This is a genomic window from Bombilactobacillus mellifer (genome assembly GCF_000970795.1).
In the GTDB taxonomy this organism is placed as follows: Bacteria; Bacillota; Bacilli; order Lactobacillales; family Lactobacillaceae; genus Bombilactobacillus; species Bombilactobacillus mellifer.
The window spans coordinates 472,127-527,255 of record NZ_KQ034028.1; the positions used below are offsets into that span (position 1 = coordinate 472,127).

A 55,129-nucleotide genomic window follows, 5' to 3' on the forward strand; every position below is an offset into this window, starting at 1 on the left:
TCGTTGCCACGCTGGCTTTGCTTTTTGGAAGTTTAGCTCAGTTGGGAGAGCGTCTGCCTTACAAGCAGAGGGTCACAGGTTCGAGCCCTGTAACTTCCATTGAGTCGCTAGCTCAGCTGGTAGAGCAACGGCCTTTTAAGCCGTGGGTCGTGGGTTCGATCCCCACGCGACTCATCTTGCGGGTGTGGCGGAATTGGCAGACGCGCTAGATTTAGGTTCTAGTGTCCAATGGACGTATGGGTTCAAGTCCCTTCTCCCGCACTTGTAATATTTTAATAATATAATATTGAAAGCAACCAACGCATTACATGCCGACTTAGCTCAGCTGGCAGAGCATCTGTCTTGTAAACAGAGGGTCGGAGGTTCGAATCCTCTAGTCGGCATTTGCGGAAGTAGTTCAGTGGTAGAACATCACCTTGCCATGGTGGGGGTCGCGGGTTCGAATCCCGTCTTCCGCTTTCATTATTTTGCCGGGGTGGCGGAACTGGCAGACGCACAGGACTTAAAATCCTGCGGTAAGTGATTACCGTACCGGTTCGATTCCGGTCCTCGGCATTATAATGAATATGCACCTATAGCGCAATTGGATAGAGTGTCTGACTACGAATCAGAAGGTTGTAGGTTCGACTCCTACTAGGTGCATTGTTCGGGAAGTAGCTCAGCTTGGTAGAGCACCTGGTTTGGGACCAGGGGGTCGCAGGTTCGAATCCTGTCTTCCCGATTTAGCGAAATGCTAATCTTGGCGGTGTAGCTCAGCTGGCTAGAGCGTCCGGTTCATACCCGGGAGGTCGGGGGTTCGATCCCCTTCGCCGCTACTTATCGGACCTTTAGCTCAGTTGGTTAGAGCAAACGGCTCATAACCGTTCGGTCGTAGGTTCGAGTCCTACAAGGTCCATCGATTTATTTTGTTGGGCATTGTTATTATTATCGCGGGATGGAGCAGTATGGTAGCTCGTCGGGCTCATAACCCGAAGGTCGTAGGTTCAAATCCTTCTCCCGCAATTGGTCCTATGGTGTAGTTGGTTATCACGCCTGCCTGTCACGCAGGAGATCGCCGGTTCAAGTCCGGCTAGGACCGTCTAATGGCTCGGTAGCTCAGTCGGTAGAGCAATGGATTGAAGCTCCATGTGTCGGCAGTTCGATTCTGTCCCGCGCCATTGTGAAAATCCTTTGCGGGTGTAGTTTAGTGGTAAAATCACAGCCTTCCAAGCTGTTGTCGCGAGTTCGATTCTCGTCACCCGCTTATATGGGCCTATAGCTCAGCTGGTTAGAGCGCACGCCTGATAAGCGTGAGGTCGATGGTTCAAGTCCATTTAGGCCCATTGGAGAAGTACTCAAGTGGCTGAAGAGGCGCCCCTGCTAAGGGTGTAGGTCGCGTAAGCGGCGCGAGGGTTCAAATCCCTCCTTCTCCGTTGAAAGACTAGATCTTTCTTAGTTTTGCGGTTAGCTATTCGCGGAGGATTACCCAAGTGGCTTAAGGGAACGGTCTTGAAAACCGTCAGGCGTGTAACAGCGTGCGTGGGTTCAAATCCCACATCCTCCTTTATAATATTATCGCGGGATGGAGCAGTCTGGTAGCTCGTCGGGCTCATAACCCGAAGGTCGTAGGTTCAAATCCTTCTCCCGCAATTGGTCCTATGGTGTAGTTGGTTATCACGCCTGCCTGTCACGCAGGAGATCGCCGGTTCAAGTCCGGCTAGGACCGTCTAATGGCTCGGTAGCTCAGTCGGTAGAGCAATGGATTGAAGCTCCATGTGTCGGCAGTTCGATTCTGTCCCGCGCCATTTATGGAAGGGTAGCGAAGTCTGGCTAAACGCGGCGGACTGTAAATCCGCTCCTTCGGGTTCGGTGGTTCGAATCCACTCCCTTCCATTTCATAATAGGGATATAGTTCAATGGTAGAACAACGGTCTCCAAAACCGTCGATGTGGGTTCAACTCCTACTATCCCTGTTATTATCTTGGCGGTATTGGTGAAGTTGGTTAACACACCGGTTTGTGGCACCGGCATACATGAGTTCGAGTCTCATATACCGCCCTTTTATTAATGGGTTATAGCCAAGTGGTAAGGCAATGGACTTTGACTCCATTATGCGCTGGTTCGAATCCAGCTAACCCAATTATTTCTGGCGGTATAGCCAAGTGGTAAGGCAGAGGTCTGCAAAACCTTTATCACCGGTTCAAATCCGGTTACCGCCTTTTGGTTATTGCCAAAGATATTTTTGCCGGTGTGGCGGAATTGGCAGACGCGCTGGATTCAAAATCCAGTTCCTGTTGAGGGAGTATCGGTTCGACCCCGATCACCGGTATAGTTTAATAAGATAAATATTTAAAGCCTATTCTTTGGATAGGCTTTTTTATTTCTCAGAAACATATAGAAAAAAGACTTTGTTAAAACACTAAAAAAATATATTAAATCAAAAAACGGTATTTGGAGATGGTACTAGTCAAAACATTGATATAATAGAGATCATTGATTTTTTATAACCCAAAGCGGAATTTAACTAACAAACAGCTCTAAAGTACGTTTGATCCCACGTCGCTCACGCTTTGGCATGATCAGTGGATATACTTTAAGGGCGGGATGAATGTGCCGGCTCTGTTAAAAGCACAAAGCACACTTATACCCATAGATAATAAATAAAAAATATGAGTATTGCTGAAATTATAAAGATAAATATTTTTTAATGCTCAATTTTTATGTATTTATCAAAATTCCTTGTTTACACTATCGCTTGAAGTGGGGCGATGATCCATATTTTTGGTAGAAATTAGTTTTTAATTTTTTCTTTGTCATAATCTGATATAATTTTTTAAAAGCTCTTCTGTTTCAAATACTTTAAGACAGCTAACCTTTTGTCACTGCCACAAAGGTTAGCTGCAGTACAAAATTTTTGCAATATAATTGTCCTCTATTAATGAGAAATTGGATATACATAGAGATTTTTAGGCTGAAGTCATTGATAAAATAGTCAGATGGATTGAAGAAATAGAAGTGCGCTGTGTAGACGATAACATTGAGGATTAAAGGTGGTTTAAATGTCAGATAAATTGAGTTATTATAAGTCTTTATTAAACTCAGAATATGATGATGCAGTCCAAAGTTTAATTAAAAAATATGGTACTGTATTAGATGATTATTTTAAAGAAGCATCATATAATAAATTTTTAAGCGGAGAAATTAAATCTCCTACTAAGGGTAAATTTAGTAGAACAAAAGATGGACTATATTGCCACCATATGGATGAAGATAAATTTTTAAATTTAGGCAATAATAAGTTTATTTTAGATAATAGACCTAATTTTCAATATCAAACTAAAGATAGATTGGTATACTGTAATTTAATTGAGCATCTAATTTTGCATGCAATAATTGCTCAAAAAACTAATGGTGAATTTGGGATACCTGGGTTAATTATATTTTTAATCCCAAAAGTTCAAGAATGGTATATTAATGGAATCAAACCAACCAGGCCTTGGGAAGTTAATTGTTACAACGCTGCTTTCATATCCTCCGGTGAAGCTAAAGAACTTTTGAATAGTATCAAATTATATTTTAAAGTGTAAAAGTAGCACATTAATTTTTATAATGGCTGTTAAGACATCACTGACACCTATATATAAATGATCGCTATATATCAATACTTGAACAACATAGTCAATATCGATTACTGATATCGCATAATTATATAAATATTTAAAAGTCTATTCATTGGATGGACTTTTTCTTTTTTAAAAATGTTTTATCCGCCAAGTAATTATTGCATTGCCAGAATCAAATTAAAATAAGTTGTTAGTTTCGAATGGCAGAAAAATAAATATTTCTGCTGTTGGACTCATCCAACTAAATTCAGTCAAGGTTTCTTGATCAGTAACCTCTAATTTGATTCCTGTGTAGGATATAACAAATATTTTTTGTTTTTGTGAAGACTAGTGTTCTGCAGGGAATAATTTTATAATAGATGATAGTAAGAGGGAGGATTGAAAATGGCAGCTGTCAATAACGTTAAGGATTTAATAATTATTTCAGGAATGAGTGGTGCCGGGAAAACAGTTGCTACGCAAGCCTTCGAGGATATGGGGTATTTTTGTATTGATAATATGCCGCCAACCTTATTAGAAAAATTTAGTGAATTAGTACAAAAAGCAGGAACCATTCATAAAATTGCATTAGTTATTGATATTCGTTCCCGCGCTTTTTACGATCAAGTGATGAGCATTTTTTCCGATTTTGAAGATATTGAATCGATGCGAACCCGAATTTTATTTTTAGATGCCACTAACGCGGAATTGGTGGCACGGTATAAAGAAACGCGGCGCACTCATCCTCTAGCAGTAGGAGGCCGATTAATAGAGGGAATTAAGGTCGAACGTGATTTATTACGACCTTTAAAAGAGCATGCCCAAGTAGTTATTGATACGACATCATTGTCGCCACGTCAATTGCGGGAGACTATTTTTTCTAAATTTGAAGAGCAACAAGAATCTATTTTTCGGATTGTAGTTATGTCGTTTGGGTTTAAATATGGCCTACCCATTGATGCTGATGATGTAATGGATGTTCGGTTTTTACCTAATCCTTATTATTTACCAGAATTGCGGCCACAAACGGGTTTGCAAAAATCAGTTGCCGATTATGTTTTTGCTAGTCAAGAGACGCAAAAATTTTACCAACAATATTTAGCCTTAATGCAGTCCATCATTCCCGGTTATGAAAAAGAGGGGAAAACCAGCCTAACCATTGCGATTGGTTGTACAGGTGGACAACACCGGTCAGTAGCTATTGCAGAAAAATTGGGTCAAGATTTACGACAAAGTGGTTATGTAGTAGATATCAGTCATCGGGATATCAAGCGGCATAAGGAGTCAGTTCAACGTTCATGAAAATTAACACTAAAACGATTAGAGTAATCAAAGGCCGACGTCCTAAAATTACAGTCATTGGTGGTGGAACCGGATTACCCGTGATTTTAAAAAGTTTGCGTAATTTAAATGCTGATTTAACAGCGGTAGTTACAGTAGCTGATAATGGCGGTTCTTCAGGAATCATTCGTAATTATATTAATGTAGTGCCTCCGGGAGACATTCGCAATGTTTTAGTATCCTTATCTAATTGGGACAAATTGCCCTTAGAGGTATTCCAGTATCGTTTTGCCAGTGAAGATTCCTTTTTGGCAGGACATGCCATTGGCAATTTGGTTATTGCCGCCCTTTCGGAAATGTATCATGGTAATATTTTTGATGCTGTCCAGGAATTATCACGAATGATGGAAGTGGAAGGCAATGTCTTTCCCGCTTCGAATGAGCCTTTGACCTTAAATGCCGAATTTACTGATGGCACAACTTTAGCGGGCGAACACGAAATCACTTATGCACATAAACAAATTAAACGTGTTTGGGTAACTGATACTAATGATCCACAAGATGAACCCCAGGCAGTGTTCCCTGTCTTGGCCGCAATTATGCAAGCCGATGTTATTGTCTTAGGTCCGGGAAGTTTATTTACCAGCATATTACCGAATTTAATGATTGAAAATTTGGGCGAAGCCATTCGGCAAACGAATGCAGAAGTAGTTTATATATGTAATATTATGACCCAGTTGGGAGAAACGGAAAAATTTACAGATGCCGATCATGTGCGCATTTTAAATGATCATTTAGGTGGTCACTATGTGGATACCGTCTTAATCAACGGGACACCGGTTCCTTTAAATTATTTGGATCACCATAAGTATAATGAATACTTGATGCAAGTAAAAAATGATTTTCAAGGATTACGCGATTTGGGGTGCCGCGTGATTACGGATGACTTTTTGTCTTTACATGATGGAGGTGCCTTTCATGATGGAGATAAAGTGGCACATGAAATAATGAACTTAGCCTTTCAAACTGGTCAACGAAAAAATGAGGAGCGATAGACGAAGATGTCTTATGCTAGTCAAGTTAAAAAAGAATTAACTAATTTAGAAGTCCATCCGGAACATGCCCGGGCTGAATTATCGGCGCTGATTCGAATGAACGGCAGTTTGTCGTTAGCTCAACATCATTTCATTTTAAATATTCAAACTGAAAACCCAGCAATTGCCCGCCGGATTTATTCTTTATTGCATCAACTTTATACGGTGGATTCAGAGTTAGTTGTGCGGCGCAAAATGAAATTGCAAAAAAATAAACAATATATTGTTCGTTTGCGTCAGCATGTGCAGGCAATTTTAGCGGATTTACGCATTGTGCAAAAAGACAGCTTTCAAATTCGAACCGATATTTCAGAGGATATTTGGTCATCACAGCAGCGTGCGCGCTCGTATTTGCGAGGTGCGTTTTTAGCTGGGGGTAGTGTTAATAATCCGGAAACCTCACGCTATCATTTAGAGATTTATACTTTGTATGAAGATCAAAATCAAGGATTAGTTAAATTAATGAATCAATTCCAATTAAATGCCCGGGCTACGCAACGACGAAATGGTTTTATTGTTTATTTAAAAGAGGCGGAAAAAATTTCTGATTTTCTGCAAATTATTGGCGCCACCGCTTCCATGCTTAAATTTGAAGATATTCGGATTGTTCGTGATATGCGCAATTCTGTGAATCGCTTAGTCAATTGCGAAAATGCCAACATTAATAAAACGATTAAAGCGGCAGCCAAACAAGTAGCCAATATTCGATACTATCAGGAAAATTTTGGTTTGGAAAAATTACCGGTTAAATTAAAAGAAATTGCCGAGTTGCGTTTAGCTAATCCGGAAGTATCGTTAACCGAATTAGCCCAGATGGTCCCGGGGGGTCCAATTTCTAAATCGGGAATTAACCATCGCTTACGTAAACTCAATACCCTAATTGAGCAAAAACGCTCAACTTCTGAGGCTTCTGATCATTAAAATTTGCAATAAATAGATGACTTTAAAAAATTTCATCCGTGTAAAGCCATTGAATCATGAGTTTGTCATTAATACTAATTTTACTGGCAGGGGTGGAAGGTTGTTCACAGTCGACTAGATAAATCCAGCCGGCATTTTTTTGTAAGTCGTCTAAATCAGCAATAGCATAAATATAAGGATATCCATTAACATTGCGGATCATAAAGTCAATATTATTTTGGGAAAAATAAGCTTTGGAAATATCGTAAACCGATAAATTGGGTTGCCACGTCAGGTTGCGGGATAAAGTATAGATTTTTTTAATATGTGCGTATTGCTTACGAAATTTAAGCGGTGTCAGACCGGTTTTTTGTTTGAAGAGCTTAGTAAAATAGCTGGATTGCGCAAAACCGGTTTTTTGGGAAATTTGACTAATAGAATCCGTAGTTAAGAGTAAATTTTCTTGTGCACGCGCAATTTTTCGCATATTAATGTAATTAATAAAAGTTGTATGGACACATTTTTTAAAAATTCTACTCAAATAGGAAGGTGAAACATATAGCGCCTGAGCCACATTATTTAGATTTAAGTTTTTATCAATATTCTTATCAATATAATTAATAGTAGATTCGACAATTTTTTCAACGCGACTGGGATTAGATACCGTCAATTGAGGAATTTCCGCCACTGGTTGATTATTTTCAACCAGCGGCTTTTTTTGAAAGGATTGAACCGCTTTCGAAGTGAGGACTTTAAAGAAGATCTGGAGATCATAAATAATCACTGGATCAAGGACCAATAATTGTTCAGTGTTCTGTTGGAAACCATAATGAGTAACATTATCCAAGTAATTTCGAAAGAGCACCAGAAAGTGGTGATTAGTACTTTTGCTGTTTGGTAACAAATAAAAACCCTCTAAATGATAGTTGCGAATGAGCGGGAAGCCGTACAATGTTTTGTTACCTATCAAGCTAGTCAAATGACCCCGGGCCAAATTAGGATCTTGGATAATAGAATCTTTGTCCACCAAATTGAGGCTTTGATTGAGAAAAATTATTCTGCGTTGGCTAATCGCAAAAATATTTTTTAATACTATTTTTACTTGAATTAATAAATTTACTGTTTTATCCGTTTTATCCATTCATTATCTCCTTACATAGAATAAGAATAATATAAAAATGTAAATTATCAATCACTAATTTCTAGGTAATCGGTAGCAAATCCGGAGCTTTCGAAAATATTTAGTATTATTTTGTTATCTTTTTTTTAAAAAGACTATAAAAATTACAGCAAGAAAGTATAAATAAATTGTTATAGAATTAACATGTATGGAAAGTTAAACGCTTTCTTAACTATATCTGAGGAGGATTTACCATGGAACAAGAAGCATTAGGATTAATTGAAACAAAAGGCTTGGTGGCCTCCATTGAAGCTGCCGATGCAATGGTTAAAGCCGCTAATGTGGAATTAATTGGTCAAGAGAAAATTGGACACGGTTTGGTAACAGTAATGGTACGTGGTGATGTGGGAGCTGTGAAAGCTTCTGTAGATGCTGGAGTACAAGCTGCTGAGAATATCGGCGAAGTACTGTCTAATTATGTAATTCCACGTCCACATACTGATGTTGAAAAAATTCTCCCGCATAAAGAATAATAACTATCATTTATTAATCGAAAAGGTTAACAAAGGATAGGCGGTTAGGAGGTAGTGATTAGATTGGATAATTTTTTAAATTCAACCAGTGTAGTGCCAGAATTTGTTGGTGCCAGCAAGGCCGGGGACACAATTGGTATGTGCATTCCTAGTGTAGATCCATTGTTGCTCGATCAACTTCACGTTGAAAAAAAGTATTCCGTAATTGGGCTCTTGAGTGCTCGAACTGGCGCTGGTCCCCAAATTATGGCTATGGATGAAGGGGTCAAGGCAACTAATACTGAGTGTATTGATGTTGAATGGCCGCGTGATACTAAAGGCGGCGGTGGTCATGGCTCTTTAATTATTATTGGAGGTTATGATCCATCGGATGTACGCCAAGCTATTACAGTTGCCTTGGATAATTTACATCGAACCTTGGGTGATGTTTATAACTCCGCTGCAGGTCACTTGGAATTACAATATACGGCTCGTGCTGCAGGCGCGGCGCACCTTGGCTTAGGAGCAGTAGAAGGCAAAGCTTATGGTTTGATTTGTGGCTGTCCTTCTGGCATTGGTGTGGTCATGGCGGATACAGCTTTGAAAACCGCAGGGGTTCATGTCATTTCTTTTGCTTCGCCTAGTCATGGAACCAGTTTTTCAAATGAAGGAACTCTGCATATTTATGGCGATTCAGGTGCCGTTCGTCAGTCAGTCATTGCTGGTCGTGAAGTAGGGCTAAAATTATTGAGCCAATTAGGCGATACGCCAGTTAATGATTTTCCTGCATATATTCACTAATTGCGAAAGGAGGAATTAGTGCATGAAACGTCAAAAACGTTTTGAAGAATTAGAAAAGCGTCCGGTTCATTTAGATGGTTTTGTTAAAGAATGGCCGGATGAAGGTTTCGTAGCAATGATGGGACCGAATGATCCCAAACCAAGTATTAAGATTGAAAATGGTGTGGTCACGGAGTTAGATAGCAAAAAACGGGCCGATTTTGATCTGATTGATTTATACATTGCCAAATATGGCATTAATTTGGATAAAGCTGAAGAAGTTATGGCGATGGACTCCACGAAGATTGCCAATATGTTAGTTGATCCTAATGTAGCTCGCAAGGATTTAATTGAAATTACGACTGCTATGACCCCGGCAAAAGCCGAAGAAGTGATTAGTAAATTGGACTTTGGCGAAATGATCATGGCTACCAAAAAAATGCGACCGCGTCGGACGCCAGCGACTCAGTGTCATGTTACCAACACCTTAGATAATCCCGTGGAAATTGCTGCCGATGCTGCCGATGCTGCTTTGCGGGGATTTCCTGAACAAGAAACGACGACTGCAGTAGCACGTTATGCACCTTTAAATGCGATTTCGATTTTAGTAGGCTCACAAACCGGACGTCCAGGGGTATTAACACAATGTTCCGTGGAAGAAGCTGCCGAATTAAGTCTAGGTATGCGGGGATTTACTAGTTATGCCGAAACCGTTAGCGTGTACGGAACCGATCGGGTCTTTACCGATGGTGATGATACTCCATGGTCCAAGGGCTTCTTAGCTTCTTGTTATGCTTCCCGGGGATTGAAGATGCGGTTTACTTCTGGTTCCGGTTCGGAAGTATTAATGGGTTATACCGAAGGCAAGTCCATGTTATATTTGGAAGCTCGTTGTATTTATATTACAAAAGCTTCCGGTGTACAAGGTTTACAAAACGGTGGTGTTAGTTGTATTGGTATCCCAGGAGCTGTACCTTCAGGCATTCGGTCCGTTCTAGGTGAAAACCTATTATGTATGATGGTTGATTTGGAATGTGCTTCCGGTAATGATCAAACCTTTTCTCACTCCGATATGCGGCGGACCGAACGGATGCTGGGTCAATTCATTGCTGGAACGGATTATATTTCTTCGGGTTATTCTTCAGTACCTAATTATGATAATACTTTTGCTGGTTCTAATGTGGATGCCATGGACTACGATGATTATTATGTCATGGAACGTGATTTATGCATCAATGGTGGAATCCATCCCGCAAAAGAAAGCGATATTATTAAGGCTCGGAATAAAGCAGCTAAAGCATTACAGGCGGTTTTTGATGACTTAGGGTTACCAAAAATTACAGACGAAGAAGTAGAAGCTGCCACCTATGCCAACACACATGATGATATGCCTAAGCGGGACATGGTTACTGATATGAAGGCCGCACAAGATATATTAGCGCATGATACTACAGCGGTGGACATTATTAAAGCTTTGTATAACCATGGTTTCAAAGATGTAGCCCAAGCCATCTTGAACTTACAAAAACAAAAAGTTGCGGGTGACTTTTTACAAACTTCTTCAATTTTTGATAAAGACTGGAATATCATTTCTGCAATTAATGATGCTAATGATTATCAAGGCCCTGGTACCGGCTATCGTTTGGAAAATGATCACGACGAATGGGAGCGCATTAAAAATCTTCCTTTTGCCATAGATCCACAAAACATGGAATATTAATTTGAAAGAGGTGATTTTGTAATGGCTGAAAAAATTGATGAAACATTAATTCGTAAAATTGTTCAAGAAGTCTTAACGGAAACTAATCAAATTGATGTCCCAATTGATTTCAATCAATCCACAGCATCCCCAACTACTCAAGCAACACCCGCAGCCAATGCTGATACTCCGCAAACGGTAGATTGGTTTGAACATGTAGGACCTGCCAAAATGGGTGTTTCTAAAGACGAAGTAGTGATTGCTGTAGCTCCGGCTTTTGCGGAAGTGTTAACAAAAACTATTGTCGGCATTCCTCATAAAGACGTGATTCGACAAATTATCGCGGGCATTGAAGAGGAAGGTCTCAAAGCCCGGGTTATTAAAGTCTATCGGACGTCAGATGTTTCTTTCTGCAGTGCAGCGGGGGATAAATTATCAGGTTCAGGTATTGCCATTGGTTTGCAATCCAAAGGGACAGCGGTGATTCATCAAAAAGATCAAGATCCTTTAACTAATCTGGAATTGTTCCCACAAGCACCGGTCTTGGATTTGGAAACTTATCGGGCAATTGGGAAAAACGCTGCGATGTATGCTGAAGGCAAAGCCCCCGAACCAGTACCAGCAGTGAATGATCAAATGGCTCGGGCTCAATATATTGCTCTAGCAGCCTTACTGCATATTAAAGAAACCCACCAAGTAGTTATTGGTAAACCTGAAGAAGAAATTAAGATAAATTTATAAAAAGGAGGCTTATAGATGAGTGAAGTTGACGATTTAGTAGCTAAAATTATGAAACAAGTTAGCGCTAATACTAATCAAAATGCTAACGCAACTGCAACTACTAGTGCAGCGGAAAAATCTTTAACAGCTGAAGATTATCCGTTGTATTCTAAACATCCAGAGTTAGTGCATTCACCTTCTGGGAAAAAATTGGATGAAATCACTTTGGACAAAGTCTTGAATCAAGAAATTGATTCCAAAGATTTGCGAATCACTGCAGATACGTTGAAATTACAAGGCCAAATTGCTGCTAGCGCTGGTCGACCTGCTATTCAAAAGAATTTACAGCGGGCAGCAGAATTAACTCGAATCCCTGATGAACGGGTATTGCAGATGTATAACTCCTTGCGGCCTTATCGGTCTACTAAACAAGAATTGTTGGATATTTCTGAGGAATTAAAAACTAAATACAATGCACCTGTATGTTCAGATTGGTTCAAAGAAGCTGCTGAATACTATGAAAGCCGGAAAAAGTTAAAAGGCGATAACTAATTAAGTTGAGGAGTTGGCAATATGACCACAGAAAATGTAATCGGTGTGGACATCGGTAATTCTTCAACAGAAGTTGCTTTAGCCAAGATCACGGATACAGGGCAAGTGGAGTTCCTTACTTCAGCTATTGCTGCAACTACGGGCGTGAAAGGGACTAAAAAAAATTTGGCTGGTATTAAAACAGCTATTAATAACGCTTTAACAAATGTTCACTTAACGATACAAGATATTGATCTCATTCGAATTAATGAAGCAACACCGGTTATCGGTGATGTAGCAATGGAAACGATTACTGAAACAGTGGTTACCGAATCAACGATGATTGGCCACAATCCGGATACTCCCGGAGGTCGGGGAACTGGTTTGGGCTATACAGTTTCTTTGTTAAAGTTGCTGGAAGTCGCCGATAAAAAGAAAGCGTATATTGTCGTTGTTCCTAAAGAAATTGACTTTGAAGATGTAGCTAAATTAATTAATGCTTATGTCGCTAGTGGATATAACATTACCGCTGCTATTTTACAAAATGATGACGGAGTCTTAGTTAATAATCGACTACAACATAAAATTCCCATTGTTGATGAAGTTACTCTGATTCAAAAAGTACCATTAGGCATGCTAGCTGCAGTGGAAGTTGCTGGTAAAGGACAAGTTATTTCACAGTTATCCAATCCTTATGGAATTGCAACTTTGTTTAACTTGAATGCCGAAGAGACTAAAAATATTGTCCCGATTTCACGTGCCTTAATTGGAAATCGTTCAGCAGTTGTCATTAAAACTCCCGCAGGCGATGTGAAAGCCCGCGTTATCCCCGCCGGCAAAATTAAAATTATCGGCAATAATGGTGTTGAGCAAATCAATGTTACTGCTGGTGCGGATGCCATTATGGATAAAGTATCGCAATTTCAACAAATTCAAGATATTGTGGGTGAATCAGGTACTAACGTTGGCGGCATGCTCGAAGCAGTTCGACAAACAATGGCTGATTTAACTGGCAAGACTAATTCGGATATTCAAATTCAAGATTTGTTAGCTGTAGATACTCAGGTTCCTGTTAAAGTGCGGGGCGGTTTAGCTGGGGAGTTTTCGAATGAATCTGCAGTTGGAATTGCTGCCATGGTTAAATCAGACCATCTTCAAATGCAAGTAATTGCCGATTTAATTGAATCAGAATTGCATACTAAGGTTGAAATTGGTGGCGCAGAAGCCGAAGCAGCTATTCGGGGAGCTTTAACTACTCCAGGAACTACCAAGCCTATTGCTATTTTAGATTTAGGCGCGGGTTCTACGGACGCTTCAATTATTGATAAAGATAACAACATTGTTGCTATTCATTTGGCCGGTGCCGGCGACATGGTTACGATGATTATTAATTCAGAGTTGGGATTGGATGATCGCAATTTAGCAGAAGATATTAAGAAATATCCTCTCGCTAAAGTGGATAATTTATTCCAATTACGTCATGAAGATGGATCGGTTCAATTTTTTGAAGATCCTTTGCCAGCAGAACTCTTTGCTCGTGTCGTCGTTATTGAACCTGATGGTTATCAACCACTTCCCGGCAAATTAAATATCGAAAGGGTCCGATTTGTCCGGCGAACGGCAAAGCGCCGAGTATTTGTCACGAATGCCCAACGAGCATTAGCTCATGTCAGTCCGACTGGTAATGTCCGCGATATTCCATTTGTTGTAATTGTCGGTGGATCAGCACTAGATTTTGAAATTCCGCAATTAGTGACTGATCAACTAGCCCAATACAATTTGGTTTCCGGAAGAGGAAATATTCGTGCAACAGAAGGACCGCGTAACGCGGTGGCCACAGGATTAATTTTAGGTTATGCCGAGCAGAAAAGAGGAGAACATGGCTAATCAAAGTAACCAGGATCGCCCTGCTATTATTATTGGCGTATTGCAAGATGAACAGTTGCCGGATAGCCAGAAATCTTTATTGTATGGGATTGAAGAAGAAGAAATTCCGTATGCCTTTCAAACTATAGCTGCTAGTGACGTGATCGATAGAGCCTATCAATCAGCACTGGCCTCCAAGTTATCAGTGGGCATTGCTTTAGAGGGGTCACGAGTGGTCGTGCATTATAAAAATTTACGTCCAACAAAGCCACTTTTTGATTTAACGACGAGTGATCGGGCACAATTAAAAATTTTGGGTGCCAATGCTGCACGTTTAGTAAAAGGTCTTCCCTTTAAGAAACAAGATTAAAAGGTGATTTCATGAGAGCGTTAGGATATGTAGAATGTTTGGGATTGTCTGGCGCGATTGTGGCAGCCGATAAAATGTTAAAAACTGCGGAAATTGAATTAAAGACTATTCAGAATACCAAAGGTAACGGTTGGATTACGTTAGAAATTGCCGGCGACATTGCTGCAGTGAAAGTTGCTGTCGATAGTGTCAAGCAAGATTTGCCTAAAGTATTTGTTTCAGCAGCCGTATTTGGTAGCCCTGCACCCGGATTAGATTCCTTAGGTGCAACTGATGTTTTTCAATCAGCTGTGGCAGCTAACGCAAATAACCATTCGGATACACAATTAGCAACAGACCCAAAATCAGAAACAAGTAATGAAACCACAATAACGCAGGAGCCTTCCGTAGACTCTTCGGTCGTAGATTCAGAAGTGGATGCTACAGACGTCAACGAAAATACTTCTGCAGCAACCAAGACTGCGACTTGTAATTTGTGTGGTGATCCGAATTGCCCTCGCAAATTAGGTGAACCGCATAAGATGTGTATTCATTATGACGAATTAAATAACAAATAGGAGGAATAAATTATGAATAATGCACTAGGAATGATTGAAACGAAAGGTTTAGTAGCTTCTATTGAAGCTGCCGATCAAATGGTGAAGGCTGCTAATGTTCATATGATGGGACAGGAAAAAATTGGTAGTGGTTTAGTAACAGTTATGATTCGTGGAGATGTCGGCGCCGTTAAAGCTGCTGTGGAAGCTGGAGTACAGGCTGCTGAAAATGTGGGCGAAGTTATTTCTTCGTATGTCATTCCACGTCCTCATGAAGAAGTTGAAAAAATTTTGCCAAATACAAACAAGAATACTGAAGAATAATTAAATAAATAAAAGGAAGATTTTTATATGGACGATGAACATTTAAAAGCAGTTATTCGCAGAATTGTTCAAGAAACATTAAATCCCAATTTAGTACCGATTGGGGTATCGAATCACCATGTGCATTTAAGCCAGACTGATTTTCATAAATTATTTCCCAATCAAGAAATGACCGTTTTCAAGCATTTAAAGCAGCATGCTGATTTTGCTTCCAATGAAACAGTGGATATTATTGGTCCCAAAGGTGAAATTGATCATGTACGTGTTTTGGGACCTTATCGCAAGCACTCACAAGTCGAAATTGCTCGTTCTGAGAACTTTCAATTGGGAGTGGATGCCCCCGTTCGGCTTTCTGGGAATCTAGATAATACACCAACCGTTAAATTACGGAGTGCTAATGCTGAAATTGAAGTTTCAGGAGTGATTGTAGCTAAGCGCCATATCCATATGAGTTTAGATGACGCCAAAAGATTAGGCGTTAAGCTAGGTGATACTTTACGCGTCGAAATTGATGGCGAAGGTGAACGGAAAACAATTTTTGACGATGTGGTTGCTCGTCCGCGGGAAGATTTCATTTTAGAAATGCATATTGATACTGATGAAGCGAATGCAGCTAATGTTGGCATGGGCAAAACTTCTTATGGCAAAATATTAGTTCAAAAAAATGAAAAATAATTCAAAAAAATAAGGGGGAGGGTGTATTTAATGGATAACCTTGTTGCCCAGGTTATGAAAAAGCTAGATGAAAGAGATCAAACAATCTTCCGTTGCGCTTATGTTAAGAATATAACTCCACCGGATAATGATATTTTTTTGGATCACGGACAAGTCTTTTTGCAAAATGTGGCAATTAATTTAGTTTTTAATTTATATTCGATGAATCAACAGGATTTATGGGTTGCCTGGATACTAGATGGAATTAGTTACGATGTTAATTTCCGTTTAATGATTACCCAACAAATGATTAATTTTATTCCGCGCATGATGGTTTTGGATTGGCCAATGTTATTTGTTGTTGACAATAAGCGGCCCTTGATTGCCAGCAGAAACCGGATTATTAGTCGTGCTGAATTAGCTGCTTTTCCAGATGAATCGATAATTATTCAATCTCAAAATCAAAAAATGACTGCAGATGCTATTGATATCTGTAGAATTAAAAATCTCAAAATTAAAATGAGGACTGAAGAAAATTGTATATGGCAAAAGTAATTGGCAGCGTAGTTTCTACTCAAAAAGATCCTTCGCTTGTGGGTAAGAAATTAATGATTGTTCAACCAATTGATTCTAATAAAAATCCAATCCGCTCCGAAGAAATTGCTGCTGATTCGGTCAATGCCGGCATTGGTGAATATGTGTTAATTGTTAAAGGTGCTGGTGCGCGGAAAGCTGATGCCAAGAATAAGGATAATAACCGCGTACGCGATGTTAATGATTGTTCAATTGTTGGAATTATTGATCGTTTCGACAAGTGAATCTAAGGAGGTCTGCCATGGCCATTTATACTAGGGGTGGCGATCATGGTAAAACCAGTTTGTTTGATGGGGCCCGAGTAGACAAATATTCTTTACGGGTTTCTACTTATGGGACTTTTGATGAGTTAAATGCCAATATTAGTGTGGCCGAAAAACTTTGTCATAAAGTTGATAATCAAAAACTTCTCCAGCGAATTGAATATCGTATGTTCTTTTTACAGGGAGAAATTGCAACAGAAAATTCTCAATTATTTCAACAAAAAAGTCAAATAATCACCAACGAAGATGTAGATTTTTTAGAAAAAATAATTGATCAATATCTGTTTGAACTACCGCCAGTTAATAGTTTTATTTTGCCGGGTTCCAGTTTGGCGGGAGCTCAATTACATGTTTGCCGGACCGTTTGTCGACGGGCGGAGCGACTGTTTACTCAATTATCACAAAAAATCAGTTTTCGACCTGAATTAGAAAAGTATATTAATCGACTATCTGACTTTCTTTATATAATTGCCAGATCAGAAGACCAAGAAGCATTAATTGATCAAGTCACAGACCGGGTTTATCAAAAGTATCTGAATAAAGGAATGCCATAAGCGATGAATGAAGAACAAGTTAGTAAAATCATACAAAAAGTAATCCAAGAAAATGATCAACAAGATTTATTTAATCTTCATAATATGGAACAAACGATTGCGGCCGCGGTCGCAAAAGCTAACGAATTAAAAGTGGGGGTAACGATTGCCATTATGAAAGCGGACCAAGTGGTTCAAATGAGCTATCATATGCCCAATGCCAATCTCGTTAGTTGTACTTTAGCACCTAAAAAGGCTTGGTCAGCGCTTGCTATGAAAGAACCTACAAAAGATATTAGTAAGGATATCCAGCCTGGAGCAAGTTTATATCAAATGGAAACAATGCTCGAGGGTAAATTAGCTTCTTTTGCTGGTGGTATTCCGGTGACAATTAATGGCAAAATCATTGGAGCCATTGGCGTTAGTGGTGGTCTCGTAGAAGAAGATCAAGCTATTTGTGAGGCCGCAGTTAAAGAATTTGTGAAAGAGAGTAATTAGAATATGGAAATAGCTGAAATTGAAAAAACAGTACGGAAAATCTTAAGCGAAGAATTAAATAATGATTCTGCTACGCTTTCCTCTGATGATGGGCACCATGGTATCTTTAGTGATGTCGATGATGCGATTGCGGCTGCTAAAAAAGCTCAAGAAATATATGTGGATCAACCTTTTTCAGTGCGTAATCAAGTAATCCAAGCCATCAAAGATGGATTTCGTCCGTACTTAAAGAAAATTGCTACCGACATTAAAGAAGAAACGGGAATGGGAACCGTTGAAGCCAAGGTCGCCAAATTAAAGAACGCTTTGTACAATACTCCTGGCCCGGAAATTTTACAACCCGAAGCCGAAACTGGCGATGGCGGCCTGGTTATGTATGAATATTCACCTTTTGGAGTAATTGGGGCTGTTGGACCAAGTACTAATCCCGCAGAAACAGTGATTGCTAATTCCATTATGATGTTGGCTGGGGGCAATACACTGTATTTTGGAGCCCATCCGGGTGCTAAAAATATTACACGCTGGACGATTGAAAAGTTAAATGACTTTGTTGCCGAAGCTACTGGTTTGCATAATTTGGTAGTTGGAATTGAAGAACCAACGATTGAATCAGTACAGCATATGATGCAACATCCCGACATTGCTATGTTATCCATTACCGGCGGTCCTGCTGTTGTGCACCAAGCGCTCATTAGTGGAAAAAAGGCCGTGGGAGCTGGAGCTGGGAACCCTCCAGCAATTGTGGATGCTACGGCAAACCTTGATTTAGCTGCGCATAATATTGTTACCTCGGCGGCTTTTGATAATAATATTTTATGTACTGCCGAAAAAGAAGTAGTGGTTGAACAAAGTGTTAAAGATGAATTAATTGCCAAGATGCAACAAAAGGGTGCCTTTTTGGTTAAGGATTCTGCCCAAATTGAGCACTTGGCAGAAATGACTATTCAAGATAATGGTACTCCGGATCGAAAATATATTGGCAAGGATGCCACCTTCATTTTAGATGCAGCTCATATCCCTTATGAAGGTGATCCTAAAGTGGTAATTTTTGAAGCACCTAAAGATCACCCATTAGTTATGACAGAAATGTTGATGCCTTTATTGCCGATTGTTTGTTGTCCCGACTTCACCAGCGTTTTGAAGACCGCGGTCGAAGTTGAAAAAGGCTGCCACCATACCGCTTCTATTCATTCTGAAAATTTACCACATATTAATCAAGCAGCTCATCGAATGAATACTTCTATTTTTGTAGTAAATGGGCCGACATTTTGTGGGACCGGTGTTACCGAAGATGGGACCAACTCTGGGGCTTCAGCCTTAACAATTGCAACTCCAACGGGTGAAGGAACCTGTACTGCTAAAACTTTCACTCGCCGGCGGCGGCTTAATTCTCCGGAAGGCTTTTCATTACGTAGTTGGAAATAAGGAGGCATCGAATAGTTTATGGAACAATTTAGTATGCCCACGAACATTTATTCGGGAACAGATAGTTTAAATCGATTAGATAATTTAAAAAATGAAAAAATTTTATTGGTTTGCGATGCATTTTTGCCTGGGACCGACACTTTAAAGCAAATTGAAAGCCATATTAATTCCAGTAATCAATGTGTAGTCTTTTCCGATGTGAAACCGGATCCACCATTGACAAATGTTATGAAAGGTGTTCAAGAATTTGTCAAACTCCAACCAACTATTATTGTCGGCATTGGCGGCGGGTCCGCGATGGATACCGGTAAGGGAATTAGATTTTTTGGTGAAAAAATTGCACATTGCCAAATTAAAAAATACATTGGCATTCCGACAACAAGTGGTACAGGCTCAGAAGTAACCAATACGACCGTGATTTCAGATACTGAAAATCAAAAGAAAATTCCAATTCTGGAAGATTACTTAACTCCAGATTGTGCCTTGTTGGATCCACAATTGGTTTTGACAGCTCCGAAAAGTGTTACGGCCTATTCCGGAATGGATGTTTTAACGCATTCTCTGGAATCTTTAGTAGCTAAAAATGCAACGCTTATGTCGGATGCTTTGGCTGAAAAAGCGATTGATGTGATTGTACATCATTTAGTAGATTGTTTCCGGCATGGCGAAGATCTGGAGTCCCGGAAAATTGTACATGAAGCTTCGTGTATTGCTGGTGTTGCCTTCAATAATGCGGGTTTAGGTATTTGTCATGCGTTGGCACACCAATTGGGAGCTAATTTTCATGTACCTCATGGTTTAGCTAATACGATGTTATTACCTTATGTCGTAGCTTATAACGCCCAAAAATGTCCTTTAGCCATGCAAAAATTTGCAGTAGCTGTTAAAAAGGCTGGTATTGCTGCTCCCGGAGTTAGCGATCGGTTAGCAGTTAAGCGTTTAATCGCCAAAATTCGGGAAATGGCCCGGCAAATGAATTGTCCATTAACTTTGCAGGCTTTTGGTGTTGAGCCACAAAAAGCACAAGAATTAACCGCAACAGTCATAAAAAATGCACGGATAGATGCTACCTTCAGCACTAATCCGGTAGATCCGTCCGATGCCGATCTGCAAGCTATCTATGAGTCCGTAATTAAATAGCAAATAACAAGAGTAAATGGAGTAGTGTTAATGTCAAATAAAATTCTAGCGGTCAATGCTGGAAGTTCTTCGATTAAATTTAAATTATATTTAATGCCTGAAGAAGAACTCTTGATTTCTGGAGAGGCCGAAAATATCGGTCAAAGTACCAGTCAAATTGCCTATACAATTAATAAGAAGCGCCAGTCTGAATCTTTGCCCTTGACAGATCATGCAAGTGCCATTGAAAATATTATTCAGATTTTAGAGAATAGCGGTATTATTAAAGAAAAAGCAGAAATTACAGGTGTTGGTCATCGAATTTCTCATGGTGGTAATTATTATACGCAGGCAGTACAAGTTGATGCCGATGTGGAAGCCAAAATCGATGAGTTAAAAGTATTATCACCGCTGCATAATCCCAATGGCTTAGCTGGGATTAAAGCTTTTGAAAAATTTTTACCGCAGGCTTTGGAAGTAGTGTCTTTTGATACTTCTTTTCATCAGACTCTGCCTGAGAAGGCTTTCGTCTACGCATTGCCGTATGAATATTATGAAAAGTATCATATTCGCAAATACGGGTTTCACGGACAATCGCATTATTATGTTTCCCAAGAAGCTCGGCGCTTGTTTGGTTTGGAAAATACCCGTAAAATTATTTCTTGTCATTTGGGTAATGGCAGCAGTATTACCGCAATTCGTGATGGTCATTCTATTAATACTTCGATGGGTTTCACTCCGTTAGCGGGTGTTGTGATGGGAACGCGCAGCGGTGATATTGATCCGGAAATTTTACCGTATCTGGAAGAAACTTTGAATCTGGATTCTCATCAGATTCGGGATATTTTAAATACGCAATCGGGGTTATATGGTATCTCCGGAATTTCCAATGATGTTCGGCAAATCCAGACTGCAGCAACTCAGGGCAACCAACGCGCACAATTAGCTTTAACCATTTTTACGCACTCCATTCAACAATACATTGGTGCTTATGCAACCGACCTCAATGGGTTAGATACGCTCATTTTCACAGCCGGAATTGGGGAACATTCAGCAACGGTTAGGGAAATGATTTGTCGACAATTAGGTTATTTGGGCGTGCAAATAGATCCAGACAAAAATGCTCATGACGAGTTAGTCATTAGTCGTCCTGATAGTCCGGTCAAGGTAGCGGTAATTCCCACCAATGAAGAATTAGTCATTGCGCGTGACGTAATGAAGTTCATTAATAACTAATGGGGGAATTTTGATGGGGAGAAAAATTGAACGTAGTATTCAAGAATACGTCCCTGGTAAGCAAGTGACTTTGGCACATATTGTAGCTAATCCCACCACCGATATTTATGAAAAACTGGGAATTCAAGCTCCCAGGAATGCTTTAGGTATTTTAACTATTACCCCCAGTGAAGCCTCCATTATTGCCGGAGATATTGCTTCTAAGGCTAGTAATGTGACTTTAGGGTTTATTGATCGCTTTAGTGGCTCGGTAGTAATTGTCGGTGAAGTCGCGGAAGTGCAATCTGCTTTAAGACAAGTAATTGATAAGTTGCATGAACTTTTAGGTTTTGATATTCCGCCCATCACAAGTACCTAAGGCTAATTCATGACAGTGACATTCATTTACATTAATCATAGTAAATGAATGTTTTTTTTAGAGAGGTGAATTTACAATTTCTCATGAACGCATTATAAAACTTCCGCATATTTTTAATTGTCGCGAGTTAGGGGGGTATCGCACTAATACAGGTTATTCCATTAAATGGCATAAATTCTTGCGGTCTGCCCATTTAAATGATTTAACGGCTTTAGAATTAGATTATTTATATAATTACGGTGTTCGTGTGGTGATTGATTTAAGATCTCCCTCGGAAACAACAACTTTTCCGGATGTTTTAGATTCCCGATTCCGATATTTAAAAATCCCTGTTTTTACTACTGATTGGACTGCTAGCAATAGTAATTCACAAGATATCCGTACTAACTTTAGTCAAAATCCGCAAGCAGGTTATTTACGGATGTTACAAGTTTATCGAAGGTTGATAATTACGTCTGAAGCGCAAGCTGCCTATCGTAAATTCCTTGCGATTTTATTAGCTAATGCAGGTAAAGCTGGGATTCTGTTTCACTGTTCCGCTGGCAAAGATCGTACCGGTTTTGCAGCTATTTTGATCTTAAATTTGTTAGGGGTTAGTGAAGCTACAATTCAAAGTGATTATTTGTTAACCAACGCAGCTTCCCAAAAACGAATTAATCAGCGCTTACAAGACGTTCGTGCTCATCATATGAGTGCTTGCTATCAAAATTCTATTTATGATTTATCGACCGTTAAGTTTGATTATTATGAACAAGCCCTGTCTTTAATTAATTATGAATACGGGGGTATGAGGACATATTTACGGGAAGTTTTACAAATCAGTCAGCAACAACAGCAAGAATTACAACAGCATTACTTATTGAAGTTATGACAATTTTTTATTTATTACGGCATGGGCAAACTTATGCCAACCAAAAAGGTATTTTACAAGGATGCTTAAATACATCTTTAACTTACTTGACCCCGGCAGCTCGTCAGGCAACACAGCGGTATCAAAGTTTTTTAGATAGTCGAAAAATTGATCAGGTATTTTCCAGCCCTTTGATTCGGGCAGTGCAAACTAGTCAAATAATTTGCTATCATGATCCTCAAATTTTACACTTCGATAATCGACTAACGGAACTATCTTATGGTCAATGGAATGGAATGGCTTTGACGGAAATAAAACAGCGTTTTGCCCGCTATTTTGATCCTTTTTTCCAAGAAGTAGTTGTATCTTCCAGTGAGATTAGTCAGGGTGAGTCCTTTGCACATGCGCAAGCGCGGGTGTATGACTTTTTACAAACGCAAAGTGTCAGTTTTCCGCAGCAACGATTATTACTGGTCACTCATGGCTGGATTATTAAAACCATTGTGGCTCACTGTTTTGAACAAGTTGCGGGCAATATTTTTTTGACACCTGCGAATTTGAGTGTTACAAAAATTGAAATTACTCCCGGCAACAGCTGTGGGCGGGTGATTTATTTTAATCAATTCTAGGTATTGTTATGATGAGTATTTTTTGGGTCAATTTACTAACATTTTTGGGTTTGAATATTGATACTTTTACGGTGCTCTTATTGCTTATTGGGCACACGAATTTACGATCAGTATTGATTGGTTATTGTACGGCTAATATGGTTATTTGGGGAGCCGGGGTCTTAATCGGTCGGATTTTGGTTTCCTATTTTCCCAGTTGGATTACTGGGTTTTTAGGCATCATTTTACTAGGCCTGGCATTATTTTCATCATCGCGTAATTCAGATCTCCCAAATCGATCTTCCTCTATTCCTTGGTGGGCAATTTTTTGGCTTTGTTTAAGCTTAAGTGGTGATAATTTAGCCGCCTATATTCCTTTAGCCAATAACTTAACGCCGCTGTTATTTGTAAGCTTGACAGTAGTCTATTTCTTCGTGACAGTCTTATTAGTGCTTTTAGGACGTCAGATTTTAAAAGTGGGTGTTTTAACGCGCTTGATTGAGCATTTAGGTCCGTATAGTACACGGGGAGTTTATTGTTTAGCTGGCATTTATGTAATTATCAAAAGTGGATTGCTTCCACATTTGATGCACTTAATGAGTTAAGCTAAAAGTTTTTTTAACGCTTTTAAGTTGTGCCCCGTTACTGCAGAAACGGCTAACACCTGTTGCACGCCTGCAGCTAACAACATTTTTTGCGAATAAGCTATTTGTTGAGGATCATTACTTAAATCAATTTTGGTAATGAGACCTAGACAAGGTTTATTGAACATACTACAAAAGCCGGCGGGGAAAATAAGCCGATTATCAATCGCGCTTTGCAAAAGCACAACCAGATCTGCTTCCACAGAGGTAGTTTCCAAAGTGTTAATCATTCGATGATGTTCCATATATTCGCCCGGGGTATCAATAATATTAGCAGAAAATTCAATTGCTTGGGTTTTGTTATATTTTAATTCTTGAGCTTTTAATCTTTGAGTCAGTGTGGTTTTGCCACACCCAATTGCTCCTACCAACATTGCACGTTTCATAATAATCACTCTATTCTAATTAGTTTTAAATTAATTTTAACAAAGATAAACAAGGTTATTACCTTAAATGAAGGAAGTTTTAGTCAAGAATGTTAACGGCGCATATTGTTTTTGCTACGATTACTGGAAATAGTGAAGAAATTGCGGATATTTTGGCGGATCGATTAGCGTTTCGCGGCGTGGCGGTGCAAGAAACGGAAATTTCTCAAACTGATGCTTATGAATTTATTCAAAGTGATCTCTTAATCGCCAGTATTTATACTTATGATCAAGGTAAATTACCCGAAGAAAGTTTAGATTTCTGTGCAGATTTACAAACTTTAAAGCTTACCAATAAGATATATGGTGTCACAGGTTCGGGGGATAAATATTATGGTCAATATTACAATATCGCTGTGGATCAATTTGCTGAACTTTTTGAAAAATTAGGCGCCCAAGCAGGAACCGCGCGGTTAAAGATTGAGCTGGAGCCTGATGAGCAAGACATTGAAGATTTAGATCGATTTGCCCACAATTTAGTTTGGACGGCTAATAATCGACAGAAGTGACAGGGGGGCCTACTGCATGATCAAAATTGGTGTTTTTATTGGAAGCTTAAGTGTCCATGCTTATTGTTATAAATTAGCGCAAGTGTTAAAAACAAATTATCAAGCACAGGTTCGTTTTTTTCAGATTAATTACAGCACCTTACCTCTTTACAATCCGGATTTAGAAGAAGCTGATTTACCTATTGAATGGCAGACTTTACGTTCCATTGTGGCACAATTAGACGCGTTGCTATTTATTACACCGGAATATAATTATTCTTTGCCCGGTGGTTTAAAAAATGCTTTGGATGTTTTGTCAGTCCCTTATCCGCCAACTTATTTAGCAAATAAACCGGCGATGATTATTACAGCTTCTGCAGGTCAACGTGGTGGTTTATTAGCTAATGTGCAATTACAACAAGTTCTGCAATCTTTACAAATGCGGGTATTTAAAGATGAAGTAACGTTTTCGGAAATTCATGATAAATTTAACGCTCAATCTCAGTTAATTGATAATCAGGTTAAACAGTTTTTGTTGACAGAATTTCAGTCCTTTTTAGCCTTTATTCCAGGAAAAACCGTGGTGCAGCCGGCTGTACCAGTGCCGTTGGATCATTTACAATATTGCTGGTCGCCGCAGGAACTCATTATTTTAAATTCCAGTCATCAAGCTATTGCAAATATTGAGTTGGAAATTCAACAGCAAGTAGTATGTATTCAAGCCGTCAATGTGAAAGCCAGTTACCGCGGGCAACACTTAGGAACTAAGGCTTTAAAATTGTTGTTGATGCTTATTAGTCAGGCCAATTATCAGGTAGTGGCGCAATGTCCTTTTGCAAAGCAATTTTTAGCCCAGCATCCCGAATATGCCTCTTTAGTTGCCCAATAAAAAATTTAAAATCCAGGAATGATTGCTTGACGCAAACTTTCCTGGATTTTTTATTAATTTAAAAAGACCGTTCAAACATACATAATTGGCCCTGTTAAGGGAAATAAACCATTAACCATTAGTTTCGAAAAACTTCTTTACTGTGTCGATATAAAATGTCCGGCTGGTTTGCCAAAAAATTAGCGTAGCGCGCAGCAATGAAAAAGTAATCCGACAAGCGATTAATAAAGACTAGCACTTCGGTATTGATGGGTTGCACTTCTTGCAAGGCCACAATGGTTCTTTCCGTTCTGCGGGTGATCGTGCGGGCCACGTGTAGTGCCCCGGCTAATTGAGTTCCACCAGGTAAAATAAATTTTTTAACCGCGGGAACTTGAGGCGAATAATCATCAATTTTCTTTTCTAACCAAGTAATAAATTGGGATTGAAAAATATACGGTGGGGTCTCACCACTAGTATCGCGTGCTAAATCGGAACTGCAGTCAAAGAGAATCTGTTGAATTTCTTGTAAATCCGATTGCAGTATTTGAGTTTGTGCAGTTATTAATGAACTAGTAAAGCCCACCCAGGAATTTAATTCATCTACTTGGCCATAGGCTTGAACTTGAACGTTACTTTTCGAAACAGTCTTGTTACCGATAATTTTAGTTTGGCCGTGATCGCCATTTTTGGTATATATTTTCATACCCCAATTCACTTCCTTTACTTAATTATATAGTAAGTCGAGATAAATTGCTGAAGCACGCCAGATCATTTGAAAAAAATCAGCTAAAAAAAGTTCATCCTACCAAAAAATTAATTTTTTTATGGAATGCTATTTTAGAAATTATTAAAACAACCAATTTATCTTTGTAAATTGGTATTTTTTTTAAAGGAAAGTTTGTTTGTCTTTCAAAATAATGAAGGAAAATATCTTTTTCTAGTCGAAACTAAATTAGAATGAGAATAATTTGTCGGACAAAAGAACCCTTATTGTTTTTTAAAAGTGAAAGCTGTAACTTATATTTTAAAGGCAAGAGCGCTTCCATTGGGAGCTATTAAGGATGTTGATGAACATGAAAACAGTTATTCATGGGGGCAATACGCTCAGCGCGGCACTTAAAGCCAAGATCGCGCCCACTTCATTATTAGATTTTAGTGCTAATATTAACCCCCTGGGTGTGCCGTCTGAATTAAAAAAAGTGTTGACAGCGGCATTGGACGAAATCAATGTTTATCCGGATCCGGAGTATCGCTTGTTAAAGCAAAGTTTGGCCCAACATTTTCAAATTACTGACAAGTCCGTTTTTGTGGGCAATGGGGCTACGCAATTAATTTTTCAAATTGCTTGTTCTTTAAGGCAAAAAGTAGCTTTGGTATTAGCTCCCACTTTTGGCGAATATGAGCGTGCCTTACAACAAGCACAGTTCCAGGTTGAACATTATTACTTAGAAGCTAAAAATAATTTTACTTTAAATATGGATGATTTTATTTATTTTTTAAAAGCTACACCGCAAATTAAAGTCATTTGTTTAGCCAATCCTAATAACCCGACTGGCTGCGTGCTGGCTTTTGCCGATTTACAAAAGTTAGTGGCTTTTTGCAATCAGACCCAGCGGTATTTAATTTTGGACGAAGCCTTTATTGCGTTAACTTGGCCTACTGCTCAAAGTTATGTCAATCAATTAACCAGTAATGATAATGTGTACTTAATTCACTCTGCTACGAAATTTTTTGCGATTCCCGGGTTACGTTTAGGCTATTGTTTTGTGAAAAAACCGCAACTGCAGACATTGTTAAGACAATATTCGGAACCTTGGTCAGTGAATATTTTAGCTGCTCGTTTTGGGGCAGCGATGTTTCAAGCACAGCAGTATATTGCCGAGACACAGCATTGGCTGCAAACGGAGTTAGGCTGGATGTTTCAACAACTTAGCCATATTCGGGATTTGACTGTTTTTCCTTCACGGACTAATTTTTTTCTCCTCAAAACAAAACACCTGGATCTCCAAACGGCTTTATTAACACACCGGCTGCTCATTCGGCAATGTAGTGATTATGAGGGGTTAGATGAGCACTATTTCCGCATAGCTGTTAGGAGCCATCAGGATAATCAACGGTTAATTAAATATTTACAACTTCTCATGACAAAGGAGGGTTAAGGTGCGTAAAATTTTAATTGCGGGAGTTACTAGCGGTTCGGGCAAGACAACGGTGACTTTAGGTTTGCTGGCAGCGTTACGAGAACATTATCAGATTCAAGCTTATAAAGTGGGCCCGGATTATGTAGATACCAAATTCCATACGCGGATTACAGGTCGTCCTTCCCGGAATCTGGATAATTTTTTAGTACCCGATCCCAAGATGTTGAATTATTTATTTTTAAAAGATACCCAGGGCATTGATCTGGCTGTCATAGAAGGAGTAATGGGGTTATATGATGGCCTAGGTACTGATAAAGATGCTTATTCCACAGCCAGTGTTGCTAAGCAACTGAATATTCCAGTAATCTTAGTCATCGATGCTCGGGCCATTTCTACTTCTGCCGCAGCCATAGTGCAGGGGTTTCAAGAATTTGATCGGGAAGTAAATATTGTGGGGGTTATTGTCAATCATGTTATGAGCGCTAATCATTACGAGCTTGTGCGCCAGGCGATTCATAAGTATACCCACCTGCCGGTAGTCGGCTATCTGCCTTTTAAAAAGGAAGTAGCTTTACCGTCAAGACAATTGGGCTTGGTTCCTGATCAAGAATTGCCGACGATTGATCATAAAATTGAACAATTAAAACAATTAGTTCAAACACATATCGATTTAAATCAGTTGATCAAGTTAAGTGCGCCGATAACATCCCGTCCTCCTGCACCCCTAGTTTTGCCTGTGACACATTTACGTTTAGGTATAGCTCAAGATCAGGCTTTTAATTTTTATTATGCAGATAATTTGGATCTTTTACAGCAAATGGGGGCGACCTTGGTTCCCTTCAGCCCCCTAACTGATTCACACTTACCAGCAGTTGATGCGCTGTATTTAGGAGGTGGTTATCCGGAGGAATTTGCAGCCCAATTGGCTGCTAATACAACTCTCAAACAAGAAATTTTAGCATTTTCTCAGGCGGGCAAACCTATTTATGCAGAATGTGGTGGTTTGATGTATTTGGGGCAATTTTTAGATGATGGTCAGCATTCCTATCCAATGGTCGGGGTTTTTGCGGGGGTCAGTCACATGACGCCGCGTTTAAAAAAATTTGGTTATTGTTTTGCCAAAACCCAGTGTGACACCTTATTAGCTCCAGCGGATCAAGTAATAGTTGGACATGAATTCCATCATTCCACGTTTCAAACGCAACTACCGACAGTATTTGAGATGACTAAAGTACGGGATCAACAAGTGGTGGCCACTTGGAAAGGAGGTTATCAAGTACGGCACACGTTTGCCAGCTATCTTCATGTTCATTTTTACCAAAATGTTCAGTTTGCGACTAATTTTGTTCACAGGTTGGAAGGGTTTGGTACATGACAGTTATTTGGGTAACTTGTGTTGGTTTTATTTTAGATTTATTATTGGGCGATCCACCCAATTGGCCCCACCCAGTCAAAATGCTGGGAAATTTAATTAGTTATTTGACACGTCATTTGAATCGTCCCACGGCTACTTCGCAACAAAAGAGGCTGGGGGGGATCATTACCGTCTTTGTAACTATTGGACTGGCTAGTGGTCTGGTGGCTTTATTGTTAAAACTAGTTCAACCTGTCCCGGTACTGGCTTATTTAATCGGAATTTATTTTAGTTATACTTGTATTTCTACTAAGCAATTGGCGATTGAAGCACGAAAAGTAATCAAGTATGTCAACCAAGGTGATTTGTCGCATGCACGACAACAATTGGGAACGATTGTCGGTCGGGACACCAGCCAGTTGAATAGCAATGAAATCATCAAAGCTGCAATTGAGACGGTAGCCGAAAACACCAGTGATGGTGTCATTGCACCTTTATGTTACTTACTACTAGCAGGACCTGTGGGCGGTATAGCCTATAAAGCAGTGAATACATTAGATTCAATGATTGGTTATCAAAACCAGCAATATCAAGATTTTGGTAAATTTGCAGCTAAATTAGATGATTGGGTTAATTACTTGCCAGCCCGTTTGACTTGGTGTTTGTTGCTAGTGGCTAGTTGGGGATTGCGTTTGGATTATCGTAAAGCTTTTCAAATTGGGAAGAGTGATCGTAAAAAACATTTAAGCCCTAATAGTGCCTTTGCGGAGGCCGTAGTAGCAGGTGCCTTACATTTACAATTAGGTGGGCCACATACTTATTTTGGACAAAGAGTTGATAAACCTTATATTGGTGATGATGCGCAGCAAATTGCAGGGGCTCAAGATCTGTCCCAGACCATTAAAATGCTATATGTAACAGCTTGTTTAGGCTTAGCCTTTTTAGTATTAATCAGATTTATTGTGATTCTTAGTTGGAAGTGAAGTTATGGCAGAAGAAAAAGAACAATATCTGACGGTACCAGATAAAATTACCGATAGAAGTTTTCAGATTATTCAACAAGAAATAGAACAAATAATGCCGGGCAAAACTTTTGATAGTCCCTTACAAGAAGCGGTGGTCAAACGCGCCATTCATACTACAGCCGATTTTGATTATTTAAAAAATTTAAAATTTACGCACAACGTATTAGAGCGGATCCAGCAAGCTTTTATGACGCACGCTACGATTTATACCGATACAACGATGGCGTTAGCTGGGATGAATAAAAGACGTTTAGACGCTCTTCAGGTTTCATATCAGTGTTTAATACGTGATGAGCGAGTGCAAAAGCTGGCGCAAACCAAACAAATTACGCGTTCGATGGCGGCTATTGAAATAGCGGCCCAGCAGCCAGGTAAAAAAATTTTTGTGGTGGGCAATGCGCCTACGGCCTTATATAAAATTATCGAAATGGTGCAAAAACAAACATTACAAGTAGAAGCAGTGATTGGCGTGCCGGTAGGTTTTGTGGAAGCGGCAGAAAGTAAAGCTGCTTTAATGCACTCTGCAATTCCCTCTATTGTGGCCTTAGGTCGAAAGGGTGGCAGTAATTTAGCGGCAGCCTTAGTCAATGCCATTATTTATAATACGGATGTTCAGAATTTAGGTGATGAATATGGCCGCAACTCCCGACAATAATTCCGAAGATAACTATGTTTATTATAATGGCAAACGCCTGCGCAAGGGTTTTACCACTGGAACCACTGCGACGGCGGCGAGTGTAGCTGCCATCCGTACTTTATTAACGCAGCAACCGCAAACAGAAGTTCAAGTTCAGGCAGCCAATGGCAAAACGGCTATTTTTGAAGTCAAAACCACAAAATTTGATCAACATCAAGCCACTTGCGGAATTGTCAAAGATGGTGGCGATGATCAAGATGCTACGGATGGGTTGTTAATTTGTGCAACGGTCACTTTGCGCTCGGATAAGCAAATTATTTTAACTGGCGGACCGGGAGTGGGTGTGGTTACGCAAAAAGGATTAGCTAATGATCCCGGGATGCCGGCAATTAATCCCACACCACGCAAAGTGATCACAAAGGCTGCACGCCAAGAATTGGGCGCGCAACGCGGAGCGCAAATTGAAATTTCCGTGCCGGATGGAGAAAAAGTGGCGCCTTTAACCTATAATCCTAAGCTGGGCATCAAAGGCGGGATTTCTATTTTAGGGACTAGCGGTGTGGTTACGCCAATGTCTGAATCCAGTTGGAAGCACTCCATTTCGATTGAAATGAATATCCATCGTCAACGCGGAGACACAGCTTTAATTTTGACACCGGGAAATTATGGTGAGGATTTCTTAGTCCAAGAAATGGGTATTGCACCCACCAAGCAAGTGCAAATGAGTAACTTTGTCGGTTATGTTTTAAAAGAAAGTCAACGATTAGGCTTTACTAAACTCTTGTTAGTGGGCGATTTGGGCAAGATGATTAAAGTTTCTGCGGGCATTTTTTCTACGCATAGCAAAGATGCTGATGCCCGGGCGGAAATTATGGTAGCCAATTTAGCACTCTTGGGGGATGTGCCTACAGCTTTTTTACGCAAAATCTATAATTGTTTAACTACAGTTTCTATGATCGATCTGATTGAAGCAGCGGGTTATCAAGCAGTTTATCAAGCAATTGTTGATAAAATCAAACAACGATGTGAAAAACTTTTAGCCCATAAACAGCCGCACATTGATATAGATGCCGTCATTTTTTCTCGGCAACATGGATTTTTAGCGGCCACCAAACCATTAACAGAGATTGAGGCGGAATGGGCATGATTACAGTTCTAGGGATTGGACCTGGCGCTCCTGATTTACAACTGATTAAAAGTCGCCAAGTGTTAACTACCGCGCAGGTAGTAATCGGATCTCCCCGTCAATTAGCATTATTTCCAGATGTTGCTAGTGATAAAAAAATGATACTACCACATTTGCCACAATTAAAAATCTTTTTACAAAAAAATCAAACAAAGTCAGTGGTCTTATTAGCTTCCGGTGATCCGTTATTGTATGGGATTGGTAAATGGATACAAACTGTGCTACCTGCAGATCAAATTTGTATCATTCCTGGTATTAGTTCGATTCAATATTTCTTTAATAAATTACATTTGTCTATGAACGATTGCTACTTAACTAGCAGTCATGGTAAGAATCCAAATTTCGATTTTTTGCTTTTGCATGACAAGGTCGCAATGGTGACAGATCAGCGATGGGGACCCTTTCAAATTGCACAAGCGATCCTAAGTCGGCAGCAGTCACGACGTTTATACATTGGTGAAAATTTAAGTTATCCAACTGAAAAAATTTCAGTGTATGCTGCCGCTGCTGTTCCCGATCGACATTATGAAATGAACGTGGTGATTATTACTAATGCGTGATGAAGAATTTTTGCGAAATAAAGTACCGATGACTAAATCGGAAGTTCGGGCTATTAGTCTGGATAAATTGGACCTCAGCGGTAAAAAGCGTTTGTTAGATATTGGAGCGGGCACTGGAAGTGTAAGTATACAAGCAGCGCGGCAATTTCCCCAGCTTCAGGTAACAGCGATTGAACGTAATCCGCAGGGCATCGACATTATTCAACAAAATTTAAACCGCTTTCAGCTGTCTAATTTTCACTTGATAGCCGGTGAAGCTCCTAAAGATTTACCCCTGCAAGCCTTTGATGCCATTTTTGTTGGTGGTAGCGGCAAGCATTTAGCGGAGATCATTCAATATGCCGCGCAAACATTAACAAATCAGGGAACATTAGTTTTGAATTTTATTTTATTGGAAAATGCACTTCAAGCGCAGGACATTTTGGAACAATATCAGTTTCAAAAATTGGAAATAGTAGAAATTAATGTGGCAAAGTGGCATCAATTAGGTTCTGGACATTATTTTAAACCTAATAATCCCACTATTGTCATGGCAGCTTGTCAAGGAGGTCAAAGCAAAAATGAAGAAAATTAGTTTTGTCGGGGCGGGCCCCGGCGATAAAGAATTGATTACCTTAAAAGGTTATGAGCGTCTACGACAAGCCGATGTGGTGATTTATGCGGGTTCGCTGGTTAATACAGAATTATTAGATTATTGTCAACCTAAGGCGCAAAAATATGACAGTGCGCCAATGACTTTGGAACAAATTGTCGATTTAATGGAGCAATCAGTACATGCGGATCAAGCAGTGGTCCGATTACAAACAGGTGATTTTTCAATTTATGGTTCCATTCGAGAACAAATTGAGGAACTAAATCGTCGCCAGTTACCATTTGAATGTATTCCTGGTGTTAGTTCGTTTTTAGGTGCTGCGTCTAGTCTGGGAGTAGAATATACGGTACCCGAAGTGGCTCAAAGTGTCATTATTACTCGAATGGCCGGCAATACTCCGGTACCTACAAAAGAATCGATTGCTTCATTAGCCCAGCATCAAACCTCAATGGTGATTTTTCTTTCCATTCAAGGTATCAGTCAAGTAGTGGAACAGCTAGTGGCGGGGGGATATCCACAACAAACACCAGCTACAGTAATTTATAAAGCTACTTGGCCTGATGAAAAAGTCGTCACTGGAACCTTAGAAGATATTGCCGCGAAAGTAACTGCAGCACATATCAATCGTACGGCATTGATTATGGTAGGACGTTTTTTAGGTGCCGAATATAATTATTCGCACTTGTATAATGCTGCTTTTAGTAATATGTATCGTGAAAAGAGTAAATAATGGCCTCAAAGTTTGCGATTGTTGCTTTAACCCAGCAAGGGGCGCGCACAGCAGTGGAATTAGCCCAGCTTTTACACGCTCAATCCAATTATCAAGTAACAGTTTTCTTAGCAGCCAAAGTTCAGGCACAATGGCCTCAGACTCATAGTTTTGGCTCAGGGGAAATGCCTAAGTTATTACAACAATTGTTTCGACAACAAGATTGTGTCATTTGTATTATGGCTACCGGAATTGTAGTCCGAATACTGGCACCGGTCATTCAAGATAAGACGTTGGATCCGGCAGTGATTGTGCTCGATGAAAAAGCCCACCATGTGATCAGTTTATTATCAGGTCATGTGGGTAGAGCTAACCAATGGACATTAGAAATTAGCTCTTTATTGCATAGTCAAGCAGTGATTACAACAGCGACCGACACTGAGAATGTGCAAGCTCTGGATGTGATGGCCCAAAAAGTTCATGGCTGGTATCCCAATTTCAAAGCGAATACTAAGTGGATCAATGGTCTATTAGCCAATCATGAAACGGTTTACTTATATATTGAACCTTATTTGGAATCTTACTTTGATAATTTCAATGGCCTAACCCGCGTGGAGAGTTGGGACCAAATTCCAGATACGGCACCCTTAGTTATTTTATCGGATCATATCAATTTTCCCAAACGCGAACGAGTTGTGCATGTCATTCCTCAAATCAATGTTTTAGGTATTGGTTGTCGTAAAAATATCACTTATCAAATGTTACAGCAGGCGTTTACAGAATTTTGTGATTTTTATCAATTAGCCAGTTTATCATTTTGTGCCATGGCTTCCATTGATTTGAAGCAATCTGAGCCGGCAATTCAATATTTGAGTCGACAGTTAGGGATCCCGGTAACTTTTTATACAGCAACCCAACTGCAGCACACTCATCAACAATACTCGGCTTCGTCTTTTGTTCAACGAGTAACCGGTGTTGGCAATGTGGCTTGTGCCGCTGCGGATGTAAAAAGTCAACAACCAGCTTTGACAGACAAATTTGTCAAAAATCAGGTAACTTTAGCTTTAGGAAGAAAACAAATAAAGGAGAAATAAATGTTATATGTGATTGGTTTGGGTCCTGGAGATCAGAACCTATTGACAGCTGAAGCGCGTCAAATTATTCAACAAACCCCTATCATTGTGGGTTACGCCACATACATTAAATTGGTTTCCAATCTTTTAAAAGGCAAAACGGTGATTCAAAATGGCATGCACGGCGAAGTGGAACGATGTCAAAAAGCTTTAGATTTAGCCTCTGAAGGACAGGATGTAGTAATCATTTCCAGTGGAGATGCTGGCATTTACGGTATGGCGGGTTTGATTTGGGAATTAAAAAGCAAGCAGCAGCTCGATATATCAGTGAAAGTCATTCCCGGCATCACTGCCAGCATTGCGGCCGCCGCGCATTTAGGCGCCCCTTTAATGAATGATTTTTGTCATATAAGTCTGAGTGATTTGATGACTCCTTGGGAAGTAGTGGCCCAACGTGTTGAGGCGGCGGCGCAAGCCGATTTTGTTATCTGTCTTTACAATCCGCGTAGTAACCATCGCCCTCATAAATTACGTCAAGCTTTGGATATTATTTTAAAATATAAAGCCCCTACGACCGTTGTCGGTGTTGGTACAGATGTGGCACGATTAAATGAAGTCGATCAAGTGACCACCATTGCTGATTTAGATGAAACAACGATTGGTATGACGTCAATTGTCATCATCGGTAATAAAAATACCTATGCCTATCAAGGTAAAATGATTACTCCGCGAGGTTATCAACTGTGATTTTGCTATTAGGTGGTACTTCGGAAAGCTTGGACATTGCGGATTTATTAGATCAACAATCATGGCCGTATATTTTGACAGTAGTGAGTGACTATGGGCAGACTTTGGCGGCAAAACCGGGCCGTCAAGTACAGGAATTAGCTTTTTCACCGACGAGTTTCATTCAATTTTGCCACGAGCATCAGATTCAATTAGTGATTGATGCTACACATCCTTTTGCAAAGAATATTTCACAGTTAGTGATCGAACAAACACAACACTTACAAATACCCTATATTAGATTTGAACGAGCTAATTCTTATCAATCTAATGAACATTTTTTGTTTTATGACGATGCAGCCGCTGCTTGTGAGTATTTGCAAACCACTACTGGTCAAATTTATCTGTCAACGGGTAGTAATACGGCAGCACAATACGCCGAGGCTTTAGGTGTACAACGCTTACATGTCCGAATTTTACCTACATTAACAGCTCTTTCGAAAATACAGCAAGCAGGCTTTCATGCTAATCAAATTGATGCTTTGCAAGGACCATTTTCTAAAAAACTAAATATTGAACTCTTTCAACGGGCACAAGCTAAATTTGTGCTCACAAAGGAAAGTGGTACCCGTGGCGGAATACAAGAAAAAATGGCAGCTTGTGTAGCTTTGAAAATCGTCTGCATCATAATTAAGCGCCCACAAATTAATTATCCTCGGCAAGTGAATACACTCAGGGATTTAAAAGAGGAAGTGAAGCAGTTCCTATGACAGGAAGAGTTACTCTATTAGGCGCCGGTCCAGGAGATCCCGACTTGTTAACCTTATTAGGTTGGCGTCGTTTACAGGAAGCCACTGTGGTTTTATATGATCGGTTAGTTAATCCTTCACTATTATTAATTCCTGATGTCAACACTAAATTGATCAACGTTGGTAAAGCGCGGGGGACAGAGCGTTTAAGTCAGGATCAAATTAATGCTTTATTAGTTCAATATGCGCAGGCTGGTGAAGTAGTAGTCCGCTTAAAGGCTGGGGATCCCTATGTTTTTGGTCGCGGTGGCGAAGAAGCCCAGTATTTAGCAGCACATCATATTAACTTTGAAGTTGTTCCCGGCTTGACTAGTGCAATAACCGGTTTAAGTGCCGCCGGTATTCCCATCACGAATCGGCAGTATGCTTCCAGTTTTCATGTCATTACGGGTCAAAAGCGGCATGGAGATCAACAGTTAGATTGGGCTAATTTAGCACAGTTAGAAGGAACTTTAGTTTTTCTTATGGGCATGGCTGAATTACCAGAAATTTGCCGGCAATTAATCGCTCACGGTAAAAATCCAAAAACGCCTACGGCAGTGATTCAGTGGGCTACCCAATGGCGGCAAAAAATGGCGCTCGGTGATTTGGATAATATTGAAACAGCTGTAAAGCAAAAGCGCTTAGCAGCGCCTGCATTAATTGTTATTGGTGAAGTTGTTCCTTTAGCACATCAATTGCAGGTAAAACGAAGCTTATCAGCCCGCCATATATTAGCACCTAGCAATTTAGATCGGAGCTTATTATTTAAATTACAAGATTTAGGTGCGACCGTTGATTTTTATGTCACAAGTCAGCCGCAACGAGTAAAAAAACCATTACCGGATTTTTCCAAATTTCGGCAGTTGACTCTGAAGGATTATTTTAGTTATCAGTATTTGATACAAGCACTCAATGCACAGCAATTAGATATTAGAGCCTTGGCGGGTTTGCAATTAAGTACGAGTGATTCATTACTCAAGCAAACTTTACAGCGACAAGGCCTGCAGATAGCTGACGACGCAAGTTCAACTAACTTTTTGAATGACGCTAAAACTTTAATCATAGGACCACAAGATCTTCAAATTACAGCAGCTAATTATTATGGTATTTATACGTATCAAAGACGGGAATTAACTTTAGAGCAAAATTTAGCAGATTTTCAGGCGGTGATTTTTACTTGTTCACAAGATGTGCTTGATTTTCGCAGAGATTTTTCTAAGCCAGAATCGGCATCATGGATGGTGGCTTTTGTGACTTCTTCAAAAATGCAAGCAGCAGTAAAGACCTTAGCCTTTAAAAAAGTCGTCGTGCTCAATGGTGATCTGTTAAATATGGAACAATTAATTCTGGAGGAGTTAAAACATGAATAAAAAAGCCATTATCGTCGTCAGTTTTGGGACCACTTATCCCCAGACCCGCAAACAAAATCTGTGGGCGACACAACAAGCCATTCAGACTGCTTTTCCGGAATATCAAACTTATAACGCTTATACCTCGCAAGTAGTCATTAATCGGGTGGCCCAACAAGAAAATATCCAAATGCATACGCCGCGAGAAGTTTTAATCCAGTTGGTTCAACAACAAGTAACCGAAGTCATAATTCAGCCGTTGCATATTATTCCCGGTTGGGAATTCAATTCTTTGAAAACATTAGTCCAAGAATTTAAAGATCAATTTAACCAATTACGACTGGGAGAACCTTTATTAGTTAAAATTAAAGATTTTCAGAGATTAATCACTTTTATAAAGGACCAAGCCGCTCCACTGGCACCAGATGAAGCCAATTTATGGATGGGACATGGTAGTTCGCATAGTTCCTTTACCGAATATGCTTGTTTGGATCATATGTTGTGGCAAACTAATAGTTTTGTGGGCGCTGTGGAAAGTTATCCTGAAATCACAGTGGAATTGCCGCGTATGCAGCAACAGCATATAGCCCGAGTTTATTTACATCCTTTAATGATGGTTGCCGGCAATCATGCTCATCATGATATGGCTGCAGCTACTGCCAATTCTTGGCAGACTATTCTGGAACAACATCAAATAGCCGTGGTACCCGTTCTGAAAGGTTTGGGGCAGTATCCTGAAATTCAGGCTATGTTTATTGATAAAATTAAAGCTTTATTACAATAGGAGAAAATAGTGACATATTTTGTAGGCATTGGTGTAGGCCCAGGTGATAGTGAGCTATTGACGCTGAAGGCTGTTCAGACACTGAAACAGTTAGATACTTTATATGTTCCCCATGCTCATAGCGGGCAGGTTAGTTTAGCAGAAACAATTGCTCAACCTTATTTAAAAACCACCATAGAGATTAAATCGCGCCGTTTCCCCATGGTTCGTAGTCAAACAGTTAAGGCACAGGAATGGCAAAAGATTGCGGATGAAATTATCGCGGATGTCAATGCCGGTCAAGAAGTCGGGTTTTTAACCTTGGGAGATCCTGCCATTTACAGTACTTTTAGTTACTTATGTAATTATTTGCAAGGGAAAATTCCTATCCGCAGCGTCGCGGGCATTTCTTCCTTTAGTCAAATTGCTTCCATCTTAGTTCAACCCTTAATTTTAGATAATGAGTCCTTAGCTATAATTCCGGCCAATAAGGATCCTCAGCAACTAGAACAATTGATTGATCTTAATGATAATGTAGTTTTGATGAAGTTGGCGGTTAATTTTGCCAAAATTTATCAGATTTTAGCCCAGCGCAATTTATTAGCTCAAACAACAGTTATTGAGCGTGCTTCAATGGAACAACAAGTAATTAAAACTATGAATCAATATCATCCAGAGGATAAAGTGCCTTATTTTACGACAGCCGTTTTAAGAAAGGAGCACACAGATGCAATTCAAAAAAATACTTAAGACCTTGTTGGCCATTACCGGTGCCATGATTTTTTTCTTGTTAGCTTTTCCAACGCGGGTGCAGGCCATGCATATTATGGAAGGGATGTTGCCGCCTAGTTGGTGTATTAATTGGTACGTAATTTCGGCACCCTTTTTCATCTATGGTTTGTATCGATTACAAAAAATTATTCAATCCAGTCAAAAAAATGCCAAAGTAATGTTAGCTTTATGTGGTGCATTTGTCTTTGTGTTATCTTCTTTAAAATTGCCATCGGTAACGGGATCATGTTCCCACCCTACAGGAGTAGGTTTAGGCACTGTCATGTTCGGCCCCGGGGTAATGTCCGTTATTGGCGTTATTGTGTTATTATTTCAAGCACTATTACTGGCTCATGGAGGCCTGACTACGCTCGGTGCTAATGAGTTCTCGATGACTATTATAGGACCAATCGTTGGTTTTTTGGTTTATAAATTGTGCCGGCGTTTCAAGGTTAATCGTTCGGTATCGATTTTCTTATGTGCGATGCTGGCGGATTGGTCAACTTATATTACGACTGCTTTTCAGTTAGCCATTGTCTTTCCGGATCCGCATGCGGGGGTGATGGCTGCGTTAATTAAATTTTTAGGTATCTTTGCGATTACTCAAATTCCTTTAGCAATTGCAGAAGGTTTATTGACGGTTATTGTTTATAACTTGGTAATTAGTAATGATTTATGGAAGGAGACCGCCTTACAATGAATAAAAGAACGAAAACCAATATTATCTTATTAGTTATCGTCTTACTACTAATCATTTTTCCGTTCGTTTTTGTTCATGGCGAATATGGCGGTAGTGATGATCAAGGCACTGAACAAATTAAAAAATTTGCGCCGCATTACAAAGTCTGGGCCCATCCGATTTGGGAGCCACCTTCTGGAGAAATTGAAAGTTTATTATTTACAGTCCAAGGTTCTTTAGGTACCGGGATTATTGCTTATGTGATTGGTAATGCCCATGGCAGGAAAAAAGCTTTAAAAGAATTGGAACATCCTTCGCAAAAAACGTCGGCATCAGCCAAAAAATAAAGAGGTGCTGCTTTGATGTTGAGTATCGATAAATACGCTTATTCAAATCGCTGGGCTGAATGGTCACCTCTGACAAAGGCCGGAATTTGGTTAGGATTAATGATTTTAGCATTTCAACCTTTACTCTGGCTGAAGTTCAGTATGTTAGTTTGTGTAGCCATTATTACTGTAAGAATAACGCAAGTTTCCTGGCGGCAATATGTGAAGTGGTTTTATGCAATTTTGCCATTTTTATTCTTAAGCATTCTGGGTATTGTCTTTACGGTCTCCCAGCAAAAACAAGACTTACTTATTGCTTGTCATTTGGGCCAGACCTATTTTGGGTTGTCTAAAACGATGTTGCCCGTGGGTGCCAAAATTGGAATTCAAGCGTTCAGCGCGATTATCGGCACTTATTGGTTTGCTTTATCAACGCCCTTTACGCAAATCATTTCCCTGCTGCATCGACTTCACCTCCCAGATAATTTAATTGAAATTACGATGTTAATGTATCGCTTCATTTTTATTTTTATTGAATCCTGTGAGCAAATTTATCACGCACAAAAATTACGCTTTGGTTATGATACAATAGGGCTGACATTACATTCTTCGGGCATTTTAGCGCAAATGCTCTTTCAGCAAGTAATTGTTAATTATCGAAAAATGGAATTAGCTTTGGCTGCGAAATTATATGATGGCGAATTTCGAATCTCATAATGGAGGCTGACTGTGGTGTTAGAGTTAAAGAATCTTTCTTTTGGTTATGAACCGCAACATTTAATTCTCAAAAATATTTCGCTGCAGTTGGGAAATAACCACCAACACGTTATTGGCTTAATTGGTCCCAATGGTTCGGGAAAATCAACCTTATTTTTAAATTTGGTGGGAGTCTTACGTCCAACCTCAGGGCAAATTATTGTCGATGGTCAACCAGTCAAATATCACAAACACAATTTGCAAGCTTTACGCCAAAAAATTGGGATTGTGTTTCAAGATTCTGATCAACAATTATTTTATTCTATTGTTCAAGATGATGTAGCTTTTGCGTTAAATAATTTGAAATATGATACTACCGAAATTCAGCGCCGAGTCCAGGAAGTTCTGGAAGAATTGGATATTTGGCCATTACGTAAGTCGCCAATCCAATACCTCAGTGGGGGTCAAAAAAAGCGTGTGGCTATTGCTGGGATCTTGGTTTTGCAATCCGAATGGTTATTATTAGATGAACCCACAGCCGGTTTAGATCCTGATGGTCGGAAACGGATGGCTCAATTAATTAGCCATTTAGTGGCTCGTGGCCAGAAAATTATTTTGTCGAGTCATGATATGGATTTTATGTATGATGTTTGCGATTATTTCTATTTGTTAAATGCCGGACAAATTATTGCCGAAGGCACGAAAAAAACGGTTTTTACAAATCAACAATTATTAGAGAATAATAAATTAGAACAGCCTTGGCTAGTGAAGTTGCACCAAAAATTGGGTTTGCCTTTATATAATAATGCCCAAGAACTATTTGATCAGCATGATTCAATGTAGGTTGCAATGAACTAGTTATAAACGGAGTTATTGAACATGACAAAAGCAATTATGTTTCAGGGAACCGCTTCCGATGCGGGCAAAAGTTGGATTGTTGCTGCGGCTTGTCGGTGGTTAGTACAACAGGGTTATAAGGTAGCCCCCTTTAAATCACAAAATATGGCGTTAAATTCTTTTATTACCCAAACCGGTGCCGAAATGGGCCGGGCTCAGGTTTTCCAAGCTGAAGCAGCGCAGAAAGAACCTGATGTGCGGATGAATCCGGTGTTATTAAAGCCGTCAACTGATCAAACTTCTCAAGTAATAGTTATGGGCCAAATCTTGGCTGATATGAGTGCCCAAAAGTACTATCAATTTAAAAAGCAGTTAAAACCTCAGATCATGCAAGCTTATCGCGGTTTGGCTCAAGAAAATGATGTGATTGTTTTAGAGGGTGCCGGCAGCCCAGCGGAAATTAATTTAAACGAAAATGATATTGTCAATATGGGCATGGCCCGCTGGGCACAAGCGCCGGTGATTTTGGTGGCAGACATTGACAAAGGCGGTGTATTCGCCTCAATTTATGGTACGATTAAGTTGTTGGAACCGACCGATCAAAAACGCGTATGTGGGATTATCATCAATAAATTTCGGGGTGATAAACAGCTTTTAGAGCCGGGTATTCGGATGATTGAACAACTAACTCATGTTCCCGTTTTAGGGGTTATTCCCTTAGCGGATGTGGATTTAGATGAAGAAGACAGTGTGGTACTCAGTCGCAAACGTCAAATACCTGATAATACTAAAGCCTTAGATATTGCAGTGATTGACTTAAAGCATATTTCTAATTTTACCGATTTTCATAGTTTAGAAATTCAACCGGATGTTTCTTTGCGTTATGTGTTGAAATCACAACAGCTAGGGCAACCGGATTTAATTATTCTTCCGGGAAGTAAAAATACCAATGAAGATCTGGCAGCTTTAAAAAAAGAACAGTTAGATCAAGCGATTGTACAAGCACATCAGCAGGGAAGTTGGGTCGTTGGCATTTGTGGCGGCTATCAGATTTTAGGTCGGGACTTATTGGATCCTGACCAGGTGGAATCGACTATTCGCACACAGGCAGGTTTAGGTCTGTTGGATATTGCGACTACTTTTAATCAACAAAAAACGACCACGCAGGTTATGGCCCAACGCGGTGACTACCAGCTCCATGGTTATGAGATTCATATGGGTGAAACCAAGCTGGGGACGCAAGTACAACCATTTGCTCAAATTTTAACAGTGAATGGTCAAGCCTGCCAACGTTGGGATGGGGCGATTAATTTAGAGCAGCGGGTTTTTGGCACTTATTTACATGGCCTTTTTGATAATCCGCTGTGGACCAGGCATTTTCTCAATCTCTTGCGGCAACAAAAGGGATTAGCTCCTTTCCAAGCTGCCACCCCCGCATTAGATCAATATAAAGAAACACAGTATCAAAAATTGGCACAAGTCTTTGCGGATAACGTTGATTTATCGAAGTTTATGGCACTTTTACAGCAATCTGAACAAGGAAGTCAACTATGACGTCATTATATCCGATAATGTTAAATTTAGCTGATCAAGCTGTAGGTGTCATCGGCGGCGGTCAAGTAGCAGCACGCAAAATCAAAACTTTAAATTTATTAGGCATTATTCCGGTCGTGGTCAGTCCGCAATTAAATCCACAAATTAATCGCTCGCAGATTAAATGGATTGCTGATACTTATCACTATCACTATGTACAAGATTTGCGGCTTTTATTAGCATGTACTGATAATCGGAGGGTTAACCATCAAATTCGTTTAGATGCTAGTTCCAAACAAATTGTGAATAACGTCAGTGATCAGCAGGATTCTGATTTTTTTAATATGGCCACCATTGTCCAGTCGGATTTAGTGGTCACAGTCTCAACGCGCGGACATTCACCGGCCCGCGCCAAACACGTAAAACAGGTTTTAGAAAGATTATTACAACAACAAAAACTATAACTCAACATTATTTTGGACAAAATTAGGTACACAAGTTTATTGGAGAGCAAAATTAATGAGAAACCAAATAGTTGTCGGTAGTCGTAAGAGTAAATTAGCTTTAATTCAGACGCAGATTGTGATTGCGGCATTACAAAAATACTATCCAAAAACCCAGTTTAAAATTCAATATGTAACAACAGAAGGTGATCGTAATTTGCAAGCGAGCCTTACCCAAATTGGGGGTAAGGGGGTGTTTGTGAAAGAAATTGAACAGCAGCTTTTAGATCATCAAATTGATTTGGCCGTCCATAGTTTGAAAGATGTTTTGCCAGTCTTGCCGGAACAGTTAACTATCGGAGCCTATCCGCAAAGAGATTGTCCGTTTGACTGTTTAATTAGTCGCCAGCCTTTATCCAGCATTTGGGATTTGCCGGAGCACAGTATTATTGGTACAAGTAGCTCCCGCCGCCAAAGTCAGTTACTCCATCAACGTCCTGATTTGCAGGTTGTTTCAATTCGCGGTAATTTAGATTCACGTTTGCATAAAATTGCTACTGATAATTTAGATGGCATTATCGTAGCCCAGGCGGGGTTAAATCGATTACAGCCCCGCATTCAGCCATATTATGTTTTAAATTTAGAAGATGTTATTTTACCAGCCGTGGGTCAGGGATGTTTAGCCGTGGAATGTCGACAACAAGACTTGAAAATGCGGCGGATGCTCCAGCAAATTAATGACACGAGGACTGAATTATGTGTAGAAATTGAACGAGAATTTTTACGGGAATTAGGCGGCGATTGTACTTTTCCCATTGGTGGTTATGCTCGTGTGGTGAATCAAGAACTAACTTTTACGGGTTTGATCGCTACTAATGATGGTCAACACCTCATACAAGCTGAAACACGCACGACTGCGCCACAACCCCAGATCGGTCGCCAATTGGCGCAAAAATTACGCCAGAAAGATCAATATCAGATCATTCAAAATGCGAATGTCGATGATGCCGCTTTATGAAAAAGTTATTCAGCAAAAGGAAAGATAAGTAATGGTTAATGAATTAGTCTTAGTTCTCGGCGGCGCGCGCAGCGGTAAATCAGAATTTGCCGAAAGTCTCTATGCTAACACGGCCAACATTTATTATATTGCTACCGGAGTTTTAAAAACTCATGATCCAGAAATGCAAGCGCGGATTCAAAAACATCAACAACGTCGTCCTGCTAGCTGGCACACTTTTGAACAGTATCAGGGATTAGAGACCTTAATTGCCCAGCATCAAGTGGATGGTTATTTTGTTGATGATGCGACAATGTTAGTTACTAATTTGTTTTACGATCAATTATTGCAACAAACGACGGCTTCTGAACTAGATAGTTACTTAGCACAAATGAGTGCCGATCAATTACTGACAATTGAAACAACGATTTTAAACGCGTGGCAAAAAATTTTGCACGCCCGCCAGCACTATCAACAGTCCATGGTAATTGTTAGTAATGAAGTAGGCTTGGGGGTTGTTCCCGCCACGAAACAAACGCGGGTTTTACGCGATATTTATGGCAAAGTTAATCAACTCTTAGCCCGGCAAGCTACGAAAGTTTATTTTGTTATTAGTGGCATTGCCACGCAGATAAAGTAGGAGAAAATGTTTACAGCACTTGTGTTATTTACTCAATTTTTTACAAAACTCAATATCCCCATTGCCATACCTGAACCTACTAATAAATTTCGAAGTAGTATTCAATATTTGACGCTGTTTAGTTTTTTATTAGGTTGCTTGGAGGCGGGGATCGTGGGTCTTTTCATGTTTATCTTGCCTAAGTGGTTAGTTTGGATTTTTTATTGGATTATTGATGGCTTAATTACCGGCGGCTTTCATTTAGATGCCTTGGCGGATACGGCAGATGGTTTATTTTCTTCACGCCAACCTGCGAAAATTTTAGATATTATGAAGGATAGTCGAATTGGGACTATGGGGGCTTTAGCCTTGATTTATTATTATATTTTGGCGATAGCTTTAGGTATCAATTTAGCGCGGATACTGTCACCTTGGTGTTTGTTGGCTTTAGTGGTTACTTGTACGATGGTGACTAAAACAGGACTATCACTCTTATTTTATCGGATGGTTTATGCGGGTAAAAAAAATGGTTTGTCGGTGATTTGGTTACATATTGCCCCTTGGCGTATTGTGATTGCCCAAATATTTTCCGTCATAATCATCGGCTGGTTTTTCTCATGGTCGGGCTTAATTAGTTACGGTTTAATTATTGTTAGTGCTTATTTTTATCGTAGAAAAATTGTCCAAATTTTGGGAGGCTTTTCAGGCGATACCTTAGGGGCCTTTGCCAGTTTAACCCCGGTGATCTTCTTATTCTGTCTAAATTTAACTTTTCAGCTGCTGAGGTAGTAGGAATGAAATTAATTGTGGCCCGACATGGGGAAACCCTTATGAATCAACAACGCAAATTTTATGGCAGTTTGAATGTAGTCTTGGATAAAGTTGGTCAACAACAAGCCCAACTTTTAGCTGAAAAAGTGCTTCCTTTAAAGCCAACTTTATTAGTCCAAACTAATTTAAGACGAACGCAACAAACTTTAGTACCGTTGCGTCAAAGCCTTCCGCAAGTTCCAGTACTTACTTTGCCGGATTTGGCCGAAAAAGGATTTGGTCGCTGGGAAGGACTAGATGCTAATCAAATTCAGGCGCAAGATCCTGATCATTGGCAACGTTGGTTAGCGGCTCCCTTAACTTATACGCCCCCGTCGGTAGAACCTTTTCATGATTTTGAAACTCGTGTGGATCGCGGATTAAAGTGGCTAAAACAACACGCTGTAGCCACAGAGGTGATTTTTTTGGTGGCCCATTTAGGCACCTTAAGAGTCATTGATCAGCTCCTGTTGCAAGATCAGACTTATTTTTATGATCGTCAATTTCAAAGTGCCTGTTATACGTTATACGAGTGGGACGCGCGACAAGTTCCGTTGGTGGTACGAAATCAATAATTTTTAAAAAGAAAGTGGTGACTGAACGTTTATGGCGTTATTGATCACTTATGCGCAAACAAAAATTCCACAATTGTATCAAAAACAACTGGCCCAATGGACGAAGGTCATTTATTTACCATTGATTTATTTACAACCGCGGACTTTAACTTTGAATGAGATACACTGCTTGCAACAAGCAACAGATATCGCAATTACTAGCAATTATGGGGCCTATTTATTTCAAACCAAATATGCTCATTATAATCCCACGGCGACACTTCATGTTTTAAGTGCAAAGACAAAACAAAAACTGCAGCTGCAAGTACCTAACGCGATTCAAATTAGTGATCGTGAGAATCGCGCAGCTTTAGTGGATCAAATGCACCAAATCAATCCTGCGACCACTTGCTGGTTATTAAGCGATCGAGTCAGCCCTTCTGAAGCACACTTACCAGGAAAGCCCCTGGTAATTTATTACAATACTTGGACACGTAGCTTACAAAAAAAAGCCCTCACGATGTTATCAGGACAGCAAATTGATTGGGCTTTGGTCACTAGCGGTTCTAATTTTCAACGGTTGCTTACTTTGAAAACCAGATTAGATGATCAAGATTGGCAACATACAGTGTATTATGTTTTAGGACACAAAACTGGTTCAGTCATTGCAGCACATCATTATCCGGTAGTTTATCCCGGACAGTCAACCCAAGTTTTAGAACAAATCCTTAAAAAGTTGGTACGTCAAATTAAAATGGAGGCCAATCATGGACTGGACAAGTTTACCCATTGAACCGCTAGATAAGCTAGCACAAACAAAAATGCAAACCAAATTAGATCAACTCGCTAAACCTATTAATAGTTTAGGTCGTTTGGAAGAATTGGCTGATCATTTAGCAGGCATTTACCATTCAACAGAATTGGACTTACAATCACGCAAATGCCTTGTCTTTGCTGCGGACAATGGGGTGGCCCAAGAAGGGGTGTCAGCCACGCCACAAAAGGTAACAGCTATTCAAGCACTGAATATGCTGGCTGGTCATACCGTTGTGGCAACTTTAGCGCAAACCTATCATTGCGATATTCAGGTGATCGATGTCGGAATTAAATCAGACTTGGATTCTGCTGCTATTGTTCAAAAAAAAATTAGATGCGGGACTGCCGATATGTTGGTGCAACCGGCGATGACTTATGCACAGGCACAACAAGCTATCCAAGTGGGTTTTGATCAAGCACAGCAAGCTATTGAGGCTGGATATCAGTTATTGGCGGTAGGAGAATTAGGTATTGGCAATACGACAGCAGCTTCGGCAATGGTTGCAGCACTATTACATACCAACGGTAGCGCCGTTGTGGGTAAGGGCTCGAATATTTCATCACAACGCTTGAAACATAAAATTAAGGTGGTAGACGGTGCTTTATCTCGTGCAGCTTTACCCTTTCCCCTGCCTGATCCCTTAGTGGTTTTACAACAGGTGGGAGCTTTAGAATTGGGAGCTATGACCGGAGCAATTTTAGGAGCTGCTGCTTATCAAAAACCGGTTTTATTAGATGGCTTTTTATCTTATGCTTCAGCTTTATTAGCTCAAAAGCTGAGACCGACAGTCCTTGATTACGTGATTCCTACTCATATTTCGCATGAGCAGGGATCGCAATTAGTACTGCAAGCCTTGGGACTTAAACCTTATATTGATTTAGAAATGTGCGTAGGAGAAGGTAGTGGAGCTATGATGATTCTACCGTGGCTCGATGGTCTGCAAACTATTTTGCAGCAAATGAATACTCAAATAGATATGGACTTTACTTATTTTCCGTAAAACCATTTTAATACTCGCAATTAGTACTCTAAGAAACACTCCCTAGCGATTCAAAATAGTGAGTGATTTTTTGGATTTCCGGTAAATAAGTTGTGCAGCAGCCCCCGATCAGATGGGCGCCAGCTTGATACCATTGCGGCACTAATTGCGCAAAATCAACTGGCGGCATTATCGGCTGCCATTTTTTTATAACAGGATTATACTGACTGCCTAAATTCGGATAAATAATGATGTCTTTATTAGTTAAAGCAGTGAGAGTTTGAATAGCTGGCAATACTAATTGCGGGGCGCAACAATTACAACCGACAGCAAAAACTTGCGGATTTTGATTTAACAAGGGAATGACTGCTTGTAAAGGCGTACCACTGCTGAGTGTATGCGCATCTCGTAAAGTAAAACTCACATAAACTGGCATTTGGGGAGCATGACACTGCAGCCAATCTAATAAAGTTTTTGCTTCAAGCCATTGGGGTTGGGTTTCAATGCCTATACAATCTGGCCGCTCTTGGAGAATTGCTTGAAGACGGGGTAAATGAAAAGCCAAAAACTCACTACGGCTTAATTGATAATCGCCGCGGTATTCACTGCCATCTGCCAAATAAGCACCATAAGGGCCAATGGTTCCTGAAACAAAATTATAATGACCAGTTTGATCGTAAAAATCATCACGCGCTTTTTGGGCTGTTTGCACAGCTGATCTGATAAAAGTTACTGCTTGGTCTTTCGAATAGCCAACCCGCTCAAAAGCAGACAGATTAGCTTGATAGGTATCAGTAATCGCTAATTGAGCCCCTGCTTGAAAATATTGATAATGAACTTGGTAAACTTGTTGTAGATTATGAATTAAGGCATTAGCAGTCCAGAGCTCATTGTTGGTGGTTACACCTAATTTTTCCAAAGCTGTGGACATGGCGCCATCTAGAATTAAGCCCCTGCTTTGGACGGTCTGTAAAAAATTTATCATAATTGGTTTGAACCTCAAATTATATTTGCAGCTGTCTTTTTTAACTAATAATATTTTACTTATATGCTAACACACATTCAAAACCAATTAGAAGTGCGTGTAAGACAAGATCCAATCCTTTTGCAACGTCCAATGAAAGTTTCCTTTGTTCAAATAAGATTTTTAGGAAGAATTTATTGTTAAATTCTGGTTAGCACATTCATGTAGTCTTGATTTGAGTAATGCTCAAGCGATCATTGAGAAGTTACTTGTATTATCTGAATGAAATGTTCACCGGTCATTTGAAAGCCTCGGCGTAGTCAAAACTCAATGAGAGAGAAAAATAATTAACTGTGTCGCTTCAGGGGCACTGCCAAGCACTGCTTTTAATAGTCTGAGAAAATTTTAAATATCTAATTGTACTTTTCGAATTTCTGTGCTAATCTAAATAAAATTTATTAATTATTAACTGTTGCTATAATACAATAAGTGTCTTGTCTGATGAGAGGAGAATGTTGAATGGATAAATCTTGGGTGGATTTAATCCCTGAAACAGAAATGATTCAATGGCGGCGGCATTTGCATCGTCATCCTGAAAGATCATTTCATGAAGAAAAAACTTGTGCCTATATTATTAAAAAGCTCCAATCTTTTGGGAATATCGAGATTGAACAGCCAACGGCGACTAGTGTGTTAGGAACAATCCAGGGCCAACAACCTGGTAAAAAAATCTTAATTCGTGCAGATATTGATGCCTTGCCAGTGCAAGAGGATACTGGTTTGGAATTTGCTTCCGAAAATCCAGGTTTAATGCACGCCTGTGGTCATGACACCCATACTGCGATTTTATTGGCAACTGCGCAAGTATTAGTTAAGTTACGCGAACAATTTTCTGGGACAGTGCAAGTTTTATTTCAGCATGCGGAAGAATTGCCGCCTGGTGGTGCGCGTGAAATTGTAGCAAGTGGTTATTTACATGATTTAGATGCAGCCATTGGTTTACATATCATGTCAATGGCACCAACTGGAAGTATCCAAATTGTCCCTGAAGGGGCCTGGTCGACTTATTCTGATACTTTAGAATTAACTATTCATGGTCGGGGGAGTCATGGGACTATGCCCCAAAATGGGGTTGATCCAATTATTGTTGGGACAGAGATTGTCAATCAATTTCAAACGGTAATCTCTCGATTTGCGGCACCAGATGATGTTGTAGTCATTAATGTCGGTGAATTTCAAGCAGGGCATGCTGCCAATGTCATTCCGGAAACAGCTCATTTAAGTGCTTCCATTCGGACCATCGATCAGCAAACTCGTGAAAAAGTGGCGCAACGAATTCAAGATATCGTTAAGAACACCTGCGCGACTTATGGAGCTACTCCGGAAATGGAGTATGATTTTTATTATGATGCGGTTATGAATGATCCGGCAGTTACTAAAGTAGTCTGGCAAAGTGCAGAGGATGTTCTCGGGCCTGAGTTTGTACACAAGTCTAAACGCAATAGTGGTAGTGAAGATTTCTCAGCCTATGGAAAAGTAGCTCCGTTATGTTATTTTGTATTAGGAGGGGGCACAGCTGCTGATGGTTACCAATATGCCAACCACAGTTCCAAATTTGTGATAGATGAAGCTTCCTTAATTAATGGTGTAAAAACAGAAGTTGCGGCTACATTAAATCTATTAAAATAAAAATTACAAAAAAGCCTAGTTCGATTATCGAACTTAGGCTTTTTAGTTTATTCTAAAGCAGTGTTTTCGCAATAATATAAATCGCTGCTTAGCGTCAATTTATTCTAAAGGTTATCTAAATTATTTTTTGTCTTGGTTAGTCATAATTTCATCAATCAGACCATAATCTTTAGCTTCTTGCGCGGTCAAATAATTATCGCGTTCCGTATCCCGCTTAATAGTTTCAATGTCTTGTCCAGTGTTATCAGCTAAAATTTTATTCAAACGCTGTCGTGTCTTTAAAATTTCTTCAGCTACAATTTCAATTTCGGTTTGCTGACCTTGGGCTCCACCTGATGGTTGGTGAATTAAAACGGTGGAATTAGGTAACGCAAAACGCTTACCCTTGGTACCGGAAGATAGCAGGACACTAGCCATGGAAGCGGCCATTCCCATTGCGATGGTTTGAACATCGGAATGTACAAAATTCATGGTATCCATAATCGCTAATCCAGCGGTTACGGAGCCACCCGGTGAATTAATATACATATAAATATCCTTTTTAGTATCTTGGGCATCTAAAAATAATAATTGTGCAATGACCGTGTTTGCTAAGTCGTCCGTTACTTCGCCAGACAACATAATGATGCGATCTTTTAATAAGCGTGAATAAATATCATAAGCCCGTTCGCCACGGGGACTTTGTTCAATAACTGTAGGAACTAACATGCAAAAGCCTCCTCTGTAAAATTAGCACTCCAGCTGTTACTCTGCTAATTTACCACATTTGGTCAAAAAGTCAACGTTAAACTTAAGTGGCAAGGAAAAAGACTGGTAAAAAAGTTTCAGCACTAACTGTAAAAATTATTGGGAACTGTTTAGTAACGTTCAATTAATTGAACAAAGGCGTTAACAATTGACTGCAGAAAATCTTTCGTACCTTGATTGTTAACCTCGCCCTTAGCAGTATCGATAAATTGATCCACATGACTGAGATAAGCTTCGGGTTGTTGCAAGGTTGGCATATTAAGAAAAACGAGCGCTTGGCGCAGATGATGATTAGCACCAAATCCACCCATTGTACCTGGGGAAAGAGAGACAATCGCAGCGGGTTTTCCATCCCAGACATTAGCGCCGTAAGGACGCGAAGCAACATCGAGAGCATTTTTTAAGACGGCAGGCACGCTACGGTTATACTCAGGGGTGACGAAAAGAGCGGCATCGAGTTTTTGTACAGCGGTACGGAACTGAACATATTCCGTCGGTACTGGTCCCAAATCGTCAAAATCTTGATTGTATAACGGCAAATTACCGATCTCAAGGAATTGCGTCGTATAGTCAGCAGGGAATAACTTGGCCAGTTCTTGCGCAATAATTCTTGAATAAGATCCCTTGCGTAAACTACCTACAAAAATACCAACATTTTTAGTCATGAAACACACCTCTTTTGAAATTTTAGTTATCCTCATATCCAGTATAACTAAATTACGACAACTAAGCTCAAATTTATTTTTCAGTCTTTCACTAATTACCTTTTACAAAGAATCATGTTTTTGATGCCATGCTTGAATTTGCTGTAAGCGTTCTTTAAAGCGGGATTCGTGTCCTTGATCACTAGGATAATAATATCGATGTCCTTGTATCTCGGGGGGCATAGTTTTCATGGAAGTTAATTTGTCAGCTGTGTTGTGAGCCAATTGATAATTTTGACCGTACCCTAAATCTTTCATCAACTTGGTTGGAGCATTGCGAATTTGTAAAGGGACGGGCGCATTCAGCGTTTTTTGGGCATCTTTTTGAGCAGCTAACCGGGCTTGATAAATCGCGTTAGATTTGGGAGCCAATGCGAGATAGGTCACCGCTTCAACCAAGTGGACATCACATTCCGGCAGACCAATAAATTGGCATGCCGAAAAAACATTAACCGTCACATTTAAGGCATTAACGTCGGCCAAACCGATATCTTCACTGGCAAAACGAATCAATCTGCGGGCAATATAGAGAGGGTCTTCGCCGCCTTCCAACATTCGCGTTAGCCAATAAATCGCCGCATCCACATCGCTATTACGCATCGCTTTATGCAGGGCTGAGATGAGATTATAATGTTCATCACCTTTTTTGTCGTAATTCATGAATTTCTTGCTAATTAATTGTTGCAGATTTTGGTGAGTAATAGTAATCACATTATTCTGCTGCTGGCCATTTAAAACAGCCATTTCTAAAGTATTTAAAGCAGTACGGGCATCGCCACTGGCAAATTCCGCGATAGCTTTTAAGGAATTTTCATCAATATTAATTTTTTTCTGGGGAAAAGCTTGAGGATTTTGCAAAGCATTATGCAGTAATTGCAGAATGTCAGCAGCTTGGAGAGCTTTGAGAACAAAAACTTTACAACGCGATAATAAAGCAGAATTAATTTCAAAGGAAGGGTTTTCGGTAGTGGCTCCAATGAGGATAATGCTTCCTTTTTCAACATAGGGCAAAAAAGCATCCTGTTGGGCTTTATTAAAACGATGAATTTCATCTACAAAAACGATGGTCTGGCGACCTAATTGGCGTTGAGTTTCAGCTTGTTGCATAATTTTTTTAATTTTGCTAATGCTGCTATCCACGGCACTAAAGCTCAAAAAATGGGCTTGGGTTTGGCGGGCAATTATCTCCGCGAGAGTGGTTTTGCCCACGCCTGGTGGTCCCCAAAAGATCATAGAAGATACTTGATCTTTGGCAATAATTTCCCGCAAGATTTTTCCGGGCCCTAATAAATGTTGCTGTCCGACGAATTGTTCTAAAGTTTGCGGTCGGACCCGGGCCGCTAACGGCTCTGTCTGCGCCGCTTGAGCAAATAATGATTCTTGTTTCATTAAAGATCATCTCTTTGATTTTTTAGTGCAAAGTTTTTTGCAACCGAATTAAATCTTTTAAGATTAACTTGTTTTCCCAAATTGTTTGGGGGTAGTGTTGGCTAAAAAAGTCGCGTTCAATGCTGGTAATTCGGAAGCCTTGCTTTTGGTAAAGATATAATGGGCCGAAGCTGGTACTACCGGTAGCTATTTCGAGAGTTCGATAGTGTTTTTGGTGGGCCCAATTTTCAGCAAATTGCAAAAGTTGGGTACCAATTCCCTGATTTTGATGACACTGGCTGACTGCTAAATTAACGATCTCTAAGGTTTGGGGATGAGTCGGTAAGAGCAGAAGAACACCTACTAGTTTATGATCTATTTGGGCCGCAAACTTCAACGCACGGTTGACATAACTGGCAACCATTACCGGACTAGGGTCGGCACTTAGTAATAATTCATATTGGGCTGCAGACACGCTGGTCAAAGATTGAATATTCATGGGATTGGCTCCTTTGTTTTGCCTTGAGTAAAGTTGGAATCCGATATTTTAGCAGTTGTTCCTGTTATTGATCCCTTTCTTTTGTCGTTGTTTTTGTAGAATTTAGCAGAATTCAAATTATTATCAAGGCTAACGTAATTATAGTCCAATTGTAACGGGCTTAGCTGTACTTATGGGATCGTTTTGGGAAAATATTTCTTATGTATCTGGAGTAATTGTCTGAGACCAGTTGTCTAAGTAAAATTACAAATTTAGTCTTGCCAAAACTAAAAACCCACGGTACAATATAAAACGTGTTGCGCCGCTAGTGT

General features: G+C 39.9%; 62 protein-coding genes and 27 tRNA genes (1 of these 89 only partly in view). 81 read left to right on the forward strand and 8 right to left on the reverse strand.

From position 1 onward, the window contains the following. The first annotated feature begins 26 nt into the window (after positions 1-26). From JG30_RS02235 to whiA, 30 genes are all read left to right on the forward strand, one after another. Positions 27-99 (forward strand) — tRNA-Val (locus tag JG30_RS02235). Between the two features lie 2 nt (positions 100-101). After that, positions 102-174, forward strand: a tRNA-Lys gene (locus tag JG30_RS02240). A 4-nt stretch (positions 175-178) separates the two neighbouring features. Then, a tRNA-Leu gene (locus JG30_RS02245) sits at positions 179-261 on the forward strand. 49 nt (positions 262-310) lie between these two features. Beyond that, positions 311-383 (forward strand) — tRNA-Thr (locus JG30_RS02250). Positions 384-386: 3 nt separating this feature from the next. Beyond that, positions 387-458 (forward strand) — tRNA-Gly (locus JG30_RS02255). Positions 459-469: 11 nt separating this feature from the next. Beyond that, positions 470-555: transfer RNA gene (locus JG30_RS02260), tRNA-Leu, on the forward strand. A 13-nt stretch (positions 556-568) separates the two neighbouring features. Next, a tRNA-Arg gene (locus JG30_RS02265) sits at positions 569-642 on the forward strand. Positions 643-647: 5 nt separating this feature from the next. Continuing rightward, positions 648-721, forward strand: a tRNA-Pro gene (locus tag JG30_RS02270). 20 nt (positions 722-741) lie between these two features. Further along, positions 742-815, forward strand: a tRNA-Met gene (locus tag JG30_RS02275). 6 nt (positions 816-821) lie between these two features. Beyond that, positions 822-895: transfer RNA gene (locus JG30_RS02280), tRNA-Ile, on the forward strand. Between the two features lie 33 nt (positions 896-928). Beyond that, positions 929-1,002 (forward strand) — tRNA-Met (locus JG30_RS02285). Positions 1,003-1,004: 2 nt separating this feature from the next. Next, positions 1,005-1,078 (forward strand) — tRNA-Asp (locus tag JG30_RS02290). 6 nt (positions 1,079-1,084) lie between these two features. Continuing rightward, positions 1,085-1,157 (forward strand) — tRNA-Phe (locus JG30_RS02295). Positions 1,158-1,172: 15 nt separating this feature from the next. Further along, positions 1,173-1,243, forward strand: a tRNA-Gly gene (locus JG30_RS02300). A 5-nt stretch (positions 1,244-1,248) separates the two neighbouring features. Further along, positions 1,249-1,322, forward strand: a tRNA-Ile gene (locus JG30_RS02305). A gap of 2 nt (positions 1,323-1,324) precedes the next feature. After that, a tRNA-Ser gene (locus JG30_RS02310) sits at positions 1,325-1,412 on the forward strand. A gap of 43 nt (positions 1,413-1,455) precedes the next feature. After that, positions 1,456-1,543: transfer RNA gene (locus JG30_RS02315), tRNA-Ser, on the forward strand. Between the two features lie 12 nt (positions 1,544-1,555). Further along, positions 1,556-1,629 (forward strand) — tRNA-Met (locus JG30_RS02320). A 2-nt stretch (positions 1,630-1,631) separates the two neighbouring features. After that, a tRNA-Asp gene (locus tag JG30_RS02325) sits at positions 1,632-1,705 on the forward strand. Between the two features lie 6 nt (positions 1,706-1,711). Then, positions 1,712-1,784 (forward strand) — tRNA-Phe (locus tag JG30_RS02330). A 5-nt stretch (positions 1,785-1,789) separates the two neighbouring features. Continuing rightward, positions 1,790-1,872 (forward strand) — tRNA-Tyr (locus JG30_RS02335). Between the two features lie 9 nt (positions 1,873-1,881). Beyond that, positions 1,882-1,952, forward strand: a tRNA-Trp gene (locus JG30_RS02340). Between the two features lie 11 nt (positions 1,953-1,963). Beyond that, positions 1,964-2,037 (forward strand) — tRNA-His (locus JG30_RS02345). Between the two features lie 10 nt (positions 2,038-2,047). Beyond that, a tRNA-Gln gene (locus JG30_RS02350) sits at positions 2,048-2,119 on the forward strand. Positions 2,120-2,127: 8 nt separating this feature from the next. Continuing rightward, positions 2,128-2,198: transfer RNA gene (locus JG30_RS02355), tRNA-Cys, on the forward strand. A 25-nt stretch (positions 2,199-2,223) separates the two neighbouring features. Then, positions 2,224-2,308: transfer RNA gene (locus JG30_RS02360), tRNA-Leu, on the forward strand. Positions 2,309-3,038: 730 nt separating this feature from the next. After that, positions 3,039-3,566 (forward strand): SAV1803-related protein, encoded by a 528-nt coding sequence (locus JG30_RS02365; RefSeq protein WP_046315843.1) that lies wholly within the window; start codon positions 3,039-3,041, stop codon positions 3,564-3,566. 420 nt (positions 3,567-3,986) lie between these two features. After that, positions 3,987-4,883 (forward strand): RNase adapter RapZ, encoded by an 897-nt coding sequence (gene rapZ, locus JG30_RS02370; protein WP_046315845.1) that lies wholly within the window; start codon positions 3,987-3,989, stop codon positions 4,881-4,883. Further along, positions 4,880-5,917: a gluconeogenesis factor YvcK family protein gene (locus JG30_RS02375; protein ID WP_046315847.1), complete on the forward strand. Its 1,038-nt coding sequence runs from the start codon at positions 4,880-4,882 to the stop codon at positions 5,915-5,917. Before rapZ ends, JG30_RS02375 begins: the two co-directional genes overlap by 4 nt. 6 nt (positions 5,918-5,923) lie before the next feature. Beyond that, a complete protein-coding gene (gene whiA, locus JG30_RS02380; protein WP_046315849.1) occupies positions 5,924-6,877 on the forward strand; it encodes a DNA-binding protein WhiA in 954 nt (317 codons plus the stop codon). 22 nt (positions 6,878-6,899) lie between these two features. Here whiA and JG30_RS02385 read toward each other — a convergent pair whose 3' ends face one another. Then, the gene (locus JG30_RS02385; protein WP_046315851.1) at positions 6,900-7,997 is read right to left on the reverse strand and encodes a helix-turn-helix domain-containing protein; all 1,098 of its coding nucleotides are present in this window, start codon (positions 7,995-7,997) and stop codon (positions 6,900-6,902) included. Positions 7,998-8,230: 233 nt separating this feature from the next. Here JG30_RS02385 and JG30_RS02390 point away from each other — a divergent pair, with 233 nt between their 5' ends. The 21 genes from JG30_RS02390 to JG30_RS02490 all read left to right on the forward strand — a co-directional run bounded on the left by JG30_RS02390 (position 8,231) and on the right by JG30_RS02490 (position 24,057). Then, positions 8,231-8,509 carry a BMC domain-containing protein gene (locus tag JG30_RS02390; RefSeq protein ID WP_046315853.1) on the forward strand — a complete coding sequence of 93 codons (279 nt, stop codon included), beginning with the start codon at positions 8,231-8,233 and terminating at the stop codon, positions 8,507-8,509. A gap of 63 nt (positions 8,510-8,572) precedes the next feature. After that, positions 8,573-9,289 carry a propanediol utilization microcompartment protein PduB gene (gene pduB, locus JG30_RS02395; protein WP_046315855.1) on the forward strand — a complete coding sequence of 239 codons (717 nt, stop codon included), beginning with the start codon at positions 8,573-8,575 and terminating at the stop codon, positions 9,287-9,289. A 22-nt stretch (positions 9,290-9,311) separates the two neighbouring features. Then, a complete protein-coding gene (locus JG30_RS02400; RefSeq protein ID WP_046315857.1) occupies positions 9,312-10,988 on the forward strand; it encodes a propanediol/glycerol family dehydratase large subunit in 1,677 nt (558 codons plus the stop codon). A gap of 21 nt (positions 10,989-11,009) precedes the next feature. Next, positions 11,010-11,708: a propanediol/glycerol family dehydratase medium subunit gene (locus JG30_RS02405; RefSeq protein ID WP_046315859.1), complete on the forward strand. Its 699-nt coding sequence runs from the start codon at positions 11,010-11,012 to the stop codon at positions 11,706-11,708. Between the two features lie 15 nt (positions 11,709-11,723). Beyond that, on the forward strand, positions 11,724-12,239 hold the full coding sequence (locus JG30_RS02410) for a diol dehydratase small subunit (protein ID WP_046315861.1): 516 nt from the start codon (positions 11,724-11,726) through the stop codon (positions 12,237-12,239). 21 nt (positions 12,240-12,260) lie between these two features. Next, a complete protein-coding gene (locus tag JG30_RS02415; protein ID WP_046315863.1) occupies positions 12,261-14,105 on the forward strand; it encodes a diol dehydratase reactivase subunit alpha in 1,845 nt (614 codons plus the stop codon). After that, positions 14,098-14,454 (forward strand): glycerol dehydratase reactivase beta/small subunit family protein, encoded by a 357-nt coding sequence (locus JG30_RS02420; RefSeq protein ID WP_232354631.1) that lies wholly within the window; start codon positions 14,098-14,100, stop codon positions 14,452-14,454. Before JG30_RS02415 ends, JG30_RS02420 begins: the two co-directional genes overlap by 8 nt. A gap of 11 nt (positions 14,455-14,465) precedes the next feature. Beyond that, positions 14,466-15,011, forward strand: a complete 546-nt coding sequence (locus tag JG30_RS02425; protein ID WP_046315867.1) for a BMC domain-containing protein — start codon at positions 14,466-14,468, stop codon at positions 15,009-15,011. Positions 15,012-15,023: 12 nt separating this feature from the next. Continuing rightward, complete coding sequence (locus JG30_RS02430; protein ID WP_046315869.1) at positions 15,024-15,314, forward strand: BMC domain-containing protein; 291 nt, start codon at positions 15,024-15,026, stop codon at positions 15,312-15,314. A 27-nt stretch (positions 15,315-15,341) separates the two neighbouring features. After that, complete coding sequence (gene pduL, locus JG30_RS02435; protein ID WP_046315871.1) at positions 15,342-15,989, forward strand: phosphate propanoyltransferase; 648 nt, start codon at positions 15,342-15,344, stop codon at positions 15,987-15,989. Positions 15,990-16,019: 30 nt separating this feature from the next. After that, positions 16,020-16,523, forward strand: a complete 504-nt coding sequence (gene pduM, locus JG30_RS02440; RefSeq protein ID WP_046315873.1) for a PduM family microcompartment protein — start codon at positions 16,020-16,022, stop codon at positions 16,521-16,523. Beyond that, the gene (locus tag JG30_RS02445) at positions 16,505-16,786 is read left to right on the forward strand and encodes a EutN/CcmL family microcompartment protein (RefSeq protein WP_071236997.1); all 282 of its coding nucleotides are present in this window, start codon (positions 16,505-16,507) and stop codon (positions 16,784-16,786) included. The genes pduM and JG30_RS02445 overlap by 19 nt, the downstream gene beginning before the upstream one ends. A 17-nt stretch (positions 16,787-16,803) precedes the next feature. Further along, positions 16,804-17,379 (forward strand): cob(I)yrinic acid a,c-diamide adenosyltransferase, encoded by a 576-nt coding sequence (locus tag JG30_RS02450; RefSeq protein WP_046315877.1) that lies wholly within the window; start codon positions 16,804-16,806, stop codon positions 17,377-17,379. Between the two features lie 3 nt (positions 17,380-17,382). Continuing rightward, a complete protein-coding gene (locus tag JG30_RS02455; protein WP_046315878.1) occupies positions 17,383-17,856 on the forward strand; it encodes a GlcG/HbpS family heme-binding protein in 474 nt (157 codons plus the stop codon). A gap of 3 nt (positions 17,857-17,859) precedes the next feature. Continuing rightward, entirely contained in the window at positions 17,860-19,281 is a 1,422-nt protein-coding gene (locus JG30_RS02460; protein WP_046315879.1) for an aldehyde dehydrogenase family protein, read from the forward strand. An 18-nt stretch (positions 19,282-19,299) separates the two neighbouring features. Then, entirely contained in the window at positions 19,300-20,421 is a 1,122-nt protein-coding gene (locus JG30_RS02465; RefSeq protein WP_046315880.1) for a 1-propanol dehydrogenase PduQ, read from the forward strand. Positions 20,422-20,451: 30 nt separating this feature from the next. Continuing rightward, a complete protein-coding gene (locus JG30_RS02470) occupies positions 20,452-21,636 on the forward strand; it encodes an acetate/propionate family kinase (RefSeq protein ID WP_046315882.1) in 1,185 nt (394 codons plus the stop codon). A 13-nt stretch (positions 21,637-21,649) separates the two neighbouring features. After that, positions 21,650-21,994, forward strand: coding sequence for a BMC domain-containing protein (locus tag JG30_RS02475; protein WP_046315883.1), 345 nt, complete (start codon positions 21,650-21,652; stop codon positions 21,992-21,994). A 94-nt stretch (positions 21,995-22,088) separates the two neighbouring features. Then, the gene (locus JG30_RS02480) at positions 22,089-22,865 is read left to right on the forward strand and encodes a tyrosine-protein phosphatase (protein WP_282433260.1); all 777 of its coding nucleotides are present in this window, start codon (positions 22,089-22,091) and stop codon (positions 22,863-22,865) included. Next, positions 22,862-23,473, forward strand: coding sequence for a histidine phosphatase family protein (locus JG30_RS02485; RefSeq protein ID WP_046315887.1), 612 nt, complete (start codon positions 22,862-22,864; stop codon positions 23,471-23,473). The genes JG30_RS02480 and JG30_RS02485 overlap by 4 nt, the downstream gene beginning before the upstream one ends. A gap of 11 nt (positions 23,474-23,484) precedes the next feature. Then, positions 23,485-24,057 carry a hypothetical protein gene (locus tag JG30_RS02490; RefSeq protein WP_046315889.1) on the forward strand — a complete coding sequence of 191 codons (573 nt, stop codon included), beginning with the start codon at positions 23,485-23,487 and terminating at the stop codon, positions 24,055-24,057. Here JG30_RS02490 and JG30_RS02495 read toward each other — a convergent pair. After that, positions 24,054-24,482 carry a EutP/PduV family microcompartment system protein gene (locus tag JG30_RS02495; RefSeq protein ID WP_046315890.1) on the reverse strand — a complete coding sequence of 143 codons (429 nt, stop codon included), beginning with the start codon at positions 24,480-24,482 and terminating at the stop codon, positions 24,054-24,056. The two genes, JG30_RS02490 and JG30_RS02495, sit on opposite strands and share 4 nt — an antisense overlap. A gap of 89 nt (positions 24,483-24,571) precedes the next feature. On the opposite strand from JG30_RS02495, the gene JG30_RS02500 reads away from it, so the two are divergent. Both JG30_RS02500 and JG30_RS02505 read left to right on the forward strand, forming a co-directional pair. Beyond that, positions 24,572-25,030, forward strand: coding sequence for a flavodoxin (locus tag JG30_RS02500; RefSeq protein WP_046315893.1), 459 nt, complete (start codon positions 24,572-24,574; stop codon positions 25,028-25,030). 16 nt (positions 25,031-25,046) lie between these two features. Then, entirely contained in the window at positions 25,047-25,898 is an 852-nt protein-coding gene (locus JG30_RS02505; RefSeq protein WP_046315895.1) for an NAD(P)H-dependent oxidoreductase, read from the forward strand. A 118-nt stretch (positions 25,899-26,016) separates the two neighbouring features. On the opposite strand, the gene JG30_RS02510 is transcribed toward JG30_RS02505, so the two are convergent. Beyond that, positions 26,017-26,583 (reverse strand): cob(I)yrinic acid a,c-diamide adenosyltransferase, encoded by a 567-nt coding sequence (locus JG30_RS02510; RefSeq protein ID WP_046315897.1) that lies wholly within the window; start codon positions 26,581-26,583, stop codon positions 26,017-26,019. A gap of 370 nt (positions 26,584-26,953) precedes the next feature. On the opposite strand from JG30_RS02510, the gene cobD reads away from it, so the two are divergent. Genes cobD through cobT form a run of 26 tightly spaced genes read left to right on the forward strand, consistent with a single transcriptional unit; the run spans position 26,954 to position 48,868 of the window. Then, complete coding sequence (cobD, locus tag JG30_RS02515; protein ID WP_046315899.1) at positions 26,954-28,039, forward strand: threonine-phosphate decarboxylase CobD; 1,086 nt, start codon at positions 26,954-26,956, stop codon at positions 28,037-28,039. A 1-nt stretch (position 28,040) separates the two neighbouring features. Then, complete coding sequence (locus JG30_RS02520) at positions 28,041-29,396, forward strand: cobyrinic acid a,c-diamide synthase CobB (protein WP_046315901.1); 1,356 nt, start codon at positions 28,041-28,043, stop codon at positions 29,394-29,396. Then, on the forward strand, positions 29,393-30,358 hold the full coding sequence (gene cbiB, locus JG30_RS02525; RefSeq protein ID WP_046315903.1) for an adenosylcobinamide-phosphate synthase CbiB: 966 nt from the start codon (positions 29,393-29,395) through the stop codon (positions 30,356-30,358). The genes JG30_RS02520 and cbiB overlap by 4 nt, the downstream gene beginning before the upstream one ends. A gap of 4 nt (positions 30,359-30,362) precedes the next feature. Further along, a complete protein-coding gene (locus JG30_RS02530) occupies positions 30,363-31,055 on the forward strand; it encodes a cobalt-precorrin-8 methylmutase (protein WP_046315905.1) in 693 nt (230 codons plus the stop codon). Continuing rightward, positions 31,033-32,184 (forward strand): cobalt-precorrin-5B (C(1))-methyltransferase CbiD, encoded by a 1,152-nt coding sequence (cbiD, locus tag JG30_RS02535; RefSeq protein ID WP_046315907.1) that lies wholly within the window; start codon positions 31,033-31,035, stop codon positions 32,182-32,184. The genes JG30_RS02530 and cbiD overlap by 23 nt, the downstream gene beginning before the upstream one ends. Further along, positions 32,181-32,783: a cobalt-precorrin-7 (C(5))-methyltransferase gene (locus JG30_RS02540; protein WP_046315909.1), complete on the forward strand. Its 603-nt coding sequence runs from the start codon at positions 32,181-32,183 to the stop codon at positions 32,781-32,783. Before cbiD ends, JG30_RS02540 begins: the two co-directional genes overlap by 4 nt. Continuing rightward, entirely contained in the window at positions 32,776-33,357 is a 582-nt protein-coding gene (locus JG30_RS02545) for a decarboxylating cobalt-precorrin-6B (C(15))-methyltransferase (protein WP_046315911.1), read from the forward strand. The genes JG30_RS02540 and JG30_RS02545 overlap by 8 nt, the downstream gene beginning before the upstream one ends. Continuing rightward, positions 33,344-34,105, forward strand: a complete 762-nt coding sequence (locus JG30_RS02550) for a cobalt-precorrin-4 methyltransferase (RefSeq protein WP_046315913.1) — start codon at positions 33,344-33,346, stop codon at positions 34,103-34,105. The genes JG30_RS02545 and JG30_RS02550 overlap by 14 nt, the downstream gene beginning before the upstream one ends. After that, complete coding sequence (locus tag JG30_RS02555) at positions 34,105-35,178, forward strand: cobalt-precorrin 5A hydrolase (RefSeq protein ID WP_046315914.1); 1,074 nt, start codon at positions 34,105-34,107, stop codon at positions 35,176-35,178. Before JG30_RS02550 ends, JG30_RS02555 begins: the two co-directional genes overlap by 1 nt. Next, the gene (gene cobJ / locus JG30_RS02560; protein ID WP_046315916.1) at positions 35,179-35,904 is read left to right on the forward strand and encodes a precorrin-3B C(17)-methyltransferase; all 726 of its coding nucleotides are present in this window, start codon (positions 35,179-35,181) and stop codon (positions 35,902-35,904) included. Next, positions 35,901-36,653, forward strand: coding sequence for a precorrin-6A reductase (gene cobK, locus JG30_RS02565; RefSeq protein ID WP_046315917.1), 753 nt, complete (start codon positions 35,901-35,903; stop codon positions 36,651-36,653). Before cobJ ends, cobK begins: the two co-directional genes overlap by 4 nt. Next, positions 36,650-38,044, forward strand: coding sequence for a uroporphyrinogen-III C-methyltransferase (cobA, locus tag JG30_RS02570; RefSeq protein ID WP_046315918.1), 1,395 nt, complete (start codon positions 36,650-36,652; stop codon positions 38,042-38,044). The genes cobK and cobA overlap by 4 nt, the downstream gene beginning before the upstream one ends. Beyond that, positions 38,037-38,807 (forward strand): sirohydrochlorin cobaltochelatase, encoded by a 771-nt coding sequence (locus JG30_RS02575; RefSeq protein WP_046315919.1) that lies wholly within the window; start codon positions 38,037-38,039, stop codon positions 38,805-38,807. Before cobA ends, JG30_RS02575 begins: the two co-directional genes overlap by 8 nt. Before the next feature lie 9 nt (positions 38,808-38,816). Then, complete coding sequence (locus JG30_RS02580; RefSeq protein ID WP_046315920.1) at positions 38,817-39,536, forward strand: cobalt-factor II C(20)-methyltransferase; 720 nt, start codon at positions 38,817-38,819, stop codon at positions 39,534-39,536. Next, a complete protein-coding gene (locus JG30_RS02585) occupies positions 39,514-40,257 on the forward strand; it encodes an energy-coupling factor ABC transporter permease (RefSeq protein WP_046315921.1) in 744 nt (247 codons plus the stop codon). The genes JG30_RS02580 and JG30_RS02585 overlap by 23 nt, the downstream gene beginning before the upstream one ends. Further along, entirely contained in the window at positions 40,254-40,583 is a 330-nt protein-coding gene (locus JG30_RS02590) for an energy-coupling factor ABC transporter substrate-binding protein (protein ID WP_046315922.1), read from the forward strand. The genes JG30_RS02585 and JG30_RS02590 overlap by 4 nt, the downstream gene beginning before the upstream one ends. Before the next feature lie 15 nt (positions 40,584-40,598). Continuing rightward, on the forward strand, positions 40,599-41,279 hold the full coding sequence (cbiQ, locus tag JG30_RS02595; RefSeq protein WP_046315923.1) for a cobalt ECF transporter T component CbiQ: 681 nt from the start codon (positions 40,599-40,601) through the stop codon (positions 41,277-41,279). 15 nt (positions 41,280-41,294) lie between these two features. Next, entirely contained in the window at positions 41,295-42,101 is an 807-nt protein-coding gene (locus tag JG30_RS02600) for an energy-coupling factor ABC transporter ATP-binding protein (protein WP_046317158.1), read from the forward strand. Positions 42,102-42,137: 36 nt separating this feature from the next. Then, complete coding sequence (locus tag JG30_RS02605; RefSeq protein ID WP_046315924.1) at positions 42,138-43,649, forward strand: cobyric acid synthase; 1,512 nt, start codon at positions 42,138-42,140, stop codon at positions 43,647-43,649. Further along, positions 43,646-44,092 carry a precorrin-2 dehydrogenase/sirohydrochlorin ferrochelatase family protein gene (locus tag JG30_RS02610; RefSeq protein WP_046315925.1) on the forward strand — a complete coding sequence of 149 codons (447 nt, stop codon included), beginning with the start codon at positions 43,646-43,648 and terminating at the stop codon, positions 44,090-44,092. Before JG30_RS02605 ends, JG30_RS02610 begins: the two co-directional genes overlap by 4 nt. A 55-nt stretch (positions 44,093-44,147) precedes the next feature. After that, on the forward strand, positions 44,148-45,089 hold the full coding sequence (hemC, locus tag JG30_RS02615) for a hydroxymethylbilane synthase (protein WP_046315926.1): 942 nt from the start codon (positions 44,148-44,150) through the stop codon (positions 45,087-45,089). A gap of 31 nt (positions 45,090-45,120) precedes the next feature. Then, complete coding sequence (cobU, locus tag JG30_RS02620) at positions 45,121-45,708, forward strand: bifunctional adenosylcobinamide kinase/adenosylcobinamide-phosphate guanylyltransferase (protein WP_046315927.1); 588 nt, start codon at positions 45,121-45,123, stop codon at positions 45,706-45,708. Positions 45,709-45,714: 6 nt separating this feature from the next. After that, complete coding sequence (locus tag JG30_RS02625) at positions 45,715-46,476, forward strand: adenosylcobinamide-GDP ribazoletransferase (protein WP_046315928.1); 762 nt, start codon at positions 45,715-45,717, stop codon at positions 46,474-46,476. Between the two features lie 5 nt (positions 46,477-46,481). Further along, positions 46,482-47,072 carry a histidine phosphatase family protein gene (locus JG30_RS02630; RefSeq protein WP_046315929.1) on the forward strand — a complete coding sequence of 197 codons (591 nt, stop codon included), beginning with the start codon at positions 46,482-46,484 and terminating at the stop codon, positions 47,070-47,072. A 31-nt stretch (positions 47,073-47,103) separates the two neighbouring features. After that, complete coding sequence (locus JG30_RS08585) at positions 47,104-47,844, forward strand: uroporphyrinogen-III synthase (RefSeq protein WP_052725169.1); 741 nt, start codon at positions 47,104-47,106, stop codon at positions 47,842-47,844. Next, complete coding sequence (gene cobT, locus JG30_RS02640) at positions 47,819-48,868, forward strand: nicotinate-nucleotide--dimethylbenzimidazole phosphoribosyltransferase (protein ID WP_046315930.1); 1,050 nt, start codon at positions 47,819-47,821, stop codon at positions 48,866-48,868. The genes JG30_RS08585 and cobT overlap by 26 nt, the downstream gene beginning before the upstream one ends. 28 nt (positions 48,869-48,896) lie before the next feature. On the opposite strand, the gene mmuM is transcribed toward cobT, so the two are convergent. Beyond that, a complete protein-coding gene (mmuM, locus tag JG30_RS02645) occupies positions 48,897-49,832 on the reverse strand; it encodes a homocysteine S-methyltransferase (protein ID WP_143443875.1) in 936 nt (311 codons plus the stop codon). Between the two features lie 498 nt (positions 49,833-50,330). Between mmuM and JG30_RS02650 the strand changes: the two genes are divergently transcribed. After that, positions 50,331-51,500 (forward strand): M20 metallopeptidase family protein, encoded by a 1,170-nt coding sequence (locus tag JG30_RS02650; RefSeq protein ID WP_046315931.1) that lies wholly within the window; start codon positions 50,331-50,333, stop codon positions 51,498-51,500. A gap of 120 nt (positions 51,501-51,620) precedes the next feature. Here the strand turns inward: JG30_RS02650 and JG30_RS02655 are convergent, their stop codons facing one another. From JG30_RS02655 to JG30_RS02670, 4 genes are all read right to left on the reverse strand, one after another. Continuing rightward, positions 51,621-52,208: an ATP-dependent Clp protease proteolytic subunit gene (locus JG30_RS02655; protein ID WP_046315932.1), complete on the reverse strand. Its 588-nt coding sequence runs from the start codon at positions 52,206-52,208 to the stop codon at positions 51,621-51,623. A 149-nt stretch (positions 52,209-52,357) separates the two neighbouring features. Continuing rightward, positions 52,358-52,912, reverse strand: a complete 555-nt coding sequence (locus JG30_RS02660; RefSeq protein ID WP_046315933.1) for an NADPH-dependent FMN reductase — start codon at positions 52,910-52,912, stop codon at positions 52,358-52,360. A gap of 102 nt (positions 52,913-53,014) precedes the next feature. Then, on the reverse strand, positions 53,015-54,340 hold the full coding sequence (locus JG30_RS02665) for a replication-associated recombination protein A (RefSeq protein WP_046315935.1): 1,326 nt from the start codon (positions 54,338-54,340) through the stop codon (positions 53,015-53,017). 22 nt (positions 54,341-54,362) lie between these two features. Beyond that, positions 54,363-54,818: a GNAT family N-acetyltransferase gene (locus JG30_RS02670; protein WP_046315937.1), complete on the reverse strand. Its 456-nt coding sequence runs from the start codon at positions 54,816-54,818 to the stop codon at positions 54,363-54,365. A gap of 298 nt (positions 54,819-55,116) precedes the next feature. On the opposite strand from JG30_RS02670, the gene JG30_RS02675 reads away from it, so the two are divergent. After that, positions 55,117-55,129 (forward strand) — tRNA-Arg (locus JG30_RS02675) (it continues 59 nt past the right edge of the window).

Coding starts and splice junctions, on each gene's coding strand:
- JG30_RS02475 (WP_046315883.1), top strand. CDS start 21,650: ATGGGGAGAAAAATTGAACGTAGTATTCAAGAATACGTCCCTGGTAAG.
- JG30_RS02390 (WP_046315853.1), top strand. CDS start 8,231: ATGGAACAAGAAGCATTAGGATTAATTGAAACAAAAGGCTTGGTGGCC.
- JG30_RS02450 (WP_046315877.1), top strand. CDS start 16,804: ATGGCCATTTATACTAGGGGTGGCGATCATGGTAAAACCAGTTTGTTT.
- mmuM (WP_143443875.1), bottom strand. CDS start 49,832: ATGATAAATTTTTTACAGACCGTCCAAAGCAGGGGCTTAATTCTAGAT.
- JG30_RS02660 (WP_046315933.1), bottom strand. CDS start 52,912: ATGACTAAAAATGTTGGTATTTTTGTAGGTAGTTTACGCAAGGGATCT.
- JG30_RS02585 (WP_046315921.1), top strand. CDS start 39,514: ATGCAATTCAAAAAAATACTTAAGACCTTGTTGGCCATTACCGGTGCC.
- cobA (WP_046315918.1), top strand. CDS start 36,650: ATGACAGGAAGAGTTACTCTATTAGGCGCCGGTCCAGGAGATCCCGAC.
- JG30_RS02530 (WP_046315905.1), top strand. CDS start 30,363: ATGGCAGAAGAAAAAGAACAATATCTGACGGTACCAGATAAAATTACC.
- rapZ (WP_046315845.1), top strand. CDS start 3,987: ATGGCAGCTGTCAATAACGTTAAGGATTTAATAATTATTTCAGGAATG.
- JG30_RS02665 (WP_046315935.1), bottom strand. CDS start 54,340: ATGAAACAAGAATCATTATTTGCTCAAGCGGCGCAGACAGAGCCGTTA.
- whiA (WP_046315849.1), top strand. CDS start 5,924: ATGTCTTATGCTAGTCAAGTTAAAAAAGAATTAACTAATTTAGAAGTC.
- cbiB (WP_046315903.1), top strand. CDS start 29,393: ATGACAGTTATTTGGGTAACTTGTGTTGGTTTTATTTTAGATTTATTA.
- JG30_RS02425 (WP_046315867.1), top strand. CDS start 14,466: ATGAGAGCGTTAGGATATGTAGAATGTTTGGGATTGTCTGGCGCGATT.
- JG30_RS02410 (WP_046315861.1), top strand. CDS start 11,724: ATGAGTGAAGTTGACGATTTAGTAGCTAAAATTATGAAACAAGTTAGC.
- JG30_RS02655 (WP_046315932.1), bottom strand. CDS start 52,208: ATGTTAGTTCCTACAGTTATTGAACAAAGTCCCCGTGGCGAACGGGCT.
- JG30_RS02405 (WP_046315859.1), top strand. CDS start 11,010: ATGGCTGAAAAAATTGATGAAACATTAATTCGTAAAATTGTTCAAGAA.
- cobJ (WP_046315916.1), top strand. CDS start 35,179: ATGTTATATGTGATTGGTTTGGGTCCTGGAGATCAGAACCTATTGACA.
- JG30_RS02490 (WP_046315889.1), top strand. CDS start 23,485: ATGAGTATTTTTTGGGTCAATTTACTAACATTTTTGGGTTTGAATATT.
- cbiD (WP_046315907.1), top strand. CDS start 31,033: ATGGCCGCAACTCCCGACAATAATTCCGAAGATAACTATGTTTATTAT.
- JG30_RS02630 (WP_046315929.1), top strand. CDS start 46,482: ATGAAATTAATTGTGGCCCGACATGGGGAAACCCTTATGAATCAACAA.
- JG30_RS02605 (WP_046315924.1), top strand. CDS start 42,138: ATGACAAAAGCAATTATGTTTCAGGGAACCGCTTCCGATGCGGGCAAA.
- JG30_RS02670 (WP_046315937.1), bottom strand. CDS start 54,818: ATGAATATTCAATCTTTGACCAGCGTGTCTGCAGCCCAATATGAATTA.
- JG30_RS02505 (WP_046315895.1), top strand. CDS start 25,047: ATGATCAAAATTGGTGTTTTTATTGGAAGCTTAAGTGTCCATGCTTAT.
- JG30_RS02625 (WP_046315928.1), top strand. CDS start 45,715: ATGTTTACAGCACTTGTGTTATTTACTCAATTTTTTACAAAACTCAAT.
- JG30_RS02540 (WP_046315909.1), top strand. CDS start 32,181: ATGATTACAGTTCTAGGGATTGGACCTGGCGCTCCTGATTTACAACTG.
- cobD (WP_046315899.1), top strand. CDS start 26,954: ATGAAAACAGTTATTCATGGGGGCAATACGCTCAGCGCGGCACTTAAA.
- JG30_RS02510 (WP_046315897.1), bottom strand. CDS start 26,583: ATGAAAATATATACCAAAAATGGCGATCACGGCCAAACTAAAATTATC.
- JG30_RS02555 (WP_046315914.1), top strand. CDS start 34,105: ATGGCCTCAAAGTTTGCGATTGTTGCTTTAACCCAGCAAGGGGCGCGC.
- pduL (WP_046315871.1), top strand. CDS start 15,342: ATGGACGATGAACATTTAAAAGCAGTTATTCGCAGAATTGTTCAAGAA.
- JG30_RS02430 (WP_046315869.1), top strand. CDS start 15,024: ATGAATAATGCACTAGGAATGATTGAAACGAAAGGTTTAGTAGCTTCT.
- JG30_RS02575 (WP_046315919.1), top strand. CDS start 38,037: ATGAATAAAAAAGCCATTATCGTCGTCAGTTTTGGGACCACTTATCCC.
- JG30_RS02650 (WP_046315931.1), top strand. CDS start 50,331: ATGGATAAATCTTGGGTGGATTTAATCCCTGAAACAGAAATGATTCAA.
- JG30_RS02550 (WP_046315913.1), top strand. CDS start 33,344: ATGAAGAAAATTAGTTTTGTCGGGGCGGGCCCCGGCGATAAAGAATTG.
- JG30_RS02500 (WP_046315893.1), top strand. CDS start 24,572: ATGTTAACGGCGCATATTGTTTTTGCTACGATTACTGGAAATAGTGAA.
- JG30_RS02545 (WP_046315911.1), top strand. CDS start 32,776: ATGCGTGATGAAGAATTTTTGCGAAATAAAGTACCGATGACTAAATCG.
- JG30_RS02590 (WP_046315922.1), top strand. CDS start 40,254: ATGAATAAAAGAACGAAAACCAATATTATCTTATTAGTTATCGTCTTA.
- hemC (WP_046315926.1), top strand. CDS start 44,148: ATGAGAAACCAAATAGTTGTCGGTAGTCGTAAGAGTAAATTAGCTTTA.
- JG30_RS02485 (WP_046315887.1), top strand. CDS start 22,862: ATGACAATTTTTTATTTATTACGGCATGGGCAAACTTATGCCAACCAA.
- JG30_RS02375 (WP_046315847.1), top strand. CDS start 4,880: ATGAAAATTAACACTAAAACGATTAGAGTAATCAAAGGCCGACGTCCT.
- JG30_RS02470 (WP_046315882.1), top strand. CDS start 20,452: ATGTCAAATAAAATTCTAGCGGTCAATGCTGGAAGTTCTTCGATTAAA.
- JG30_RS02610 (WP_046315925.1), top strand. CDS start 43,646: ATGACGTCATTATATCCGATAATGTTAAATTTAGCTGATCAAGCTGTA.
- JG30_RS02400 (WP_046315857.1), top strand. CDS start 9,312: ATGAAACGTCAAAAACGTTTTGAAGAATTAGAAAAGCGTCCGGTTCAT.
- JG30_RS02365 (WP_046315843.1), top strand. CDS start 3,039: ATGTCAGATAAATTGAGTTATTATAAGTCTTTATTAAACTCAGAATAT.
- JG30_RS02385 (WP_046315851.1), bottom strand. CDS start 7,997: ATGGATAAAACGGATAAAACAGTAAATTTATTAATTCAAGTAAAAATA.
- JG30_RS02465 (WP_046315880.1), top strand. CDS start 19,300: ATGGAACAATTTAGTATGCCCACGAACATTTATTCGGGAACAGATAGT.
- pduM (WP_046315873.1), top strand. CDS start 16,020: ATGGATAACCTTGTTGCCCAGGTTATGAAAAAGCTAGATGAAAGAGAT.
- cbiQ (WP_046315923.1), top strand. CDS start 40,599: ATGTTGAGTATCGATAAATACGCTTATTCAAATCGCTGGGCTGAATGG.
- JG30_RS02495 (WP_046315890.1), bottom strand. CDS start 24,482: ATGAAACGTGCAATGTTGGTAGGAGCAATTGGGTGTGGCAAAACCACA.
- JG30_RS02415 (WP_046315863.1), top strand. CDS start 12,261: ATGACCACAGAAAATGTAATCGGTGTGGACATCGGTAATTCTTCAACA.
- JG30_RS02460 (WP_046315879.1), top strand. CDS start 17,860: ATGGAAATAGCTGAAATTGAAAAAACAGTACGGAAAATCTTAAGCGAA.
- JG30_RS02420 (WP_232354631.1), top strand. CDS start 14,098: ATGGCTAATCAAAGTAACCAGGATCGCCCTGCTATTATTATTGGCGTA.
- cobT (WP_046315930.1), top strand. CDS start 47,819: ATGGACTGGACAAGTTTACCCATTGAACCGCTAGATAAGCTAGCACAA.
- JG30_RS02455 (WP_046315878.1), top strand. CDS start 17,383: ATGAATGAAGAACAAGTTAGTAAAATCATACAAAAAGTAATCCAAGAA.
- cobU (WP_046315927.1), top strand. CDS start 45,121: ATGGTTAATGAATTAGTCTTAGTTCTCGGCGGCGCGCGCAGCGGTAAA.
- JG30_RS08585 (WP_052725169.1), top strand. CDS start 47,104: ATGGCGTTATTGATCACTTATGCGCAAACAAAAATTCCACAATTGTAT.